At 66.5% G+C, this 57,671-nt stretch carries 46 protein-coding genes and 1 riboswitch (1 of these 47 running past the window's edge); of the genes, 27 read left to right on the top strand and 19 right to left on the bottom strand.

Annotated features, from left to right (window positions below; genetic code table 11):
* On the bottom strand, positions 1–4 hold the start of the coding sequence (locus tag PV781_RS22380; protein ID WP_274777839.1) for an ion channel. 428 nt of this gene lie to the left of the window's left edge; only the first 4 of its 432 coding nucleotides appear in the window; the start codon lies at positions 2–4; its stop codon lies off the left edge, out of view.
* A gap of 136 nt (positions 5–140) precedes the next feature.
* On the opposite strand from PV781_RS22380, the gene PV781_RS22375 reads away from it, so the two are divergent.
* The 4 genes from PV781_RS22375 (at position 141) to ptsN (ending at position 3,945) form a co-directional block, all read left to right on the top strand.
* Complete coding sequence (locus PV781_RS22375; protein WP_274777838.1) at positions 141–401, top strand: hypothetical protein; 261 nt, start codon at positions 141–143, stop codon at positions 399–401.
* A 213-nt stretch (positions 402–614) separates the two neighbouring features.
* Positions 615–2,441, top strand: coding sequence for a translational GTPase TypA (gene typA, locus PV781_RS22370; RefSeq protein WP_274777837.1), 1,827 nt, complete (start codon positions 615–617; stop codon positions 2,439–2,441).
* A 361-nt stretch (positions 2,442–2,802) separates the two neighbouring features.
* Complete coding sequence (hpf, locus tag PV781_RS22365; RefSeq protein ID WP_274777836.1) at positions 2,803–3,402, top strand: ribosome hibernation-promoting factor, HPF/YfiA family; 600 nt, start codon at positions 2,803–2,805, stop codon at positions 3,400–3,402.
* A gap of 78 nt (positions 3,403–3,480) precedes the next feature.
* On the top strand, positions 3,481–3,945 hold the full coding sequence (gene ptsN, locus PV781_RS22360; protein WP_274777835.1) for a PTS IIA-like nitrogen regulatory protein PtsN: 465 nt from the start codon (positions 3,481–3,483) through the stop codon (positions 3,943–3,945).
* A 65-nt stretch (positions 3,946–4,010) separates the two neighbouring features.
* On the opposite strand, the gene PV781_RS22355 is transcribed toward ptsN, so the two are convergent.
* The 7 genes from PV781_RS22355 to PV781_RS22325 form a co-directional block, all read right to left on the bottom strand.
* Positions 4,011–4,274 (bottom strand): BQ00720 family protein, encoded by a 264-nt coding sequence (locus tag PV781_RS22355; RefSeq protein WP_274777834.1) that lies wholly within the window; start codon positions 4,272–4,274, stop codon positions 4,011–4,013.
* Between the two features lie 50 nt (positions 4,275–4,324).
* Positions 4,325–4,750 (bottom strand): Hsp20 family protein, encoded by a 426-nt coding sequence (locus tag PV781_RS22350; RefSeq protein ID WP_274777833.1) that lies wholly within the window; start codon positions 4,748–4,750, stop codon positions 4,325–4,327.
* 166 nt (positions 4,751–4,916) lie between these two features.
* Positions 4,917–6,986, bottom strand: a complete 2,070-nt coding sequence (malQ, locus tag PV781_RS22345) for a 4-alpha-glucanotransferase (RefSeq protein ID WP_274777832.1) — start codon at positions 6,984–6,986, stop codon at positions 4,917–4,919.
* A 24-nt stretch (positions 6,987–7,010) separates the two neighbouring features.
* Positions 7,011–9,110: a glycogen debranching protein GlgX gene (gene glgX / locus PV781_RS22340; RefSeq protein WP_274777831.1), complete on the bottom strand. Its 2,100-nt coding sequence runs from the start codon at positions 9,108–9,110 to the stop codon at positions 7,011–7,013.
* On the bottom strand, positions 9,110–11,338 hold the full coding sequence (gene glgB / locus PV781_RS22335; protein WP_274777830.1) for a 1,4-alpha-glucan branching protein GlgB: 2,229 nt from the start codon (positions 11,336–11,338) through the stop codon (positions 9,110–9,112). Before glgB ends, glgX begins: the two co-directional genes overlap by 1 nt.
* The gene (gene treS / locus PV781_RS22330; protein ID WP_274777829.1) at positions 11,335–14,634 is read right to left on the bottom strand and encodes a maltose alpha-D-glucosyltransferase; all 3,300 of its coding nucleotides are present in this window, start codon (positions 14,632–14,634) and stop codon (positions 11,335–11,337) included. The genes glgB and treS overlap by 4 nt, the downstream gene beginning before the upstream one ends.
* A gap of 287 nt (positions 14,635–14,921) precedes the next feature.
* Positions 14,922–16,784 (bottom strand): ABC-F family ATP-binding cassette domain-containing protein, encoded by a 1,863-nt coding sequence (locus tag PV781_RS22325; protein ID WP_274777828.1) that lies wholly within the window; start codon positions 16,782–16,784, stop codon positions 14,922–14,924.
* 224 nt (positions 16,785–17,008) lie between these two features.
* Between PV781_RS22325 and PV781_RS22320 the strand changes: the two genes are divergently transcribed.
* From PV781_RS22320 to PV781_RS22305, 4 genes are all read left to right on the top strand, one after another.
* On the top strand, positions 17,009–17,506 hold the full coding sequence (locus PV781_RS22320; RefSeq protein WP_274777827.1) for a putative pterin-binding protein: 498 nt from the start codon (positions 17,009–17,011) through the stop codon (positions 17,504–17,506).
* On the top strand, positions 17,493–19,229 hold the full coding sequence (locus tag PV781_RS22315) for a sensor histidine kinase (RefSeq protein WP_274777826.1): 1,737 nt from the start codon (positions 17,493–17,495) through the stop codon (positions 19,227–19,229). Before PV781_RS22320 ends, PV781_RS22315 begins: the two co-directional genes overlap by 14 nt.
* Positions 19,230–19,565: 336 nt before the next feature.
* Positions 19,566–20,789, top strand: a complete 1,224-nt coding sequence (locus PV781_RS22310; RefSeq protein ID WP_274777825.1) for an EAL domain-containing response regulator — start codon at positions 19,566–19,568, stop codon at positions 20,787–20,789.
* Between the two features lie 44 nt (positions 20,790–20,833).
* The gene (locus PV781_RS22305; RefSeq protein WP_274777824.1) at positions 20,834–21,610 is read left to right on the top strand and encodes a response regulator; all 777 of its coding nucleotides are present in this window, start codon (positions 20,834–20,836) and stop codon (positions 21,608–21,610) included.
* Between the two features lie 134 nt (positions 21,611–21,744).
* Here the strand turns inward: PV781_RS22305 and PV781_RS22300 are convergent, their stop codons facing one another.
* The 3 genes from PV781_RS22300 to PV781_RS22290 all read right to left on the bottom strand — a co-directional run bounded on the left by PV781_RS22300 (position 21,745) and on the right by PV781_RS22290 (position 25,234).
* Positions 21,745–23,421, bottom strand: a complete 1,677-nt coding sequence (locus PV781_RS22300) for a methyl-accepting chemotaxis protein (protein ID WP_274777823.1) — start codon at positions 23,419–23,421, stop codon at positions 21,745–21,747.
* A 202-nt stretch (positions 23,422–23,623) separates the two neighbouring features.
* On the bottom strand, positions 23,624–24,292 hold the full coding sequence (locus PV781_RS22295; protein ID WP_274777822.1) for a response regulator transcription factor: 669 nt from the start codon (positions 24,290–24,292) through the stop codon (positions 23,624–23,626).
* Between the two features lie 558 nt (positions 24,293–24,850).
* Positions 24,851–25,234, bottom strand: a complete 384-nt coding sequence (locus PV781_RS22290; protein ID WP_274777821.1) for a response regulator — start codon at positions 25,232–25,234, stop codon at positions 24,851–24,853.
* Positions 25,235–25,417: 183 nt separating this feature from the next.
* Here PV781_RS22290 and PV781_RS22285 point away from each other — a divergent pair, with 183 nt between their 5' ends.
* On the top strand, positions 25,418–26,140 hold the full coding sequence (locus PV781_RS22285; RefSeq protein WP_274777820.1) for a protein phosphatase CheZ: 723 nt from the start codon (positions 25,418–25,420) through the stop codon (positions 26,138–26,140).
* 152 nt (positions 26,141–26,292) lie between these two features.
* On the opposite strand, the gene PV781_RS22280 is transcribed toward PV781_RS22285, so the two are convergent.
* Positions 26,293–26,796: a CarD family transcriptional regulator gene (locus tag PV781_RS22280; RefSeq protein ID WP_425532453.1), complete on the bottom strand. Its 504-nt coding sequence runs from the start codon at positions 26,794–26,796 to the stop codon at positions 26,293–26,295.
* Between the two features lie 591 nt (positions 26,797–27,387).
* On the opposite strand from PV781_RS22280, the gene ahcY reads away from it, so the two are divergent.
* The 3 genes from ahcY to PV781_RS22265 all read left to right on the top strand — a co-directional run bounded on the left by ahcY (position 27,388) and on the right by PV781_RS22265 (position 32,466).
* Positions 27,388–28,785 carry an adenosylhomocysteinase gene (gene ahcY / locus PV781_RS22275; protein WP_274777819.1) on the top strand — a complete coding sequence of 466 codons (1,398 nt, stop codon included), beginning with the start codon at positions 27,388–27,390 and terminating at the stop codon, positions 28,783–28,785.
* 360 nt (positions 28,786–29,145) lie between these two features.
* A complete protein-coding gene (locus PV781_RS22270; protein ID WP_274777818.1) occupies positions 29,146–31,032 on the top strand; it encodes a potassium transporter Kup in 1,887 nt (628 codons plus the stop codon).
* 396 nt (positions 31,033–31,428) lie between these two features.
* Positions 31,429–32,466, top strand: coding sequence for a lysylphosphatidylglycerol synthase domain-containing protein (locus PV781_RS22265; protein WP_425532452.1), 1,038 nt, complete (start codon positions 31,429–31,431; stop codon positions 32,464–32,466).
* Between the two features lie 202 nt (positions 32,467–32,668).
* On the opposite strand, the gene PV781_RS22260 is transcribed toward PV781_RS22265, so the two are convergent.
* On the bottom strand, positions 32,669–33,298 hold the full coding sequence (locus tag PV781_RS22260) for a hypothetical protein (RefSeq protein WP_274777816.1): 630 nt from the start codon (positions 33,296–33,298) through the stop codon (positions 32,669–32,671).
* Positions 33,299–33,559: 261 nt separating this feature from the next.
* Here PV781_RS22260 and PV781_RS22255 point away from each other — a divergent pair, with 261 nt between their 5' ends.
* From PV781_RS22255 to PV781_RS22220, 8 genes are all read left to right on the top strand, one after another.
* A complete protein-coding gene (locus PV781_RS22255) occupies positions 33,560–34,861 on the top strand; it encodes an ATP-binding protein (RefSeq protein ID WP_274777815.1) in 1,302 nt (433 codons plus the stop codon).
* Positions 34,862–34,984: 123 nt separating this feature from the next.
* On the top strand, positions 34,985–36,028 hold the full coding sequence (pstS, locus tag PV781_RS22250; RefSeq protein WP_274777814.1) for a phosphate ABC transporter substrate-binding protein PstS: 1,044 nt from the start codon (positions 34,985–34,987) through the stop codon (positions 36,026–36,028).
* A gap of 338 nt (positions 36,029–36,366) precedes the next feature.
* Positions 36,367–37,344, top strand: a complete 978-nt coding sequence (gene pstC, locus PV781_RS22245) for a phosphate ABC transporter permease subunit PstC (protein ID WP_274777813.1) — start codon at positions 36,367–36,369, stop codon at positions 37,342–37,344.
* 18 nt (positions 37,345–37,362) lie between these two features.
* A complete protein-coding gene (gene pstA / locus PV781_RS22240; protein ID WP_274777812.1) occupies positions 37,363–38,196 on the top strand; it encodes a phosphate ABC transporter permease PstA in 834 nt (277 codons plus the stop codon).
* 140 nt (positions 38,197–38,336) lie between these two features.
* Complete coding sequence (gene pstB, locus PV781_RS22235; RefSeq protein WP_274777811.1) at positions 38,337–39,161, top strand: phosphate ABC transporter ATP-binding protein PstB; 825 nt, start codon at positions 38,337–38,339, stop codon at positions 39,159–39,161.
* Positions 39,162–39,180: 19 nt separating this feature from the next.
* Positions 39,181–39,909 carry a phosphate signaling complex protein PhoU gene (phoU, locus tag PV781_RS22230; RefSeq protein ID WP_274777810.1) on the top strand — a complete coding sequence of 243 codons (729 nt, stop codon included), beginning with the start codon at positions 39,181–39,183 and terminating at the stop codon, positions 39,907–39,909.
* A gap of 6 nt (positions 39,910–39,915) precedes the next feature.
* On the top strand, positions 39,916–40,617 hold the full coding sequence (phoB, locus tag PV781_RS22225) for a phosphate regulon transcriptional regulator PhoB (RefSeq protein ID WP_209103972.1): 702 nt from the start codon (positions 39,916–39,918) through the stop codon (positions 40,615–40,617).
* Positions 40,618–40,887: 270 nt separating this feature from the next.
* A complete protein-coding gene (locus PV781_RS22220) occupies positions 40,888–41,859 on the top strand; it encodes a Bug family tripartite tricarboxylate transporter substrate binding protein (protein ID WP_425532451.1) in 972 nt (323 codons plus the stop codon).
* Between the two features lie 242 nt (positions 41,860–42,101).
* On the opposite strand, the gene PV781_RS22215 is transcribed toward PV781_RS22220, so the two are convergent.
* Positions 42,102–42,632: a GcrA family cell cycle regulator gene (locus PV781_RS22215; RefSeq protein ID WP_274777809.1), complete on the bottom strand. Its 531-nt coding sequence runs from the start codon at positions 42,630–42,632 to the stop codon at positions 42,102–42,104.
* A gap of 405 nt (positions 42,633–43,037) precedes the next feature.
* On the opposite strand from PV781_RS22215, the gene PV781_RS22210 reads away from it, so the two are divergent.
* The 3 genes from PV781_RS22210 (at position 43,038) to PV781_RS22200 (ending at position 46,532) form a co-directional block, all read left to right on the top strand.
* Positions 43,038–44,291: an aspartate aminotransferase family protein gene (locus PV781_RS22210; RefSeq protein WP_274777808.1), complete on the top strand. Its 1,254-nt coding sequence runs from the start codon at positions 43,038–43,040 to the stop codon at positions 44,289–44,291.
* Positions 44,288–45,217, top strand: a complete 930-nt coding sequence (argF, locus tag PV781_RS22205) for an ornithine carbamoyltransferase (protein ID WP_274777807.1) — start codon at positions 44,288–44,290, stop codon at positions 45,215–45,217. Before PV781_RS22210 ends, argF begins: the two co-directional genes overlap by 4 nt.
* 316 nt (positions 45,218–45,533) lie before the next feature.
* Positions 45,534–46,532 carry an Hsp33 family molecular chaperone gene (locus PV781_RS22200; protein ID WP_274777806.1) on the top strand — a complete coding sequence of 333 codons (999 nt, stop codon included), beginning with the start codon at positions 45,534–45,536 and terminating at the stop codon, positions 46,530–46,532.
* Positions 46,533–46,565: 33 nt separating this feature from the next.
* Here PV781_RS22200 and PV781_RS22195 read toward each other — a convergent pair whose 3' ends face one another.
* The 3 genes from PV781_RS22195 to PV781_RS22185 form a co-directional block, all read right to left on the bottom strand.
* On the bottom strand, positions 46,566–48,068 hold the full coding sequence (locus PV781_RS22195) for a TrkH family potassium uptake protein (RefSeq protein WP_274777805.1): 1,503 nt from the start codon (positions 48,066–48,068) through the stop codon (positions 46,566–46,568).
* A 3-nt stretch (positions 48,069–48,071) separates the two neighbouring features.
* The gene (gene apaG, locus PV781_RS22190; protein WP_274777804.1) at positions 48,072–48,464 is read right to left on the bottom strand and encodes a Co2+/Mg2+ efflux protein ApaG; all 393 of its coding nucleotides are present in this window, start codon (positions 48,462–48,464) and stop codon (positions 48,072–48,074) included.
* A gap of 158 nt (positions 48,465–48,622) precedes the next feature.
* Positions 48,623–49,822 (bottom strand): O-succinylhomoserine sulfhydrylase, encoded by a 1,200-nt coding sequence (locus PV781_RS22185; RefSeq protein ID WP_274777803.1) that lies wholly within the window; start codon positions 49,820–49,822, stop codon positions 48,623–48,625.
* A gap of 48 nt (positions 49,823–49,870) precedes the next feature.
* Positions 49,871–49,951, bottom strand: a riboswitch (SAM riboswitch).
* Positions 49,952–50,136: 185 nt separating this feature from the next.
* On the opposite strand from PV781_RS22185, the gene PV781_RS22180 reads away from it, so the two are divergent.
* Entirely contained in the window at positions 50,137–51,246 is a 1,110-nt protein-coding gene (locus PV781_RS22180; RefSeq protein WP_274777802.1) for a 2'-deoxycytidine 5'-triphosphate deaminase, read from the top strand.
* Positions 51,247–51,255: 9 nt separating this feature from the next.
* Here PV781_RS22180 and PV781_RS22175 read toward each other — a convergent pair whose 3' ends face one another.
* Together PV781_RS22175 and PV781_RS22170 are read right to left on the bottom strand one after the other, a co-directional pair.
* Entirely contained in the window at positions 51,256–53,433 is a 2,178-nt protein-coding gene (locus tag PV781_RS22175; RefSeq protein WP_274777801.1) for an FUSC family protein, read from the bottom strand.
* 202 nt (positions 53,434–53,635) lie between these two features.
* Positions 53,636–53,947, bottom strand: coding sequence for a hypothetical protein (locus PV781_RS22170; protein ID WP_274777800.1), 312 nt, complete (start codon positions 53,945–53,947; stop codon positions 53,636–53,638).
* Positions 53,948–54,251: 304 nt separating this feature from the next.
* Here PV781_RS22170 and zapE point away from each other — a divergent pair, with 304 nt between their 5' ends.
* The 3 genes from zapE to sucC form a co-directional block, all read left to right on the top strand.
* Positions 54,252–55,436 carry a cell division protein ZapE gene (gene zapE / locus PV781_RS22165; protein ID WP_274777799.1) on the top strand — a complete coding sequence of 395 codons (1,185 nt, stop codon included), beginning with the start codon at positions 54,252–54,254 and terminating at the stop codon, positions 55,434–55,436.
* Positions 55,437–55,623: 187 nt separating this feature from the next.
* Complete coding sequence (gene mdh, locus PV781_RS22160) at positions 55,624–56,589, top strand: malate dehydrogenase (RefSeq protein WP_274777798.1); 966 nt, start codon at positions 55,624–55,626, stop codon at positions 56,587–56,589.
* Positions 56,590–56,724: 135 nt separating this feature from the next.
* Positions 56,725–57,671: ADP-forming succinate--CoA ligase subunit beta (gene sucC / locus PV781_RS22155; RefSeq protein WP_274777797.1), on the top strand; the 947-nt coding region annotated here is incomplete at its 3' end.

The following is a 57,671-nucleotide window of genomic DNA, read 5'->3' as shown; positions in this document are numbered from 1 at the left end:
TCATGGTGTCTCCCCGCTGCCCCCTTCTGCTCAGTTCACGCTGGTTTCGCAACCGCCCGGCGCCGAGCGCACCGGAACAAAAGACCGGCTCGCGCGTTACCCTGGCGCTTGGGGGAGACGCGCATAAGGAGGGCACGCGAATGGATAAGCCCCACACTCATCCGGAGGAGGCCGGGGCGGCGGGAGGGAAGGCCCTGCTGCAATATTGGTCCTCGTCCCATTCGGTGAACGCTCCGGACACCTGGCCCGAGCCTTATGAATTCCCGACCGTCGACGACGCCGTCACTTTCGCCATGACGCAGTCGCCGTCCGACCATGAGGTCGCCTGGCTGCGCACCCCCGATGGCCGCACGCTGCGTCCGGACCAGATCCGGCGCCTTTGGGCCATGCGGCGCATATAGCCCTTCTGGCACCGCTTTCCGGGAACGGGAGCGTCGCGCGCAGCGCCTGGGAGGGGGCCGTAAGACCTATGCAGGGCGGCTCCTCCAGGGCGCCCTGCCGCATCCGGCGCCACTCCACATTGCTTTGCGGCGGGTAATGTGTATTTTGCGGCGCAAAATTTCAGGCAAGCGGGTCCGAGCCCTTCGGGCCCGCGTTTTGGTGTTTGGACCCCCATGCAGCTGCGCAACATCGCCATCATCGCCCACGTCGACCACGGCAAGACCACGCTCGTGGACAAGCTGCTCCAGCAGTCCGGCTCGTTCCGCGAGAACCAGCGGGTGGCCGAGCGCGTCATGGATTCCAACGACCTGGAAAAGGAACGCGGCATCACCATCCTGGCCAAGGCCACGTCGGTGGTGTGGAAGGACATCCGCATCAACATCGTGGACACCCCCGGCCACGCCGACTTCGGCGGCGAGGTGGAGCGCATCCTGTCCATGGTGGACGGCGCCATCGTGCTGGTGGACGCGGCCGAAGGCCCCATGCCGCAGACCAAGTTCGTGGTCGGCAAGGCGCTGAAAATCGGCCTGAAGCCCATCGTGGCCATCAACAAGGTGGACCGTCCGGATGGGCGCCCGCAGGAAGTCATCAACGAGGTGTTCGACCTGTTCGCGGCGCTGGATGCCACCGACGAGCAGCTCGACTTCCCCATCCTCTACGGCTCCGGCCGCGATGGCTGGATGGCCGATGCGCCCGAAGGCCCCAAGGACCAGGGCCTTGCCCCGCTGTTCGACCTGGTGGTCAAGCATGTGCCGCCGGCCCATGTGGACGAGGCGCCCTTCCGCATGCTGGGCACGCTGCTGGAAGCCAATCCCTTCCTCGGCCGCATCATCACCGGGCGCATCGCCTCGGGCACGGTGAAGCCGAACCAGTCCATCAAGGTGCTCGACCGCAACGGCAACCTGGTGGAAAACGGCCGCGTCTCCAAGATCCTGGCCTTCCGTGGCATCGAGCGCCAGCCCATCGAGGTGGGCGAGGCCGGTGACATCGTCTCCATCGCGGGCCTGGTGAAGGGCTCGGTGGCCGACACCTTCTGCGACCTGTCGGTGGACACCCCCATCCAGGCCCAGCCCATCGACCCGCCGACCGTCACCATGTCGTTCCTGGTGAACGATTCGCCGCTCGCCGGCACCGAGGGTGACAAGGTCACGAGCCGCATGATCCGCGACCGCCTGTTCAAGGAGGCCGAGGGCAATGTGACGCTGAAGATCGAGGAATCCGCCGACAAGGATTCGTTCTTCGTGTCCGGCCGTGGCGAACTCCAGCTGGCCATCCTCATCGAGACCATGCGCCGCGAGGGCTTCGAGCTTGCCGTGTCGCGGCCGCGCGTCGTCTACTCCCAGGGCGAGAATGGCGAGACCCTCGAGCCCATCGAGGAAGTGGTCATCGACGTGGACGAGGAATATTCCGGCACCGTGGTGCAGAAGATGTCCGAGCGCCGCGCCGACATGATCGAGATGCGCCCCTCCGGCGGCAACCGCCAGCGTCTCGTCTTCCATGCCCCCACCCGCGGCCTCATCGGCTACCAGTCGGAACTGCTCACCGACACCCGCGGCACGGCCATCATGAACCGCCTGTTCAAGGCCTATGAGCCCTATAAGGGCGAGATCCCGCAGCGTGTGAACGGCGTGCTCATTTCCAATGAGGCCGGCGAGGCGGTGGCCTATGCGCTGTGGAACCTGGAAGACCGCGGCCCGATGGTGATCGAGCCCGGCTGGAAGGTCTATCAGGGCATGATCGTGGGCATCCACAACCGGGACAACGACCTGGAAGTGAACGTCCTCAAGGGCAAGAAGCTCACCAACATCCGCACCACGTCCAAGGACGAGGCGGTGCGCCTGACCCCGCCCATCCGCATGACGCTGGAGCGCTCGCTGGCCTGGATCCAGGACGACGAGCTGGTGGAGGTGACGCCCAAGTCCATCCGCCTGCGCAAGCGCTATCTGGATCCCAATGAGCGCAAGCGCAACGAACGCAAGGGCACCTCGGATCTGGTCTGATCCCTCGCCTGCGGGCGCGGCATGCGACACCCCCGGTCCGAAAGGGCCGGGGGTGTCTTTTTTTGCCCTCCAGGCGGCCGCTCAGGTGGGCGTCCGGCTTCCGGCGCCGTGCCCATGGCGGTGCATGCCGCCAGGGAATGCCGTGAGTCGGCGCGAACGGGCTGATTTGCCGGCGGGAGGTCCTTGAATTACCTTGGGGAAGGTTGTGTTCAGGCCAGCAACCATGCGGTCTGCAGGCTGACGTGCGGCATTTCGTTGACAGGTCGCCCGCTCGCTCCTACCACTGATAGGCCGGCCGGTTTGCAAGAACAGGGTCTTCGGGTGGGGAACCGCATCCGTAACCCAAAGGGGATCAAATCGCATGGCTCTACGCGTCTCGGGTAAGAACATCGACGTGGGAGAAGCTCTCCGTCACCGCCTGTCGGATCGCATCACCGAGGTGCTCTCCAAATATTTCGACGGCGGATGGTCCGGTCATGTCACCGTGGCTCGCGAGGGATCCGGCTACAAGTCCGAGTGCATGCTGCACCTGGATTCCGGAGTGAACCTCCAGGCCCATGGCGCGGCCCAGGACGCCAATTCCTGCGCCGATGCCGCCATCGAGAAGATCGAGAAGCGGCTGCGGCGCTACCGCCAGCGCGTCAAGGATCGCCACGGCCACGGCAATGCGGCTGGCGCCAATGGCGTCTTCGCCGCGCAGAGCTACGTCCTCGACATGCCCGACGTGGATGCCGAGGAAGAGGAGCTGGAGGGGTGGAACCCCACCGTGGTGGCCGAGCAGGCCACCAAGCTGCGGAGCCTCTCGGTGCGTGACGCGGTGGTGGAACTGGATATCACCGGCGCACCCGTCGTCATCTTCCGCCACGCTGGCCATGGCCGCGTGAACGTGGTCTATCGCCGCCCGGACGGGCATGTGGGCTGGGTGGATCCGGCCGCCTTCTCATCCGAAGAAAAACATTGATGGCCGTCGGGCTTGAGGGCAGGCAGGAGCCTCGGCCGGCAGCCTGCCCCAGCCCGATGTTGCCAGGGATAAGCATTCATGCCTCTCGCTGATCTCCTCGCTCCCGAAGCGGTGTTCCCGTCATTGCGGGCGAGCAGCAAGAAGCAAGCTCTCCAGGAGCTTGCCCATCAGGCGGCCGCGCTTGTGGACCGCGACCAGCGCGAGGTGTTCGAGACTCTCCTCCAGAGGGAGCGGCTCGGCTCGACCGGCGTCGGGAGCGGCATCGCCATTCCGCATGGAAAGCTTCCGGGCCTGCCCAAGCTGTTCGGCGCCTTCGCGCGCCTGGACAAGCCCATCGATTTCGAGGCGCTGGACGGCGAGCCGGTGGACCTCATCTTCCTGCTGCTGGCGCCGGAGGCGGCGGGCGCGGACCATCTGAAGGCGCTCGCGCGGGTGGCCCGCATGCTGCGCGATCCGGACACCGCAGAAAAGCTGCGCGCGACGCGCGATGCCTCCGCCATCTACACGCTCCTCACCACCACTCCGGCATCCGACGCGGCGTGACCCGGAACGGTCCGGTCTGAAGGCAGGCGGGAAGGCGGAGAAGATCCGCCTCCACCCCCCCGTCCTCAGTGCACCGAGAGCGTCACCAGGGCATGCTGGCTGGCATTGGCCAGCGCGGCCTCCCGGCTGTCGGTGAGCATGATGGGGGTGCCATCCGCAGCGTGAAGCGTGAACAGCGTCATGCCCGGCGCGATCTCCGGCGCCTGGGGAAACAGCTGCTGCACATCCTCGGACCGGATGGTCCGCACATAGGCGATCTCGCCGCCGCCGAGGCCAGCGAGCGCCTCGGGGGTGATGGTGATGTTCTCGGGGGTGCTCTTCTCGATCATTGTCTCATCCTCTCTTTCCGCAACGCGTCACACCGGGCCACCGTTCCCCTTCAGGAGCGGGAGACGATGTCGATGCGTTTTGCGAGCCGGGTCGGCTCGGGCCGGACGAGATCGATGGACAGAAGACCGTTGCGCAGTTCCGCGCCGAGGACATTCATGCCCTCCGCCAGAACAAAGGTGCGCTGGAACTGACGCGCGGCGATCCCCCGGTGCAGGAAGACGCGGCCGTCCACCTCCTCGGTCTGGCGACCGCGAATGGTGAGTTCCTTCTCTTCGAGCGTGATTTCCAGTTGATCGGACGTGAAGCCGGCCACTGCCAGGGTGATGCGAAGCTTCAGCGGCCCACCGTCGGCGTCGATCCGTTCCACATTGTAGGGGGGATACCCCTCCGACCCCTTGGTGACCCGGTCGAGCGCCCGCTCGACCTCGTCGAAGCCAAGCAGAAACGGGTTCGACAGCGAGGAAATACGCGACATGTCCAAAGTCCTCGTCAAGCGACTTTGCGGTACGGAAGATGTCCTATCCGGCCATCTTCCCGCCGGGGCCCTAAGCGGCACCCCGACGCTTCCCGATATGGGGCGCGGGGGGCGCGCGTGCAAGGGCGGCGCTTGAGGAGGATGCGGGGCTTGAGCGGGCGCCCGTTCAGGAGGTCGCGCGGGCCCGCGCGAGGGTGGCGAGGTGGGTCTGAACGTCTGGTCCGTCCAGCAGCGTATCGGCCGCGCCGTCATAGCGGCGGCGCCAGTTGGGGTGCTCGTCCACCGTGCCCGGCAGGTTGGGCTGCTCGGTGCGCCCGAGCGCGTCTTCCAGCGGCACCACCACCAGGGGGGACGGGGTGCGGCCGACAAAATCCAGCGCCGCGTTCAGGACGCCGTCCGGAGTCTCCGGCGCCGGCGCCGCGCCTTCAGCACCAAGGGCCTGCCAGAGCGCGGCGCGGTCCGCCTCGCGCTCGGCGCGCTCGTCCGCCTCCGTGCGGCCCTCGCCCAGAAGGCCGAGGGGCGCCCGCCAGGTGATGTCGCCGCCGCGCCACCAGCCATGGACCGTGGGCAGGTCATGGGTGCCGGTGACGGCACTGGCCAGGGTGGAATAGTCCGCCGCGCGCTTGAAGCCCGCTCCGTCCCGCTCGAACCACAGCACCTGGAGGCCCAATATGCCCCGCTCCGCCAGCTTCTCGCGGAAGCCGAAGGGCACGGTGCCCAGATCCTCGCCGATCACGATGGCCTGACGGCGCTGGGATTCCAGGGCCACCAGCCGGATCATGTCGTCGAACGGATAGGCCAGATAGGCGCCGGCGGCGGGCGGCGCCCCGTCCGGGATGAGCCAGAGGCGGGACAGCCCCATCACATGGTCGATGCGTACCCCGCCGGCATGGGCCATCACCGCCGCGAGCATGTTGCGGAACATGCCGAAGCCGCCATTGACGAGGCCGCGCGGCGAGAAGGCCGCAAGGCCCCAGCCCTGGCCGATGGAATTCAGCAAATCGGGAGGCGCTCCGACGGAGGCGCCGATGAGCATCTCCTCCTGGTGCCCCCATGCCTGACTGCCACCGCCGTCGGCACCCACGGCCAGGTCGGCGATGAGGCCGATGGGCATGCCTGCCGACCGCGCCGTGTCCTGGGCCGCCTGGAGAGAGCGGGCCGCCATCCATTGCAGGGCGGCGTGGAAGGTCACCGCCTCCGCATGGTCCTGCGCGAAGCGCTCCACCTCCGGCGAACGGGGGTGGCGCAGCCCCTCCGGCCACGAGCGCCAGTGCCACTTGAACGGGTCGGCGCCGAATTGCGCGGCGTGGAGGGCCTCGAAGCGGGCATGGTCCTCCAGCATCTGTCCGCCATCGCGGCGGAAGGCGGCCAGATCCGCCACGAGGTCGGGTCGCCTGGGCAGGACGTTGGCGCACAAGTGCCGCATGACGGAGAGCTTGGAGGGGCCAGCTTTCGGCCACTCCACCTGCGCGGCTGCCTCCAGCGCAGTCATTTCAGCTCCAAGGCCCAGGGCCGCCACAGCCTGGGCCACCGTTTCGGCGCCGAATACCACCGCCGGGTCCGCATGAAGGGCATTCACGAACAGACGGCTGGAGGGCGAATAGGGGCTGAAATGGTGGGCATCGGCGGAAAAGGCGGCGTGGACCGGGCTCATGACCAGCCCTGCGGCGCCCGAACGCGCCGCATCCATGGCGAAGGCGCCAAGGCCGGTGAAGTCGCCGATGCCGCCATCGCCCGCCCGCCGCAGCCCATAGACCTGCACCGCCAGCGCCCACAGGCGCGGATCCTCCCGGCGGACCGCATCGCCGACGCTGAAGCAGCGCGCGGGCGCCACGGCCAGAACGGTCTCAAGCCCTCCCGCCTCCAGGCGGTGATAGCCCGCATCCCCAAGCGCCGGCAGGTGCAGCCGTCCCTGCGCGACCTCGGCCTCCCCCTCCACCATCCCGCCGCCCTCCAGGCGGATGCGATAGCGCACGCGCGCCCCGCGGTGTGCGAAGGGCAGGCTGATGGGCGCGCCCGCATCGGCGGTCACGAGCGGTGGGGTGTTGGCGGCCTGCTCGCGTTCCAGTGCGTGGAGGCCATCAGTCACTTCCGCATCGGTGGAGGCGGGCAGGCCAAGGGTCGCGAGCAAGGCGCGCAGCACGTCGGGCGAAACGGTCTGGGGGCGGCCGAACGCGTCCGTCCATTGGGGAGACAGGCCGGCGAGGGCCGCCAGGCGGGTGAGCGCGTCGGTCATGCGCGAAGTCCTTGCGAAGATCGGTCAGGCGGCGTCGAGATGCGCGGCGAGCAGGCGCACGCTGCGGGGCGCGAGGCGCGTCTCGCCCTCCACGGTCGGTTCGCCCTGCGGACGACTGGCGCTGTCAAACACCAGCCGCCAGTCCTGGGGCGGCTCCGGAAGACGGAAATGGGTCTCCTCGCCCTTGCCGTTGATCAGCAGAAGCAGCACGTCGATGCCGCCGTCCGTTGAGGGTCCGGCGCGCCGGAGATTGAGGGTGTGGCCGCCATCCGCATGCCAGCCATCGCCTTCCAACTGCGTGCCATGCTCGTCAAACCAGGAAATGTCCGCCATGCCGGGTATGGGCTCATGGTGGCCGTGCAGGAAGCGGGGGGCGCGCAGCAATTGGAAGCGCCGCCGCAGGGCGGACAGCTGGGCGAATGTATCGATCAGGTCCGCCCCGTCGTCCGTGCCGGCCAGCGACCAGTCGATCCAGGAGATTTCATTGTCCTGGCAATAGGCGTTGTTGTTGCCGTTCTGGGTGCGGCCGAACTCGTCGCCCGCCAGCAGCATGGGTGTGCCCTGCGAGAGCATCAGCGTCGCGAGCAGCGCCTTGCGCACCTGGTGGCGGGTCTTGAGGATGGCGGGATCGTCGGTCGGCCCCTCCGCTCCCCAATTGGCCGAGAAGTTGGCGCCGTGGCCATCGCGATTGTCCTCGCCATTGGCCTCGTTGTGCTTCTCGTCATAGGCGGTGAGGTCGGCCAGCGTGAAGCCGTCATGGGCGGCAAGGAAATTCACCGAGGCCCATGGCTTGCGCGAGCGCATGTCGAAGGCTTCGCTGGTGCCGGTCAGGCGTGCCGCCAGTTCCCCCCGCTGGCCGGGTTCGGCCCGCCAGAAGCGGCGCACGCCGTCGCGGAAGCGGTCGTTCCATTCGGCAAAGCCGGGCGGGAAATTGCCGAGCTGGTAGCCATCGGGGCCAATGTCCCAGGGCTCGGCGATGAGCTTCACCCGTGAGAGAACCGGGTCTTGCCGGATGGCGTCCAGGAAGCCGCAGCCGGGGTCGAAGCCGTTGGGCTCGCGGGCCAGCGTCACGCCGAGATCGAAGCGGAAGCCGTCCACATGGAAGGCTTCCACCCAGTAGCGCAGGGAATCCATCACCATCTGCAGCACGCGCGGATGGGAGAGGTTGACCGTGTTCCCGCAGCCGGTGTCGTTGATGTAGTAGCGGGGATTGTCCGGCATCAGCCGGTAATAGCTGGCATTGTCGAGGCCCTTGAAGGAGAAGGTGGGGCCAAGCTCGTTGCCTTCGCATGTGTGGTTATAGACCACATCGAGGATCACCTCGATGCCCGCCGCATGGAGCCGGCGCACCGCGCCCCGGATCTCCCGGAGACCGGCGGGGCCCAGAAAGGCCGGCTCGGGCGCGAAATAGGACAGGGTGGAATAGCCCCAATAATTGCGCAGCCCCCGTTCCACCAGGAAACGATCCTGAAGGAAGGCGTGCACGGGCAGCAATTCCACGCTGGTGACGCCAAGCCGGTGGAGATGATCGATGAGACGCGGATCGCCCAGCGCCGCGAACGTGCCGCGCACCCGTGGCTCCATGTCGTCTCGCATCATCGAAAGCCCGCGCAGATGGGCCTCATAGACCACCGTGTCCGGCCATGGCACGTCGGGGCGGCGGTCCGCCCAGTCGGTGGGGGTGTCCATCACCACGCATTTGGGCATGGCGGGGGCGCTGTCGTGGCGGTCCATGGCCAGGTCCGCCCGGCCGCTCTGGAGGCGGTAGGAGAACAGGCTATCCGACCAGCGCGGCGCGCCGGTGAGCTGGCGGGCATAGGGGTCGATGAGGAGCTTGGCCGGATTGAAGCGATGGCCGCGCCCGGGATCATAGGGGCCATGGGCGCGATAGCCGTAGACCAGACCCTCGGAGGCGCCGGGCAGGTAGCCGTGCCAGACCTCGTCGGTGCATTCGGGTAGCGCCAGGCGGGCCACTTCCCGCCGGCCCCGCTCGTCGAAGATGCACAGTTCGATCTTTTCCGCATGGGCGGAAAAGACCGCGAAATTCACACCCAGCCCGTCCGCATGGGCGCCGAGGGGATAGGGTTTTCCGGGCTCCAGGCGGTCGGGAAAAAGGGCGGGCATCACGTCTCCTGCGGGGTCAGGAACAAGGCGGCAAGGGGCGGCAAGGTCAGGTCGAGCGCGTGGGCAAAGCCGTGGCTCGCGGTGCTTAACGCCGTAGCGCCGCCAAGGTTGCCGACCCCTGTGCCGCCATAGAGGGGCGCGTCGGTGTTCAGCAGTTCACGCCAGCGCCCGCCGGTGGGCACGCCGATCCGGTAGCCCTGGCGCGGGGTGGGGGTCATGTTGCAGATGACCAGCACCGGGGCAGCGCCGGGCGCCTCCCGGAGGAAGGCGAAGACGGAGTTTTCCGCGTCTTCCTCCACAATCCAGCGGAAGCCGCCCGGGTCCGCATCCCCCGCATGAAGGGCGGGGTGGGCGCGGTAAAGCCGGTTCAGGTCGCGCACCAGGGACTGGACGCCGCGATGGGCGCCTTCCGCGAGAAGGGGCCAGGGCAGGGCGCTGTCATGGTTCCATTCGGTGGGCTGGGCGATCTCGCACCCCTGGAACAGCAGCTTCTTGCCGGGATGGCCCCACATGAAGCCGAGATAGGCCCGCAGGTTCGCCATGCGCTGCCAGTCGTCGCCGGGCATGCGGGCGAGCAGCGAACCCTTTCCGTGCACCACCTCGTCATGGGAGATGGGCAGGACATAGCGCTCCGAGAAGGCATAGACGAGGCCGAAGGTCAGGTCGGAGCCGTGGAAGCGACGATGGATGGGATCGCGTCCCATATAGCGCAGGCTGTCATGCATCCAGCCCATGTTCCACTTGAAGGAAAAGCCGAGCCCGCCTTCGCTGACTGGCGCGGTCACACCCGGCCAGGCGGTGGATTCCTCGGCGATCACCAGCGCGCCGGGGACGTCCCGCGCCACCGTCTCGTTGAGGCGGCGCAGGAAGGCGATGGCCTCCAGGTTCTCCTTGCCGCCATGGATGTTGGGGATCCACTCGCCGGGTTTGCGGGAATAGTCGCGATAGAGCATGGAGGCGACCGCATCCACGCGCAGCCCGTCCACATGGAAGTGCCGTAGCCATTCCAGCGCGCTGGCGATGAGAAAACCCGCCACCTGCGGCTTGCTCAGATCGTAGATCAGCGAGTTCCAGTCGGGATGGAAGCCCTCGCGCGGGTCGGCATATTCGTAGAGCGCGGTGCCATCGAAATGCGCGAGACCGTGGGCGTCGGAAGGAAAATGGGCCGGCACCCAGTCCAGGATCACGCCCAGGCCCGCCTGGTGGCAGCGGTCCACGAAGCGGGCGAAGGCGTCCGGCGGCCCGAGCCGCGCCGTGGGCGCGAACAGGCCGAGCGGCTGATAGCCCCAGGAGCCGCCGAAGGGATGCTCCATCACCGGCATCAGCTCCAGATGGGTGAAGCCGAGGTCGGTGGCATAGGGAATGAGGCGGTCCCCCAGGGCGTCCCAGTCCGGCAGGCGGCCGTCCGGGTGGATCCAGGAGTAGGCGTGCACCTCATAGAAGGAGAGGGGGGCCTGCGCCGTGTGGCGGCTGGCGCGGCTCTCCATCCAGGCGCCATCCTGCCAATGGAAGGGCGCGGGATCGGCGACGATGGAGGCGGTGGCCGGCGGGCATTGGGTGGCCCGCGCCACCGGATCGGCCTTGCGCGGCAGGCGGGCGCCATCGGGGCCGATCAGCTCGAACATATAGGCCGCGCCGGGGGACAGGCGCGGGACGAACAGCTCCCACACGCCCCCATTGCGGCGGCGCATGGGATGGCGGCGGGGGTCCCACATGTTGAAATCGCCGATCACGCTGGCCGCGGCCGCATGGGGCGCCCAGAGCGCGAAGCGCACGCCCGCAATGCCGTCCACCGCCGTGGCGCGGGCGCCGAGCGCATCGGCGAGATTGAGGTGCGTGCCCTCGCCGATGAAATAGAGGTCGTCGTCGGTCAGGAGGAGGGGGAAGGCATAGGGGTCCTCGCTCTCCTCCACCACCCCGTCAGGCCAGGTGGTGCGCAGCACATAGGCCGACGGCCCCTGCTGTGCGAAGGCACCCGCCGGCCCCGCGAACAGGACGCCGTCCGGCTGCGCGGCGAGGGGAAAGGCCGCGCCTGTCTTGCGCTCCACCACCTCCACCCGCCGCGCACCGGGACGGATCGCCCGCACCACCACCCCATCGGGTACCAGATGCGGCCCCAGCACGCGGAAGGGGTCGCCATGGCGGGCATCCAGCAAGGCGTGCGCCTCGGCCTCGGCCAGCCCCGCGGCTGTCGCTTGGGGCGCGGGATGGGCAGTGGGAGTGCTCATGAGGTGGCCTCCTCCAGCGGTGTCGGGGTGTCCTCCAACTCGGGATCGACGGCGCCCGCATAGCGCACGGCAAAGCCGTGGAGCGCACGCACCGCGGGTGCGGGCGTGAGGCCGGAGCCGCAGATCTCCTGGGCCACCAGTTCGAGAAGGAACAGGTCGATAAGCGCCCGCTCCAGGCCCCCGGCCCCGTCCGCATAGCCACCCAGCAGCGCGCGTTCGGCCCGGCTGGCGAAGCGATCGAGAAGCTCGGTGCGCGCGGCTTCGGTCATCAGCCCCACGGTCTCGTGGGGCGCGTTGACCAGTGCGGCCGAGGCGGAAGACAGGGCGCGCATGAGGCTGGCAAGGTCGAACCACGGGCTGGCCTTGCCGGCTTCGTCGCCGAAATTGACGAGGCAGGCATCGTTGCCGCGCACCAGCACCTGGCCGAGATTCAGATTGCCGTGAATGCGCGTCTTGGGGGTGCCGGACAGGCTGCCGGCAAGCGTGCTGGCCACCGCCCGCAGGTCCGTTCCCACCTGCAAGATGGCCTCCGCGCGCGCGGCATCGGCCGCGGACAGGCCCGCCGGGTCCTTCAGCGCATGGAAGGCGCTGTCGAGAAGGGCGGCCACCGCCTCACCCAACGCTTCCGCCTCGGCGCGGGTGAAGGCCTCGGGCGCGAAGGCGGGGTCGTCGGTCTGCGTCCGCATCAATGCATGGAATTCCGCAAGCCGCCGCCCCGTCTGGCGCAGGAAGGGCATGATGCCCGACATCTGCTCCTCGAAGGCCGGCTCGATCTCGCGGCCCGACTGGGCGGAGGAGGTGAGCGCGCGGCTCACCTGGTCCAGCACCCAGTTGCGGGCGTTGCCCTGGTTGCGCACATAGCCCAGCATCAGCGCCAGCACGGCCGAGCGCCCATCAGAGGTGGTGCGCACCACTTCTCCCAGCAAAGGCGGCGTGCCCTCGAAGCCAAGCGAGGTGAGGCGCCGGATCATCTCCGATTGCGGCTGCGCGCCGAGATGCGGGCGGCGGATGACCTTGAAGGCCGCACCTTCCTCGATGACGATGGTGGCTGTGGGCTGTTCGGTGCCGATGCGCTGGACCGGGGCGTCTTCCGGGATTTCCAGACTGGCGAGGTCCGCATCGGCCACGAAGCGCAGTTCGCCCCCGTCGGGCAATTCGAGCACCGTGCCGGAGCGCAGCGCCCGCACAACGGCGCGAGGCAATTGGTCGAGGGTGAGCCCATCGGTCAGATAGCCCACGCGCCGGCCCTGCCGCACCCGCGTCAAGGCAAGCTGGACGGAAAGCGGGCTCGGCTGCTCGTCCTCCCAGGCGATGGCCAGCGGCATCATGTAGCGCGCGCTTTCCCCGCCTGCTTCCACGACGATCTGCACCACCATCACATGGTCGCCCGCCTTGGGCAGCGGCATGGCCCATTCGATGAACGCCCGGTCGATGGGCGCACGATCGGCCTTGCGCAAAGCGGTCTCGTCACCCGGCGCGGTGAACCAGCGGCGGCGGCGCACATAAGCGGGCAGCGCCTCCTGCTCGATGATCGCCTTGTTGCGTGAGGAGAGTACGTCGGCGAGGCCCGCGCGCAGGACCAGGGTCTCGAATTCCGGCAATTGCTCGGGCGGGCTGGTGTGCCAGGAGGGCTCGGCCACGTTGGCGGCGAGGTTGAAGGCGAAGAAGCCATAAGGTGGCACGGTGAGGAGATAGGGCAGGCGCCCCACGGGCGGGAACGGCGTGCCGCCCATCATTTCCACCGGCACGCGGCCGTCGAATTCGGTGAGGTCCAGCTCCACCGCCTGCAGCGTCTGCGACAGGTTGGCGATGCACAGGATGGTCTCGTCCGCATAGGTGCGCAGATAAGCGAGGATCTTGCGATTGCCGGGATAGAGCGGCCGGAAGCCGCCCCGCCCGAAGCAGGGATGGGCCTTGCGCACCGCCAGCATGCGGCGCGTCCAGTTCAGCAGCGAATGGGGGTCGCGCATCTGCGCTTCCACATTCAGCGCGAAATAGCCCGACAGCGGGTCCTGGATGGGCGGCAGGACCAGTTGCTCCGGGTCCGCCTTGGAGAAGCCGCCATTGCGATCCGGCGACCATTGCATGGGCGTGCGCACGCCATCGCGGTCGCCCAGATGGATGTTGTCGCCCATGCCGATCTCGTCGCCATAATAGATGACGGGGGTGCCGGGCATGGTGAAGAGAAGGGCATTCATCAGCTCGATGCGCCGCCGGTCGCGCTCCAGAAGGGGCGCGAGGCGGCGGCGGATTCCGAGGTTCAGCCGCGCCCGCCGGTCGGCGGCATAGACGGACCACAGATAGTCCCGCTCCGCATCCGTGACCATTTCCAGCGTCAGCTCGTCATGGTTGCGCAGGAAGATGGCCCATTGGCACGTTTCGGGGATGGAGGGCGTCTGCCGGAGGATGTCGGTGATGGGGAAGCGGTCTTCCTTGGCGATGGCCATGTACATGCGCGGCATCAGCGGGAAGTGGAACGCCATGTGGCATTCATCGGCATTCTCGCCGAAATATTGCTGCGTGTCCTCCGGCCACATATTGGCTTCGGCCAGCAGCATGCGACCTTTATAATTGGCATCGAGATGCGCGCGGATCTTGCGCAGGATGTCGTGGGTCTCGGCGAGGTTCTCGTTGGACGTGCCCTCGCGCTCGATGAGATAGGGCACGGCATCAAGCCGCAGGCCATCGACGCCCAGATCCAGCCAGAAGCGCATGACCGAAAGGATGCGCTCCAGCACTTCGGGATTGTCGAAGTTCAGGTCCGGCTGGTGGGAATAGAAGCGGTGCCAGAAATACTGTCCGGCCACCGGATCGAAGGTCCAGTTGGACTTCTCGGTGTCCAGGAAGATGATCCGCGTGCCCTGATAGCCCTGGTCGTCATCGGCCCAGACATAGAAATTGCGCTCCGGCGACCCCTTGGGCGCGCGGCGGGCGGCCTGGAACCAGGGATGCTGGTCGGACGTGTGGTTCACCACCAGCTCGGTGATGACGCGGATGCCGCGGGCATGGGCCGCCTCGATGAAGCGGCGGGCATCCTCCATGGTGCCGTAGTCCGGCGACACGCCCTCATAGAGCGCGATGTCATAGCCATCGTCCCGGCGCGGCGAGGGATAGAAAGGCAGCAGCCAGATGGCGTTGACGCCGAGTTCCGCGATGTAGTCCAGCTTGGCGAGGAGGCCCGGAAAGTCGCCGATCCCGTCATTGTTGGAATCGAAGAACGACTTCACATGGAGCTGGTAGATGACCGCGTCCTTGTACCAGAGCGGGGCGTCGCCGGGGGCGATGGGGTCGGCCATGTCAGCCTCCCCTGCCGGGACGGAGGGGGGAGCGGGGCGAACAAAAATTCCAGGCGCGAATGGCGGGCATTGCTCATCTGGGCGGCGGACGGACGCGAACGGGGGACCGTGGCGCCGATCCTTTAGCCCCCCGCCAGCTTGAACGCGGCAGGTGACGACATGGTTCCCGTACATATCGATCGGCCCCCGCCTGTGGTTCCAGGCAGGCGCTGAAAATGCTGGCGGGACCTGATCCTGGCGGCGGCCGAAAATCCCCAGCTGGAACGATCGAAGCCGGGGCGCCCTGTTCAGGCAGTGGCCGCTTCCAGCTCCGCGCTCGCCTCCAGCCAGGCTTCCTCCGCCTGGGCGAGGGCGTCCACAGCCTCCTCCCGCTGCTTGTTCAGGCGGGCGGCGTCGTTGGGGAATTTCTCGATCTTGGGGTCGGCGAGGCGCTTGTCGATGGCGGCGATGTCCTTCTCAAGCTTCGCCATCAGGGCCTCCGCATCCCGCACCTTCTTGCGCAAGGGGGCGGCGGCGTCCTCCGAGGCGGAGGTGTCGGGCGCCTCCTCGCCCTTGCGGGCGTCGCCGGACATCTTGCCCGAACCGGCGGTGCTCAGAAGCTCGCGCCGATATTGGTCGAGGTCGCCGTCATAGGGCTTCACCGTGCCGCCGCCCACCATCCACAGCCGGTCGACGCAGGCTTCCAGCAGGTGCCGGTCGTGGGAGACCAGGATGACGGCGCCGGGGAAGTCATTGATGGCATTGATGAGGGCGGCGCGGGCCTCGATGTCCAGATGGTTGGTGGGCTCGTCGAGGATGAGCAGGTGCGGCCCGTTGAAGGCCGCAAGGCCGAGCAGGAGGCGCGCCTTCTCGCCGCCGGAGAGGGCGGAGACCTTGGTGTCGCCGGCCCCGCCTGAAAAGCCCATCTCGGCGGCCCGCGCCCGAACCCGCGCCTCGGGCGCGTCGGGCATGAGGCGGCGCACATGCTGCACCGGACTGTCGCCGGGCACCAGTTCGTCCAATTGGTGCTGGGCGAGATAGGCCACTTCCAGCTTGTCGGCGCGCACCACATTGCCGCTCTGCGCCTTCAGGCGGTCGGCGATGAGCTTGGCGAAGGTGGACTTGCCGTTGCCGTTGGGCCCGAGCAAGGCGATGCGGTCGTCCTCATCGATGCGCAGGTTGAGATTGCGCAGGATCGGCTTGCCCGGCTCATAGCCCACCGCCACCTTCTCCAGCACCAAGATGGGCGGAGAGAGCAGACGCTCGGGATGGCGGATGGAGATGGCCGCTTCCTGCTCGTTCACCTCCGCCGCCAAAGGCTCCATGCGGGCGAGCGCCTTGATGCGGGACTGGGCCTGGCGCGCCTTGGTGGCCTTGGCCCGGAAGCGGGCGATGAACGCCTCCATATGGGCGCGGTGCGCCTCCTGCTTCTTGCGGGCCTTCTGGTCCAGCAGCGCGCGCTCGCGGCGCTGTCGGTCGAACTGGGTGAAGTTGCCCCGATAAAGGTTCAGCTTGCCGCCTGAGAAATGCAGGATGTGGTCGACGGAGGTGTCGAGCAGGTCGCGGTCATGGCTGATGAGGATGACCGTGCGGGGATAGCTCGCCAGATAGTCCTGGAGCCACAGCGTGCCTTCCAGGTCGAGATAGTTGGTGGGCTCGTCCAGCAGCAGCAGGTCCGGCTCGGTGAAGAGCAGGGCGGCGAGGGCCACGCGCATGCGCCAGCCGCCGGAAAATTCCGAGCAAGGCCGCGCCTGCGCCGCCTCGTCGAAGCCGAGCCCCGCCAGGATGCGAGCGGCGCGGGCAGGCGCGGAATGGGCGTTGATGTCGATGAGACGCGCCTCGATCTCGCCCATGCGCATGGGATCGGTGGTGGTCTCGCGATCCTGGAGCAGCGCGGCGCGCTCGGTGTCGGCGGCGAGCACCCGCTCCAGCAGGCTGTCGGGACCGCTCGGCGCCTCCTGCGCCACCCGTCCAATGCGCGCCCGGCTCGGCAGGCGCACGGTGCCACTTTCCAGCTCCAGCTCGCCCATCAGCGCCTTGAAGAGGGTGGTCTTGCCGGTGCCGTTGCGGCCGACGACGCCCACGCGGGCAGTCTCGGGCAAGGCCACGGAGGCATGGTCCAACAGGAGGCGGCCCGCAATGCGCAGGGAAATATCGTCGAGCACGATCATAATGGGTGCGTTCTCGCAGGGGCGAAGGCGAAGGGCAAGCCCGGTCGGCGCCGCAGCGGGCTTCTCCCTCGCGCGCACTTTGCCACCGTTGCGGTGGCGATTGCCCCCATTTGCTTCCATTTCGGAGCCAATTCCACGCCCAACCTGGTGCGGTTTATGTCAGCATCTGCGCTGCGATCGACGCCTGTGGGGGGCATGGTCCGATCGAGGTCGGGGTGGGGCTCATGGTGGTGAATGTGCGAACCCTTCTGGGGCTCGTGGCGCTCTTCGTGCTGGTCGCGGCGGCTGGACAGGCCGACGCGCAGACGCTGCAACTGCGCTGGATCCGGGACAATGGCGCCATCCTGTCCGAACAGACCGTCAGCCTGGAGCAGCTGGCCAAGCTGCCTGCGGAGACCTTCGCGACCAAGACGCCCTGGACCCAGGGGGTCAACACGTTCGAGGGACCGAGCCTGGCCATGCTCGCCGGGCAGCGCGCGCTGCCGGTGGAGCGGGCCATCGTGGTGGCGCTCAACGATTACATGGCCACCGTGCCGGCGGAGGACTGGGAGCAGAACGGGGCCATTCTCGCCATCCGCGTCAATGGCGCGACCATGAAGGTGCGGGAGAAGGGTCCCTTCTGGGTCATGTATCCCATGGACCGCAATCCCAAGCTCCAAAGCCAGATGTACCGCACCCGGATGGTCTGGCAGGTGAAGGCTATTGACTTTGTCGTCCCATAAGCGCCGCTCGCTTCGCGCCTTCATCGTTCCCGCGGCGCTGATGGGAGCGATCGTGGTGCTGTTTGCCGCCACCATCATGCTGTTCGATGCGCAGACTGCGCAGCGGACCCTGCTCAATTCCTCCATCCGCAGCACGGGGTGGGCGACCTATCAGGCCCAGCTTGAATTCCTGAAGACCAAGGCGGCGCTTCACGATGCCACCGACCGGCCGTCTCCTGCCAATCTGCAGGACCTGACCTTGCGCCTCGAACTGCTGATCTCGCGCATCAACATCCTGCATTCCTCCTCGGAAATGCTGGAGCTGGACAGCATCGCGACCCGCCAGGCCACGCTCATGGCCGTCGAGCACCGCCTGGCACTGTGGAGCGACCGCCTCGCCCATCCCGATCCCGACGTGCCCATAGATGGCCTCCTTCGCGGTCTGGAGAAGGACCTGCAGCCGTTGGAGGTGGGGCTCCAGCGGGTGCTGCAGGAATCCGTGGCCTTCAACGACAAGGTGTTCCAGCGGGAGAAGGAGCTGGCGCAGAATCCGGCGCGCATCCCGTTCGCCCTGCTGATCATGGCCAGCATCTCGCTGGTGGTGATCCTGGTGGTGCAGTCCGTGCGCGACACCCGCCGGGTGACGGAACTGGCGACGCTTGAGCGTTCGGCCCGCGCCATGCAGGACAATCTGCGCGCCATCATCGAGGCCATGCCGGCGGCGACCATCATCATCGATTCCCAGACCAGCAAGGTGCTGTTCATCAATCCCCATGCGGCGCAATTGGTGGCTGCGACCCCGCAGGATGACGAATGGGCGCGCTTCGTGCAGCTCGCCTTCGATGCCGCCGAAAGCCCCGGACAGCCCCAGTGGGGCCTTCTCAACCTCACCTTCCAGCGTGCCCGCGGCGACGTGATTTCCCTGCGCGGCGCCTTGAGCCCCGTCTTGTGGGAGGGGCGGCGCCAATTGCTGCTGGTGCTGGCGGACACGACGCGCATCCGCAGTTCACAGCTTCAGATCATGCAGACCGCCAAGCTCGCGAGTCTGGGCGAAATGGCGACCGCCATCGCCCACGAGCTGAACCAGCCGCTCGCGGTCATCAAGATGGCGGTGGCCAATGCCATGCGCATCGTGAAGATGGGCGGCGAGCCCGATGCGGTGATGGGCAAGCTCGATCGCATCAGCGCCCAGGTGGACCGGGCCAAGCGCATTACCGACCAGGTGCGTCGTTATGGCCGCATGCCCAGCGACCAGAAGGAGCCCTTCGCCGCACGGCTCGCCATCGAACTGGCGGCGAGCTTCGTGGCCGAGCAATACCGCGCCGCCAACATACGCCTCGTGCTGGAACTCGACCTGCCCCCCGATCTCTCGGTGCGCGGCGACCAGACCATGTTCGAGCAGGTTATCGTCAATCTGCTCGTCAATGCCCGCGATGCCTTCACGGGTGCGGGCGAGGTGCCGCCGGGCGCAGCCGTGCGCGTCCAGGCGCGCGCCCGCGATGGCCAAGTCCATGTCAGCGTCTGCGACAATGCGGGGGGCATCGCGCCCCACATCCTGGAGCACATCTTCGAGCCCTTCATGACCACCAAGCCGGCGGACAAGGGAACCGGGCTCGGCCTTGCGGTGTCCCGCAACGTGCTGCGGGACATGGACGGGCAGATCAATGCCACCAATGCCGAGGGCGGGGCCCGCTTCGACATCTCGCTTCCCGTAGCGGTTGAAGGCATGGCGCCCGCTGCATAGGCCTCCTTCCCCATCCCCGCACCGGCCCCGGCCGCGCCGCTGCGTGGCAGATGGGGCTTGTCCCGTTTTTTTCTCAGGGCTTGTCCGAATGGTTCGCGATCCGGCATCGGTCTATGACCGTAGGGTGAAGGCAAAAAAGCTAAATGCGCGCCTGCGGTTGCGGTCGGGCTGGCTTTGTCGCAAAACTCGCATAGGCTCTGCCGGATCAGTGGGGCGTTTCATGGGACCGGGTGGCAAGTCCGAACGGGAGAGGGCCAGGCAGTCGCGTACCGGGAATGGCCGTTCGCCGGCCTGCTCCGCGCCGTGGCCGGCCCGCGCGTTCCAGGGGAGGCGCCCGTGAATCCGGCACCCGAACGCTCCGTCTTCATTCTCGATGACGAACAGGAATTCCGCGAGGACCTCGGGGAATTCCTGGAAGGCCAGGGCTATCGGGTCGCCACCGCCGGCGATGCCCGCTTCTTTACCGATGCGGACATGGCCGACCATGACGTGCTGCTGCTCGACCTGGCCATGCCCTCCATCGACGGCATGGAAGTGCTGAAATATCTGTCCCGTCATCCCAAGGCGCCGGCGGTCATTCTCCTGAGCGGCTCCGGCGAGGATGTGATCCGCACCGTGGCGGATGCGGCGCGGCGGGATGGCCTGGCCGTGCTCGGCCTGCTGCACAAGCCGTTCGATCCGCAGGACCTGCTGCACCTGCTGGAGGCAGACGCCAGCCTGCCCACGCGCGACAAGGCTGTGCCGGTGCGCGAGCCCAAGGCCGTGCTGGCGGCGTTACGCGCCGCGCTCGCCAACTCCAGCCTTCCGGTCCAGTTCCAGCCTTTGGTCCAGGCGGAGACACTCGCCTTTGCCGGCGCCGAGGCGCTGCTGGACGGCACTGTCCCCGGCATCGGCTTTGTCGGGCCCGCCCAGATTCTGGCGGCTGCCGCCAGCGACAGCGCGCTCTCCCTCGCCATCACCCAGCATGTCCTCACCGAGGCCGTGGCGGTGTGCGTCCGCTGGAGGGCGTTGGGCTGGGACGGCAAGGTGAGCGTCAACCTGCCCATCGATGCCTTGCTGACGGCGGGCGTGGCGGGAGCGCTGACCGGCATCGTCCAGGCGGCGGGCCTTCCCACTTCCAGCGTTGTGTTCGAGCTGACCGAGGACGCGCTCTATATCGCCTCCAGCGAGGCGCTCTCGGCGCTGGCGCGGCTGCGCATCGCCGGCTTCGGCCTTGCCCTCGATGATGTGGGCCAGCGCCAGAGTGGTCTCCTGCAGATCGCCAATCTGCCGGTGACCGAGATCAAGATCGACATGGAATTGCTGCGCGACGCGCGCGACTGGGGCAAGGCGCGCAGCGTGTTCCAGTCCATCGCGGACCTCGGTCACGGGCTTCAGCTCTATGTGGTGGCCGAAGGGGTGGAGACCCCCGCCGACCTCGCCTTGGTGCGAAGCTCGGCGGTGGATCTGGTGCAGGGCTTCATCGTGGCGCGCAAGATGAAGGCGGACGATCTCCTCGCCTTGCTTGGCCAGTGCGGGGACCACCAATCTTCGCTGGTCGCCTTGGTGGGCAAGCAATAGCATGGCTGTAGGTTGAAGGTTGAAAGCTCATGGGTGTCAGTGAAATGAGCGAACCACGGGTTCTGCTGGTCGACGATGATCCGGACATCCTCGCCGAACTGAGCGAGGGCCTGACCGTCTTGGGCATTCCCACCCGCACGGCCGAGACGGCGGTGGAGGCCCTCGACCTGGTGCAGCGGCACGAAGCGCTCCAGATCATTGTGACCGACCTGCAGATGCCCCGCATCGACGGCATCGAATTGCTGCAGAAGCTGGCGGTGCGCCGTCACAACCGGCCCATGGCGGCCATCGTCATCACCGGCCATGCCTCGCTGGACCGGGCGGTAGGGGCCTTGCGCCTGCATGCGGTGGACTTCCTTCAGAAGCCCCTGTCGGCCGAGGAAGTGGCCCATTCCATCGAGCGGGCCATCTCGCTGGTGGAAGACCAGGCCGCTGCAGGCGACGAGGAGGAGGCGCTCGCGCCCGTCGCGCATGCGCGGCCCAATTATCTCAAGGCGCTGGTCGCGGCCCGTGCCGATCGCGATGCAATCTTCCAGGCCGGCCTGTTCTCCGATCCCGCCTGGGAGATGATGCTCGACCTGGCGGTGGCCGAGGCGAGCGGGCGACCCATCTCGGTCACGAGCCTGTGCATTGCCTCCGGCGCGCCCACCACCACCGCCTTGCGCCGCATCGATGACCTGAAAGATGCCGGGCTGATCGACCGGGTGCCCGATCCCCGCGACAAGCGGCGCATCCTGGTGCAACTGACACAGCCGGGGCGGGACCGCATGGAAGCCTTCGTCCAGCGCCAGGCCGCTCGGTTCGGCATCAAGCTGGACTAGCGCAAGGGGCGCCGCACAGGCGCCCCACGCGATCTCTGTTCGCACGTCAAAAAAAGGGCGCCCCGCCGGGAGCGCCCTTTTTTGTGGCTGGCCGGATGAGCCCGCCCCGGCACGCGGGGCGGGCGATCGGGGGCTCAGGCCGCCCGCAGCGACTGCACGAAGGTGGAAACCTCCCGCTGCAGGTCCTGGGACTGGGCGGACAGGGAAGAGGACAGGCTCATCAGCTGGGTGGCGGCCGAGCCGGTCATGCCCGCCGCCTGGCCGACGCCGGAGATGTTGTTGGTCACCTGGGTGGCGCCCATCGCGGCCCGGTGGGTGTTGGCCGCGATCTCGCTGGTGGCGGCCCGCTGCTCTTCCACCGCGCCGGCGATGATGGCGGTCAGGTCGCGCACATTGTTGATGGTGGACACGATGGAGGAGATCGAGGTCACCGTGGAATTGGTGGCGTTCTGGATCTCGTTGATCTTGGACGAGATCTCATCCGTCGCCTTGGCGGTCTGGGCGGCCAGTTCCTTCACCTCGGCGGCGACCACGGCGAAGCCCCGGCCCGCATCGCCGGCCCGCGCTGCCTCGATGGTGGCGTTGAGGGCCAGCAGGTTGGTCTGCTCGGCGATGTCCTTGATGAGGGAGAGCACCTGCCCGATGCTCTGGGCCGCGGCCGAGAGCTGCTGGATATTGTCCGAGGTCTTCTCAGCCTCGTGGGCGGCGGAGCGGGCGATCTCGGCGGACGAGGACACCTGGTCGCTCATTTCGCGGATGGAGGCGGACAATTCCTCGGCCGAGGCGGCGACCGTCTGCACGTTGCTGGAGGCGCCTTCGGCCGCATTGGTGACCGCATGGGCCTGGCGCGAGGTTTCCTCGGCCGTGGCGGACAGGTTGCGGGCGGCGTCCGACATTTCCGTGGAGGAACCGGCGAACTGGTCGGCGATGGCGCCCATCTTGGCCTGGAAGGCATCGGCGATGGCGTTGCGCTCGGCAACGAGCTTGCGGGCCATCTCGGCTTCCTTCTCCACCTGGGCGAGGCGCAGGCGCTCCGTCTCGGCGAGGCCGTCGCGGAAGACTTCCAGGGTGCGGGCCATCTCGCCGACCTCGTTCTTGGCGGTGAGGCTCGGGATCTCGGCGTTGAGGTTCCCGCCGGAAATGGCCTGCATGGAGGAGGTGATGCGATTGATCGGGCGCACCACGCCGACGAGCACGAACACGATGGCGGCAAGGCCAATGGCAAGCGCCAGAAGGCTGAAGGCCCCGATGATCCAGAAGGCGGTGGCGATTTCGGACGTGCTTGCGTCGCTCTCGGCCTTTGCGGCATCGTCATTGATTTCGACGAGCTTCGCCAGATACTTCATGGCATCGTCGAACTGGACGGCGGAATCCGTCGCCAGCTTCTGAAGGGCTTCGGCGTCCTTGCGCCCATAGGCGCCGAACATGTCCGACTGCATCTTCATGTAGGTCGCCCATTCCGCCTGGAAGGTGCGCCAATTTTCCCGTTCGCTATCAAAGGTGATGATCGCTTCATAGGCCTTTGACGCATCCTTGAAGCGGATGTCCAGGTCCTTGGTGCGATCCACCGCCTGCTGGTGCAGCTTCGCGTCCTGCACGAGAACGGCGCGCACGGCCACGGCTCGTATGCGGGTGATCAGGTAGCGGATTTCGCCGACGGCGCGGACGCTGGGCAGCCAATTGGTGGTGATTTCGTTGATGTGCTTGGACGCACCGTTCAGCTGGTAGATCGAGATGGCGCTCAGCGAGGCAAGCATGGCCACCAGCAGCGCGACGGTCGCGATCAAGGACGTTTTCAAGGTCAGACGCATTGTCATCTCCAGGCGGGGGCGGCGGCGCGGCCGCTCAAATCTTGGTCGAGCGGCGAGGGTGCGGCCGCATGGCATGATTAGGCGCCCAAGCTGGCGTCAGGCTTGCCGGCTTCGCGTTTCCCGAGCCTTCGCAGGGCCTTGAAAACAAAAGCCCCGCGGCGGCGGGGCGGCCGGCGCGGGGCGAGGCGGGGTGGGAGGAGCCTCACCCGATGAACTGGTAGCCAAGATAGCGCTTGGCATCGATAACCTCGTGGCCGAGCTGCAGGCGCAGCTTCTTGCGCAGCTTGCTCATGTGGCCCTCGACCACGCTCTCATCCACGTCGTCATTGAAGATGCCGTAGATGGTGTTGAAGATCTGGGTCTTGGTGACCCGGCGCTTGGAATTCTTGACCAGGTATTCGAGGATGTGACGCTCGCGCCGGGGCAGCGGCAGGGGGGTGCCGTCCACGGTGGGGTCACGGCCGTCGAAATAGACCTGAAGGCGACCGCTGAGCGCGGGCCCGGTGGCGGAGTTCAGGCGCCTCCACACCGCGTCGGCCCGCGCCACGATTTCCCGCACATGAACCGGCTTGCGCACCACGTCGTCGATGCCGGCAGTGAAGAGTTCGAGCGTCTGGGACAGGCACTTGATGTCGGCGAGCGCGATGATGGGCGCCGGGCTGTGGGTGCGGATGATCTCCGCATAGGCTGGGCGGGCGTCGAAGTCACCGAGGAGAAAGCTCTCGACCGCGCCGATGTCGGCTTCGGAAGCGGTGTTGATCCACTCCCGGAACTCTTCATTGCTGAAGCTCTGAGATGAAAAACCTTCACGGGCGAAGCTGGAGACATAGCTTTCCGCGACACTGGCCCGGTGATCGACGACAACGTACATGGTGGGGTCCCCCCTTTTGCTACAGTAGATCTTCCGGTTGGGTGTCGAGCTTGGGTCTTTGGTCTGGCGCTCAACCGATGGGTAAACAATTAGGTTTGGACGCCGCCGGCCTCAAGTTGAAGTCATTCGCGTTTGGATCGAAGAATCCCTCCGTTTTGACCGGTAACCGGCGAAGAAAAGGGAGACTGGAAGGATTCAACTACGACGAACTACGTAGGTCCGGTTTCCCCATACCATCCATGCCTTGGGCGGGGCTCGGATCGGACCGGACTTCACCGCGGATCTGGATCATTTGGGAACGATCCCACTCAGCTTCGACTGCCCCCGCGCAAGCTCGGCCATGAACAGGCATTCCGCGGCGCACAACAACACGCCTCTGAGAGCAAGCGGGTGCGGAAAGTACCCCATGTGGCAGGTCCCAGCGGCCCAAACGTCGCAACCCGCCGGGCGGGTGAGCCAGGCGGGTGAAGCGGCAGCGGTCGATGGGATGAAGAGGGGGAGGCCGGGTCCTGAGGGACCCGGCAGCGCCGCACGTCTGCGCGGCACGGCCTTTGGAGCTCAGGCCTCGAACACCGTGTCGATCTTGCCCTTCAGGGTCTGGGCATTGAAAGGCTTCACGATGTAGTTGCTCACGCCGGCCTTCTTGGCGGCGATCACGTTCTCGGATTTGGCTTCCGCGGTGACCATGATGAAGGGGATCTCGCCGAGATCCGCATCGTCCCGCACGCGCTTCAAGAGCTCGTAGCCGGTCATGGGCTCCATGTTCCAGTCGGAAATCACAAGTCCATAGCGACGCTCTTTGAGCTTCGCCAGGGCTTCGGTTCCGTCCGAGGCCTCGTCAACATCATCGAAGCCGATCTGCTTCAAGAGGTTCCGGATGATGCGGACCATGGTTTTGTAATCGTCCACCACAAGGACCGGCATCGACAAATCAACCGCCATGGCTCACTCCGTCAGCGGGGCACAGGGATAAGTAATTCCGGCAGATAGCTCGCCGGTATGACGCTGGCTTTGTAGTCTATTTTAGCTTGCGCGGAGCTTGCGGGGCAGTTGGGGGAGGTCTTTCGGCGAAATCCGCTTCGATTTATAGAATAGCGACGGCGAAGCAGCAGGCAGGAGGAGTCCATGATGGCCAGCCGGCGACCTTTCAGGATTGAGGTAACCACGGCGGGCCGGTCCGCTGCCCCCGCAGTCAATGATGTCCCGCCGGGCATCCAGCCGGCGGCGGCAGAGGACGCCCATTTCAACCGCGTCCTGCAGGAATTGGTGGAGATCCGCTCGGAGATCGCCAAGTTCAACCAGCGGGATCCGGAAGCAGACCGCGAGCGTGACCGCAACGTCCTCTGGGCGGGCATCGAGACCATCCAGGATGCCATCCGCAACACCAAGACGGAGATTGCCAGTCTCCATTCGGAAGGCACGCGCGGCGAGAAACTTTTCCGCGCCACCGACGAGCTGGATGCGGTGGTCTATGACACCGAGGAAGCCACGGAGGCGATCCTGTCCTGCGCCGAGGCCATCGACACCTCTGTGAACGCGCTGCTCGGCCGCCTTTCGGGAGATGACCTCAGCATTGCCGAGGAAATCCAGGCCAATGTCATCAAGACATTCGAGGCCTGCAACTTCCAGGACATTACCGGCCAGCGCATCCGCAAGGTTGTCAAGCTGCTGGTGTTCATCGAGCAGCGCGTGCAGCGCATGACCGACATCTGGGGCGGCGCGGACGCTGTGGCCCAGGATGCCGGCATCATTCCCCGCGAAGGCGATGAGGCCCTGCTCAACGGCCCGGCTCTGGCCGATGACGAGAACGTGGTCTCCCAAGACGACATCGACAGCCTGTTCGCGTGACGCCTGATGGTGCGCCCCCTGCGGGGCGCGTCACGGGGGAGCGATCTTGATGTGGAGAGGTCTGGATGTGAAAAAGGCCCGGGCGGTGACGCCCGGGCCTTTTCCTTGGGTCGAGAGGGGCGAGGTGATCCGGCGCCGTCCGAAAGTGGCGGTCAGGCCGCCTCGTCGGCTTCCAGATCGGCGTCGAGATCGGCTTCCGCATCTTCCGCCTTGGCGGCGCCGCGGCGCGGACCCTTCTGGAGGTGCTGCTCGATCAGCTTGATGGACTCGGTCTCGGTGAGGTTCTGCACGGCCGACAGCTCGCGCGCCATCCGGTCGAGCGCGGCTTCGTACAGCTGGCGCTCGGAATAGGACTGCTCGGGCTGGGCGTCGGACCGGTAGAGATCGCGCACCACTTCGGAAATGGCGATCAGGTCGCCGGAATTGATCTTGGCTTCATATTCCTGGGCGCGGCGGCTCCACATGGTGCGCTTGACGCGGGCGCGACCCTTGAGGGTCTCCAGCGCCTTGGCCACGACGGGACCTTCGGAGAGCTTGCGCATGCCAACGGTGGCAATCTTGGGTACCGGAACCCGGAGAGTCATCTTGTCCTTTTCGAAGGAGATGACGAACAGTTCGAGCTTGAAGCCGGCCACTTCCTGTTCTTCGATGGCCATGATACGACCGACGCCGTGCGAGGGGTACACGATATGCTCGCCCGTCTTAAAACCAAGGCGGACCTGGGCAGTCTTCTTTGTCGACATGCTCTTGACCACTCCTGATCCGGCCCGGGGGCCGGATCGTGTTGGCGCGCGTCCGCCCGCGTCCGGTATTATCCAGGCGGTGCTGCACCTATCGCTGGCGACTGGGTCTCGGCCGGAACGCCCGACAACCCGCTCATAATCAGTCGAAGACCACTACTGTTCAGCCGCATCCGTCCCGCTGTGGCCGGATGCTCGAATTCTCGCCCCTATGTTCCCGAGAATGCGCCGATGTACAGGCACGATGCGGATGGTTCAGGAAGCAATCGACTGTATCTGTTTGTATAGCACAAAAACGGCCAGAATCAAAGCCTTGCTCTTTTTACGCTGCGGCAGGCAGCGCAGGGCTCGCATGCGGGGAACGCAAGTCGCGGAGTCCGGAGGGCTTTTCAATGATATAAGCATTTGTTTATATCTTGATTGCGGCGGCCGGTGCGCCATGGTACATCGCTCCCAGGATGGGGAGGCGCATCCCGGGCGCCCGCAATCCCGGACGGAGTGAATCTCATGAGTGCCGATTACGTGGTCAAGGACATCAGTCTCGCCGACTGGGGCCGCAAGGAACTGGACATCGCCGAGATCGAAATGCCCGGCCTGATGGCCACCCGCGCGGAATACGGCCCGTCCCAGCCGCTGAAGGGCGCCCGCATCGCCGGCTCCCTGCACATGACCATCCAGACCGGCGTGCTGATCGAGACCCTGAAGGCGCTCGGCGCCGATGTGCGCTGGGCTTCGTGCAACATCTATTCGACCCAGGATCACGCCGCCGCCGCCATCGCGGCCGCCGGCACCCCGGTCTTCGCCATCAAGGGCGAGACCCTGGAGGAGTACTGGGAATATACCCACCGCATCTTCGAGTGGGCCGATGGCGGTGCGCCGAACATGATCCTGGACGACGGCGGCGACGCCACGCTCCTGGTGCATCTCGGCCTGCGCGCCGAGCAGGGCGACACCGCCTTCCTCGATGGCGCCACCAATGAGGAGGAGGAAGTCCTCTTCGCCGCCATCAAGCGCCGCCTCAAGCACAAGCCCGGCTGGTACACCACCCTGGCCAAGTCCATCCGTGGCGTGACCGAGGAGACCACCACGGGCGTGCATCGTCTCTACGAGATGCAGAAGAAGGGCACGCTGCTGTGGCCCGCCATCAACGTGAATGACAGCGTCACCAAGTCGAAGTTCGACAACCTCTATGGCTGCCGCGAGAGCCTGGTGGACGGCATCCGTCGTGGCACCGACGTGATGATGGCCGGCAAGGTCGCCATGATCGCCGGCTTCGGCGACGTGGGCAAAGGCTCGGCCGCCTCGCTGCGCAATGCCGGCTGCCGCGTGATGGTGTCCGAAGTCGATCCCATCTGCGCGCTCCAGGCGGCGATGGAAGGCTATGAGGTCACCACCATGGAAGATGCCGCGCCGCGCGCCGACATCTTCGTGACTGCCACCGGCAACCTGGACGTCATTACGGTCGACCACATGCGGGCCATGAAGGACCGCGCCATCGTCTGCAACATCGGCCACTTCGACAGCGAGATCCAGGTCGCCGCTCTGAAGAACTTCAAGTGGCACAATGTGAAGCCGCAGGTGGACGAGGTCGAGTTCCCCGACAAGAAGCGCATCATCCTGCTCTCGGAAGGCCGCCTGGTGAACCTGGGCAATGCCACCGGCCATCCCAGCTTCGTGATGTCGGCGTCCTTCACCAACCAGACGCTGGCCCAGATCGAGCTGTGGACCAAGCCCGGGCAGTACGACAAGAAGGTCTACACCCTGCCCAAGCACCTGGATGAGAAGGTGGCGATGCTTCACCTGGAGAAGATCGGCGTCAAGCTGACGCGCCTCTCCGACGAGCAGTCCGCCTATATCGGCGTGGCGCAGACCGGCCCGTTCAAGCCCGAACATTATCGCTACTGAGCCCAGACGGGCTCACAGCGATTGGTTTCCCGCACATCCCCCCGGCGCGGCCTCCGCGCCGGGGTTTTTTGTCGCCGGCCGTCGGGCCGGTGCGCTCCGCATCTGTCATTGTCACGCAAGGCAATCGGGGCTAGGTGTGAGACTTGCGCGGCGCTTGGTTCGTGGCGTGGCTGGGGGGCGGTCTTGGACGTGTTCTTCGACGGGTTCGATGCTTTGCCTTCGTGCTCCCGCCGCCATCAGGGCCTTTCCGTGCGCCGCGTGTGGTGCGCGACGGGCCGTGCTTCGGCTGCAGTCGGGTCGCCTGCGGGGCGCCCGTGCATCCAATGGTCGGTCCCCCGGTGATCCTCTGGGCTTTGTGACATGCGCTCGAGCGTCCTCCGAGACCGCAAACGCATCCTGCCTTTCGCCGCCGAGATCGGGGCGCTGGGCGTCGTCTTCGGCGACATCGGCACCAGCCCCCTCTACGCGCTCAAGCAGGGCGTGCTTGCGGTGGGCGGTGAGAACTTCCTGGCCAGCGACGTGCTTGGCCTTTTGTCCCTCATCACCTGGTCGATCATCCTCTCGGTGACGATCAAATATGTGATGCTGGTTCTGCGCGCCGACAATGACGGCGAAGGCGGCATCCTGGCCCTCGTCACCTTGCTGGACCTGCACCGCAGCGCCATCGGGCTGCGATGGTATCTTCTGGCGGCGGGTCTTCTGGGCGCGTCCATGCTCATCGGCGACGGCGTGCTCACCCCGGCCATGTCCGTGCTCTCGGCCATCGAGGGCTTGGGCGTCATCTCGCCCCACATGCATGAATGGGTGCTGCCGCTGACCGTGCTGGTGATTGCCGGCGTCTTCATTTCGCAGCGGGCGGGAACGGAGCGGATCGCCTCCTTCTACGGGCCCATCATGCTGTTGTGGTTCGGCTCGCTGGCCGTGCTCGGCATCTACGGGATCCTGCGGGCGCCTCAAGTGCTGATGGGGCTCGATCCTCGACACGGCATCCAGCTCATCAAGGATCACAGCGCCTTGTCGGGCGTCATCATCGGCGCTTGCTTCCTCGCCATTACGGGCGGCGAGGCCCTTTATGCGGACCTCGGCCATTTCGGCCGCAGAGTGATCGCCCGCGCCTGGCTCGCGGTCGCCATGCCCGCGCTGCTGCTCAATTATTTCGGCCAGGGTGCCTTGCTGCTCAGCGATCCCAACGCGGTCAGCAATCCCTTCTACAATCTGTGCCCCGATCCCCTGGTCATTCCCCTGCTGCTGCTGGCCACCGCAGCCACTGTCATTGCGTCCCAGTCCATCATCACCGGCGTGTTCTCGCTCGCCAAGCAGGCCATCGAGCTTGGCTATCTGCCGCCCATGCGCATGCGCTACACGAGTGAACACAACGAGCAGCATATTTATGTGGGGCGGCTCAACTTCCTGTTGATGATCGCCTGTATCGCAGTTGTGCTCGGCTTCGGCTCGTCCGACAGCCTCGCCTCCGCCTATGGCATCGCGGTCGCCTTCGCCATGGTGACCACCTCCATCCTCTTCATCGCCCAGGTAAACCGCGCCTGGAACTGGCCCAAGCCCGCCGTGATCGCGCTCGGCGTCTGGCTCTTGAGCATCGACCTGGCTTTCGCGGTGGCCAATCTCAGCAAGATTCACGATGGCGGCTGGCTGCCCCTGACCATAGCGGGCATCGTCATCCTGGTGATGGTCTCCTGGCGCCGCGGCCTTGAGGCGGTGGTCGCCCAGCAGGTGCGCTTCACCGAGCCGCTGGACAGCTTCGTCGCCCGCAAGGAGCGCGCCCAGGACGGGGTGAGTCCGCGCACCGCCATCTTCCTGTCGCGCGCCGGGGCCATGACGCCGGTGGCCCTCTCGCGCATGGCGGATGTGATGCACATCCGCTTCGAGCGCGCCGTCATCGTCTCCGTCTGGATCGCCTCGCGTCCGCGCGTGTCGGTGGAGGACCGGGTGAAGGTGATGCTGCTGGAGGGCGGCTTCGTGCGGGTGGATCTGCGATTTGGCTATATGCAGCAGATCGACGTGCCCTCGGTCCTCGGCCCGGCCTTGAGTGCCCGCGGAATCGATCCAGACGAATCCATCTATGTGATCGGCCACGAGCGCATCATCCCGCCCGACGAGGTGCTGCGGCCGCGGGACGTGATCGCCCACATCTTCGCCTTCCTGGCGCGCAATGCGGAGCGGTCGGTGGATCGCTTCGGGCTGCCGCGCAACCGCACCATGGAACTGGGTTATCCCGTTAAGATGTAGGACGCATGCGGGCGGCCCGGTTACCGGATCGCCCCCGCAGGTGCGGTCCAAAGGCCGGGGGTGCGACGCCGCGAAAGGGCGGGTGGCAGTGCCGGGAACGGAGCTGTCCGCGCTGCCGCTGGCGCTTGGGCGGCCCGGGACACGCAGCCCATGGCCTGCCTTGGGATGGCCGCGTTGCGGGTCTAGGAGAAGCGCACCTCTCGCGATGCAGGCCCCGCCTCAGGCGGTCAGCTTCATGAAAGGTGCAGGCCGCATGCCTGTGCGAGCCCGCTCCCGCGGGCTGACCGGTGCGGCCGCAAGCGTTTTGGCAGAGTGAGGCTCCCCAACGTCAAGAGAGATTCAAAAGCGGCGGCAAACGTGCTTGTTTGCGTCAGGCGGCGGCGGGGCCGAGGGGGAATGAGAACGATGTTACGCAACAAGGTGTGGCCATTCCTGCGCGACAAGGTTGGGCTGCACGGCCTCGGCCTCGTGTTAAGTCTCGCCATCATCGCCTTCGCGGTCGTCGTGCTCTATCGCATGCTGCACGACCTGAAGTTCGACCAGGTGCTGGAAGCCTTGCGCAACAAGGATCCGGTGCATGTGGTGGCGGCCTTCGTGCTGGTGGCGCTCGCCTACCTGACCTTGACCTTCTATGACTTCTTCGCCCTGCGAACCATCGGGCGCAAACATGTGCCCTATCGCGTCGCCGCGCTGGCGGGCTTCTGCTCCTATTCGGTGGGGCACAATGTGGGCTTCACGGTTCTGACCGGCGGCTCGGTGCGCTATCGCATCTATTCCGCCTGGGGCCTGACCGCCGTCGATGTGGCCAAGATCTGCTTCGTCGCGGGGCTCACCTTCTGGCTGGGCAATATCGCCGTGCTCGGCCTCGGCATCACGCTTCATCCGGAAGCCGCCACGGCGGTGGACCAACTGCCGCCCTTCATCAACCGCCTCATCGGCCTTGGCGCACTTGCCGGCCTGGTGGCCTATGTGGTGTGGGTGAGTCTGGCGCCGCGCAAGATCGGCAAGTCCGACTGGTTCGTGATCCTTCCCGCCGGTCCCACCACCTTGCTGCAGATCGGCATCGGCATCCTGGACCTCAGCCTGTGCGCCGCCGCCATGTACATGCTGATGCCGGCGAGCCCCTATATCGATCCCATTTCCCTGGCGGTGATCTTCGTCACGGCGACGCTGCTGGGATTTGCCAGCCATGCCCCCGGCGGCCTCGGCGTGTTCGATGCGGCGCTGCTGGTGGCCCTGCCGCAGTTCGACAAGGAAGAGATGGTGGGCGCGCTGCTCCTGTTCCGCCTCTTCTATTACATCGTGCCGTTCGCCTTCTCCCTGCTGCTGCTGGGATCGCGCGAACTGATGATCTCGCTGCGCCGGCGGGCCGGCCGGTCGGCGCCGATGGTGGGAGCCCTGGCCGAAGCCCCCCGCAAGGACGCCGCCGAATAGGCCAATCCAGAGGGTGCCAAAGACAGCCCGGAGCCGACGACGCGGCCGGCCCGGGCTGGTCGGTGCATGGCCCTCCGATGTCTCGACGAGACAGGCGCCACCCTTCGCATGCTCTATCAATGAGTTGGAAGGCGCTTCACCGACCAGCGTGAGCCACTCTGATCGGATCGCGCGCTCAGCGGTTCAGGGCGAGGGGAGGGGGCTAGCGCTTGAGGCCGCCCAGTCCCTGCATCAAGCCCGGAAGCATGTTGGCCGCGCCCGGCGGCACTTTCACCAATTGGGTGCCGGGCGGCAGGCGGAACAAGGAAGGGTCCTGTGGCCCGCGTGTAAGGCTCGTCACCTCATAGGCGCGCTCCTGTTTTCCCTTCACCTCCACATCGGTGCTCAGCACGATCCCATCCGCCGTGATGCAGGAGACCACGGGGGTCTTCACGGTCTTGGAAGTGGTGATCTTCCACAGGTCGCAGGCCTCGCCGATCACCTGGCTGGTGCCAACCTTCGTGCCCTCGCCCGTCACCACGGCGGTGCGATAAGCGTCGGGCACCTCCGCCTCCACCGCCATCTTCGGCATGTCCGGCAATAGCATGACCATGGTCGCCCGCTTCATGTCGACGATACCGGCCACCGTGGCCGGCAGGCGCGGCCCGTTGACCACAACCCGCATCTTGTCCCCGGCGTGCCAGAGCTCGACCACTGCGTCATCCTTGGCCTTGGCCTTGAGGGCGAAATCCACGGAGGGGAGGGGGACCGGCTCCGCCAGCGCCGCGCCGAGGGCGCAGGTGGACAAAAGCGAACCGGCGATCAGGGATCGAAGCGAGCGATGAACCTTCATATGCCATCCTTGGTTCGGGCGCTGGCCCGCTGAAAAGGGACGGGTTGTTGCCGCCATAGGCCACACCCCAGTGGGGCGGCCGCAACGGTGCCAATCCTGGGACATGGTCATTGCATGCCCTTGCGGCGGTTTGGCGACGGCTGTCTTATTGTGTTCGTCAAAGCATCCCACCATATCAAAATTCAGCGACCGGCGTCCTCTGGCACCCGGTAAGGGTGACACTGCCGGCGCGGGTCGGCTGTCTGCGGGGAGTGAGTTCAGGTGGCGCCGCGCATCGTCTTCGCAACCGTCGTGATCCTGGTGTCCCTCGCGGTGGGCCTTCTGGCCGATCCGCTCCTGGGCGCGGGCGCGTTCGCGCTGATGGTGCTCGGCATGGCGGGCGGGCAATGGGCGCTCCAGCCGGTCCCTCCGCCGGCTGTGATCGAGACGGTCGAGGCCGTCGAGCCCCCGCGCCCGGCGCGCCGCGTCACGTCTCAGATGGGCGCGCTGGTGGCGGCGCTGCCGGAGCCGGCGCTTCTCCTGACCACCGAAGGCGACATCCTCACCGCCAATGAGCGCGTGGCCCTGGCTATCGGGCCGGCCCGCGTGGGCGATCCGCTGTCCTTCGTGGTGCGGGTGCCCGAGGTTCTGGAGGCGGTGCGCGAATGCGCGCAGGATGGCATTCCCCGGCGGGTGGAATTCGGCGAGCGCATTCCGCTGGACCGGTGGCTGGAGGCGCACATCGTCCCCCTGCGGCTCGATCCGGAGGGCGGTGAGGCCAAGGGCGCCAAGATCCGTGCCCCTGATGCCGTGCTGCTGACCTTCCGCGACCTGACCCAGCAGCGCCGGGTGGAGCAGATGCGCGCCGACTTCGTGGCCAATGCCAGCCACGAGCTTCGCACCCCACTCGCCTCCCTGTCCGGCTTCATCGAGACCCTGCAAGGCCCCGCCCGCAACGATGCGGCGGCGCGCGAGCGCTTTCTCGGCATCATGGCGGCGCAGGCGCGGCGCATGTCGCGCCTCATCGACGACCTGCTCTCCCTCTCCCGCATCGAGCTGAACGCCCATGTGCGCCCCGAGACGCCCATGGAAGTGGGCGGCCTGATGGGCCATGTGTGCGAGACGCTCAGCCCCCTGGCGCGGGAACGGGGCGTGGAACTGGCCGTGCACCGGGAGGGCGGCCCCTTCATGGTGCTGGGCGACCGGGACGAGCTGATCCGCCTGTTCGAGAACCTGGTGGAGAATGCCCTGAAATACGGGGCCTCCGGCAAACGGGTGGACGTGACCCTGGCTGCCGAGAGCGAGGGCAAAGGCGAGGCTGTGGTGATCGCCGTGCGGGACTTCGGGCCGGGCATCGCGGCGGAGGACCTGCCGCGCCTGACGGAGCGCTTTTATCGCGCCGACGTGGCGGCCAGCCGCGAGCAGGGCGGCACGGGCCTCGGCCTTGCCATCGTCAAGCACATCGTGGCCCGGCACCGGGGCCGTCTCCTCATCGACAGCCGGCCCGGAGAGGGAGCCACGTTCGCAGTCCGCATGGAGCGAATCGCGGAACGGGAAAAAATCTCTTCGTCTTCAAAGGCATGAGCCGTCATTAAGGTGTCACCGGTCGGTCATAGAACGGTGGCGCCACGCCGTTAGAAGGTCGAAGCCCCGCGTCACTCGCGGCTTTTGGCCTTGGGCGACTTGGGAATGGCAAGGAGATACCCCGTGAAACACGTCACCGCTTTTGGCGCGGCGCTTGCGCTCGCCGGATCCCTGTTCGCTGGCAATGCTTTTGCCGTCGACATCAATGGCGCCGGCGCGTCATTCCCGGCTCCTGTCTACCAGTCTTGGGGAGCCAAGTATAAAGAGAAGACCGGCAACGGCCTGAACTACCAGTCCATCGGCTCTGGCGGCGGCGTGAACCAGATCACGAACCGCACCGTTGACTTCGGCGCCTCCGACGCGCCGGTCGCGAGCGACAAGCTGGCCGCTGCCAACCTGCTCCAGTTCCCCACCGTGATCGGCTCCGTGGTCGCCACCGTGAACCTGGACGGCGTCGGCTCCGATAACCTGAAGCTGACCGGCCCGCTGCTCGCCGACATCTATCTCGGCAAGATCACCAAGTGGGACGACAAGGCGATTGCCGCTCTCAATCCCGACCTGAAGCTGCCCTCCACCGCCATCGTCCCGGTCTACCGGTCTGATGCTTCGGGCACGACCTTCATCTTCACCTCCTACCTCTCGGAAGTGAGCCCCGAGTGGAAGTCCAAGGTGGGTGCTGCCACCTCTGTGCAGTGGCCGACCGGCGCTGGCGCCAAGGGCAATGAGGGCGTCACCGGCAACGTGAAGAACGTGAAGGGCGGCATCGGCTACGTGGAGTTCATCTACGCTGCCTCCAACAAGCTCAACGTCACCCAGCTCCAGAACAAGGCCGGCAAGTTCGTCAAGCCGTCCGAGAAGGCCTTCGAGGAAGCCGCCGCTGCCGCCGACTGGGCGAATGCGAAGGACTTCGCCGCTTCCATGATCAACACCGCCGGCGAGACCGCCTGGCCGATCGTGAGCGCCACCTACATCCTTCTCCCGAAGAACCCCACCAACGTGGACGCTTCCCGCGAAGCCATGAAGTTCTTCGAGTGGGCCTATGGCAAGGAAGGTCGCGAGATCGCCGAGAAGCTCCACTACATCCCGCTGCCGGAGTCCGTGGTCGCCAAGATCAAGGACGCCTGGAAGGCGGAAGTGAAGACCGCGGACGGCAAGCCCGTCCTCTGATCCTGAGGGATCTATCCCGCCACGCGGTTCGCGCGGCGGGATTTTCGGCCTGGCCCGGCTGCGCAAGCGTCCGGGCCAAGCACGGATGGAGCGAAGGCTCCTGGTGTTTGTGACAGTCAGCACCATCGCCAGTCCCTCGGAACAGGCTGCCCCCTGACGTGGAGCGCGGCCGAACCGGATGAGCGATGAGGCCCAAGGCGGACGAAGCCTCCCGCATGAGCCGCGGCGGCCGCCTCGAGCCAGAAGACACGCAATGTTCGGCCGTGCGCGAACCGTTCGCGCGGAGCCAATCGGGGCCACGCGACCGCGTGGCGGGCGCTACTGGGGATGAGCGGGCAATGGACGCAACGATCGAACAGGTAAAGGCGGGGGCGCTGACGCCCATCGACAAGGCGAAGCCCAGGGGCGCGCTGGCGGATGCCGTGTTCGTCGGCACCCTCTGGGCCTGCGGCATGCTCGTGCTGCTGCTGCTCGGGCTCATCATCGCCCAGCTGTTCAAGGGCGGCTTGCCGGCCCTTCAGCATTTCGGGCTCGACTTCATCTGGAGCTCCAACTGGAACCCGGTGACCGAGAATTTCGGCGCGCTGGTCATGATCTACGGGACGCTGCTCAGCTCCGTGATCGCGGTCGTGGTGGCGCTGCCTTTGTCGTTCGGCATCGCCTTCTTCCTCACCGAGATCGCGCCCCAGGGCTTGAAGCGCCCCATCGGCGTCGCCGTGCAGCTCCTCGCGGCCGTGCCTTCCATCATCTATGGCATGTGGGGCTTCTTCGTCATCGTGCCGCTCATTGCGGCCTATGTGCAGCCTCCCCTCATCGATTGGCTCGGCCCGATCCCGGTGCTCGGCGCCCTGTTCCAGGGTCCCCCGCTCGGCTCTGGCATGCTGACCGCCGGCGTGATCCTGGCGATCATGATCGTCCCCTTCATCACCGCCATGTTCGTGGAGACCCTCGAATCTGTGCCGCCCATGCTGAAGGAATCCGCCTACGGCGTCGGCTGCACCACCTTCGAGGTCTATAAGAACGTCTCTGTCCCCTATGGCCGCACCGCCATGGTGGGCGCCATCATGCTGGGCCTTGGCCGCGCGCTGGGTGAGACCATGGCCGTGACCTTCGTCATCGGCAACGCGACCCGCCTCTCGGCATCGCTCTTCGCCCCCGGCGCCACCATCGCCTCCACCATCGCGAACGAGTTTCCCGAAGCCTCCATCGGCTCGCTGAAGCTGACCTCGCTGCTTCAGCTGGGATTCATCCTGTTCGTGATCTCCTTCATTGTTCTCGCCGTGTCGCGCGCCCTCGTGCGCTCGCGCCTCGACTGACCCGGGAGGCACTTCATCATGGCATCGCTCGCCGCCCGCCGCGCCAAGGACAACGTGGTCAAGGCCATTTCCACGGCCTTTGCTGGCCTGGCCATCTTCCTGCTGGCCTGGATCCTGTGGACCCTCGTGTCCAAGGGCCTGCCCGCCCTCGGGACCAACGTCTTCACCCGCATCACCATGCCGCCCGGCCAGAATGGCGGCCTGCTGAACGCCATCGTCGGATCGCTGATCCAGGTGGCGGTGGCCCTCCTCATCGGCGGCCCCATCGGCATCTTCGCCGGCACCTTCCTGGCCGAGAACGGCAAGGGCACCAAGATCGCCTCGGCCACCCGTTTCGTGAACGACATCCTTCTGTCGGCACCCTCCATCCTGGTGGGCCTGTTCATCTACCAGCTGCTGGTGGTTCCCTTCGGCGGCTTCTCCGGCTGGGCCGGCTCCATCGCCCTCGCCATCCTGGTGATTCCGGTGGTGGTGCGCACCACCGAGGACATGCTGAACCTCGTTCCGGTGGGACTGCGCGAGGCGGCCTTCGCCCTCGGCGCCCCCCAGTGGAAGGTGGTGATGATGGTGACCTGGCGCGCTGCGAAAGCCGGCATCGTCACCGGTATCCTGCTGGCCATCGCCCGCGCGGCGGGCGAGACGGCGCCGCTGCTCTTCACCTCGCTGGGCAACAATTCCTGGTCGCTGGACATGTCCAAGCCCATGGCCAGCCTGCCCATCGCCATCTACCAGTACGCGGGCAGCCCGTTTGACGACTGGGTGGCGCTCGCCTGGGCCGGTGCGCTGCTCATCACGGTGGGCGTGCTTGTGCTGAACATAGCGTCGCGGCTGTTCCTGGCCCGCACGAAGTGACCCCATCCCGGGATCGCCCACGGCGATCCCGTCGGGCTCCTCGCCCGGACCTTAAGACAACCGGCCGGGCCGAGGGGCCCGGCGCTCAGTGATCCATAGCCAGGCCGACGGCCGGCATTCAGAGATCCAAGAGGCCCCACATGACTTCCGCCGTGGACCCCAATTTCAACATCGCCTCCGCCGTCTCCGCCAAGCCGGACGCCATGGCGGCGCCCACCAAGATCAAGGTGGACAAGCTGAACTTCTATTACGGGCAGAACCATGCCCTGAAGAACATCAACTTCGAGATCCCCGAGAAGCGCGTCACCGCGATGATCGGCCCGTCCGGCTGCGGCAAGTCCACGCTGCTGCGCGTGTTCAACCGCATGTACGACCTCTATCCCGGCCAGCGCGCCGAGGGGCAGGTGCTGTTCGACGGCGTCAACATCGTCGGCAAGGAGCTGGACCCCACCATCGTGCGCACGCGCATCGGCATGGTGTTCCAGAAGCCCACGCCCTTCCCCATGTCCATCTATGACAACATCGCCTTCGGCGTGCGCCTCCACGAGCGGCTCAACAAGTCGCAGATGGACGAGCGCGTCGAGAGCTGCCTGCGCAAGGCGGCCATCTGGGACGAGACCAAGGACCGCCTGCACACCTCGGCGCTCGGCATGTCCGGCGGCCAGCAGCAGCGCCTGTGCATTGCCCGCACCATCGCGGTGCAGCCGGAGGTAATCCTGCTGGACGAGCCGACCTCGGCGCTCGACCCCATTTCCACCTCGAAGATCGAGGATCTGATCGACGAGCTGAAGCAGGACTTCACCATCGTCATCGTGACGCACAATATGCAGCAGGCGGCCCGCTGCGCCGACATCACCGCCTTCTTCTATCTGGGCGAGCTGGTGGAGGTCGGCCCGTCCGACGTCATCTTCACCAATCCGCGCCAGATCAAGACGCGCGACTACATCACCGGCCGCTTCGGCTGACCCAGCAGGGGTAAAAACGATGCCCGACCATATCGTATCGGCCTTCGACGCCGAGTTGAAGGAAATCGGCCGCAAAGTGGTCGAGATGGGCGGCCAGGCCGAGCGCCTGGTGGCCGATTCCGTCAACGCCCTCATCCGCCGCGACACCGCCTCCGGCCAGAAGGTGATCCTGCAGGACGCCAGCGTCGACCACATGCAGCGCGAGATCGAGGAGAAGGTCATCCTCGTCATCGCCAAGCGCCAGCCTGTGGCCACCGACCTGCGTGAACTGGTGGCGGCGATCCGCATCGCCTCGGACCTCGAGCGCATCGGCGACCTCGCCAAGAATGTGGGCAAGCGCGTCCTGGCCATCGAGGGCGAGTACCACCCCCAGAAGCTGGTGCGGGGCGTGGAGCACATGTCCGACCTGGTGCTCGAGCAGCTGAAGGAAGTGCTCGACGCCTATGCCGGCAAGGACGAGGCCAAGGCCATCGAGGTGTGGGGGCGCGACAGCGTCGTCGACACCATGTACACCTCGCTGTTCCGCGAGCTGCTCACCTATATGATGGAAGATCCGCGCAACATCTCGGTGTGCACGCATCTTCTGTTCTGCGCCAAGAACATCGAGCGCATCGGCGACCACGCCACCAACGTGGCCGAGACCGTCTATTACATGGTCACCGGCCAGATGCTCTCGGACGAGCGCCCCAAGGCGGACCGCTCCAGCGAAACCGCCGTCACCTTCCCGGGACACAGCCTTCAGGGATAATCATCCGTGCCCGCGCGTATTCTGATTATCGAGGACGAAGAACCACTTAGCCTTCTGCTCCGGTACAATCTGGAGTCGGAGGGCTATGCGGTGGACAATGTGGGCCGCGGCGACGAGGCGGAGACCCGTCTTCGGGAGGCTGTTCCCGACCTCGTCATCCTCGACTGGATGTTGCCGGGCCTCTCGGGCATCGAGCTGTGCCGCCGCCTGCGGACCCGCGCCGAGACCGAGCGCCTGCCCGTCATCATGCTCACCGCCCGCGGCGAGGAGACGGAACGGGTGCGCGGCCTTGCCACCGGGGCGGACGACTATGTGGTCAAGCCCTTCTCGGTGCCAGAGCTTCTCGCCCGGGTGCGGGCCTTGCTGCGCCGGGCCAAGCCCGAGCATGTGGCGACCCTTCTGCGGGCGGGGGACATCGAGCTGGACCGCGAGACCCACCGCGTTCACAGGGCGGGCCGCGAGATCCATCTCGGCCCCACCGAGTTCCGGCTGCTGGAATTCCTGATGCAGAGCCCTGGGCGGGTGTTCTCGCGGGAACAATTGCTGGACGGCGTGTGGGGCCAGGACGTCTATATCGACGAGCGCACCGTGGACGTGCATGTGGGCCGCCTGCGCAAAGCCATCAATCGCGGCCGGCAGATGGATCCCATCCGCACGGTGCGCGGCGCCGGCTATTCCTTCAACGAGATGTTTGCACGCTCCCACTGAGGGGCAAGATGATGTCAGGCCCGGCCGGCGGAGCTTCTCCGCAGGCCGGGCTTTTCTTTTGGGCGTTGGCGCAGATGAGGGCGCAGGGGTTCGTACTTAGACGAAAGTCGTGTGGCCTTGGCCGCTGAATGCCCCGTGCGGCGGGCGTGCGCCCTTTGCCTGGGTGTCCAATTCGTCCAATATCCCCGCCACCCTTGCGTCCCATGGCCCGGGGGGAGGAAAGACCGTGCGGCTCAGCTGCACCGGAAACGCACAGAAGGAGAGCGCCTGATGAAACGCCTGCTTGCAGTCCTCGCTTTGGCCACGGCTGTCTTCACCGGGGGCGCCATGGCGCAGGAAGACTTCCCCAACCGGCCGATCCGCATGGTGGTGCCCTTCGCTGCCGGCGGCTCCACCGACATCGTCGCCCGCATCGTGGCGGCCAAGATGGGCGAGATCCTGAAGCAGCCTGTGGTGGTTGAGAACCGCGCGGGCGCAGGTGGCAATGCCGGCGCCGCCGCCGTGGCCAAGGCTGCGCCCGACGGCTACACCATTCTGATGGGCACGGTGGCCACCCATGCCATCAACCCCGCCCTCTACACCAAGATGCCCTATGACCCGGTGAAGGACTTCGCGCCGGTCTCGCTGCTGGTGAACGTGCCGAACGTGGTCATCGTGCACCCGTCGCTGAACGTGAAGACCACGGCCGAGCTCATCGCGCTGCTGAAGGCCAACCCGGACAAGTATGAATATGCCTCGTCCGGCGTCGGCACCCCGCTTCACCTGTCAGGCGCCCTGTTTGAGAGCATGGCAGGCGTGAAGATGGTCCATGTGCCCTATAAGGGCGCCGGCCCGGCCAAGGTGGACCTGCTGTCCGGCCAGGTGAAGATCATGTTCGACAACCTGCCCTCGTCCATCGGTGCCATCCGCAAGGGTGACGTGGTGGGCATCGCGGTGACCACCAAGGATCGCTCGCCTGCCGCTCCCGAACTGCCGACCGTGTCCGAGTCCGGCCTGCCCGGCTACGAGACCTATTCCTGGAACGCCATCTTCGCGCCGGCTGGCACCCCCACCGCCATCATCGACAAGCTGGCCAAGGCCTGCATGGAGGCGGTCGCGGATCCGGCGGTCAAGGCCAAGCTCGCCGACCTCAGCGCCGTGACGGTGGGCTCCACCCCGGCGGAGCTTGACGCCCATGTGAAGGCGGAGCTGGCCAAGTGGACCCCGGTGGTGAAGGCATCCGGCGCGTCCATCAACGAATGATGTCTGAGATCCGTTTCTGAGACGACGCCCGGCGCTTGCGCCGGGCGTTTTCGTTTGGGCACGACGAGATGGGGCATAGAGAAGGGGCGTGATGTCCACCGTGGGCCCGGGACGTGAAACCGGGTGCCGGAGCCTTCAAATCCTCATGAAAGAGGCGGGCCGGAAACGAAAATGGCCGGCTCTCCCAAAGGAGGCCGGCCATTTTCAAGTCGAGGACGCACGGGCTGGCCCGTGCGTTGCGCTCACAGATAAGCGAGGCGGCGGTCCCGGCGGCGATCCTGCACGGGCTGGTAGGCCAGGCGCGCATGGGTCGCGCAATAGGGCAGGCCGGTGACACTGCGGCCGCCGCAGAAATAGAAGCCGTCCGTGCCCGGCTCGCCGATCGGCCAGCGGCAGGTGGCTTCCGTCAGGTTCATGATGGTGCAGCGCTGCGACATGGTCACCACATTGTCCGCCACCACCGGGGCCGGCGCGGGTGCGGGTTCGAAGTCTTCCTCGGGCATCTGCGCAAGGGCCGTATTGCCATGGGTGGCCGGGCGCTGCGGCGCAGCGGCCGGGCGCTGCTGCGGGGTCGGGGCCTCCGGACGGGTGGCCTTGCGCGGCCGCGCAGGTGCGGCGACGCTCTTGGTGCGGCCGGACAGGCCGAGGCGGTGCACCTTGCCGATGACCGCATTGCGGGTGATCCCGCCCAATTCACTTGCAATCTGGCTCGCGGAGAGGCCTTCGCTCCAGAGCTTTTTCAAGAGTTCGACGCGCTCGTCGTTCCAGCTCATCGTTCTCCTCCAAGGGGCATGCGCGCCGCCGCTGGCGTGCGCCCGCCCCCACTTTTAAAATGGACCCAGAGTTCCCGGATCAGGCCGGCTCAGCCGAATCCGACTCCGTTCCCGCCGCATTTCGCCGACTCCGCCCTCGTTCCCGAAAACGCGCTTGCGCACGCGGGACCCGAGTTGCCCGACGCCACTTGGAAAGTGTCGCACGACATGTCGTAGTCGACGGATGAGAGGCTACAATATGCGGCGACTCTCGCACAGTGCGAGATTGAGTCGCCGGCCTGTTTTCCCCAAGTCCTTACGATCCCGTTAACGGCGCAGCACGGTTGACCTCGCGCGCGCGATCATTAGAATCCCCGCCGTCGGGCCGTCCTCAAGCGGGGCGGCCTTTGGCGTTTCTGACCACCTATGTGGCTACGATCGAGTGGCCCGCCAACCCCTTGGGAGGGGTCCGTGATTACCCCCGTTCTGCCGACCTATGCGCGTATCGACCTCGAATTCGAGCGGGGAGAGGGCTGCTGGCTCGTCACGACGGACGGGCGACGCTATCTCGACTTCACGGCGGGCATTGCTGTCAATGTGCTCGGGCATGCCCATCCCCATCTGGTGGAAGCCCTGCGGGAGCAGGCCGGCAAGCTCTGGCACACCTCGAACCTGTTCCGCATTGCTGGCGGCGAGACGCTCGCCAACCGGCTGACGCAGGCGACCTTCGCCGACACCATGTTCTTCACCAATTCCGGTGCGGAAGCGCTGGAGTGCGCCATCAAGATGGCGCGCCGCTACCAGTTCGTGAGCGGTTCGCCGGAGCGCAACCGCCTCATCACCTTCGAGGGCGCCTTCCACGGCCGCACGCTGGCGACCATCGCCGCCGGCGGAAACGCCAAGTATCTGGAAGGCTTTTCGCCGGACATGCCCGGCTTTGACCAGGTGCCGTTCGGCGACATCGAGGCGGTGAAGGCGGCCATCGGCCCGCACACAGCCGGCATCCTGCTGGAGCCGATCCAGGGTGAGGGCGGCGTGCGCGTGCCGCCGGCTTCCTTCCTGCGCCAGCTGCGCGAGCTGTGCGACGCGCACGGTCTCCTCCTTGTGTTGGACGAGGTGCAGTCCGGCGTCGGCCGCACCGGCCGGCTCTTCGCCCATGAGGCGAGCGGCATCAAGCCGGACATCATGGCGGTGGCCAAGGGCATTGGCGGCGGCTTCCCAATGGGCGCGTGCCTTGCCACCGCTGAGGCGGCCAAGGGCATGACGCTCGGCACCCACGGCTCCACCTATGGCGGCAACCCGCTCGCCATGGCGGTGGGCAATGCGGTGCTCGACATGGTGCTGGCGGATGGCTTCCTCGACCATGTGCGCTCCGTGGGCGGGCGCCTGAAGCAGCGCCTCGCCGAGGTGATGGACCGCCATCCGCGCGTCATCGCCGAAGTGCGGGGCGAGGGGCTTCTGCTGGGCCTGCGCGCCCAGGGCCCCGCCGCCGACCTGGTGCTGGCGCTCCGCGAGGAGGGCCTGCTGGCGCCCGGTGCCGGCGACAATGTGGTGCGCCTGCTGCCGCCTTTGGTGGTGAGCGAGGAAGAAGTCGGCATTGCCTGCGACAAGATCGAGGCGGCGTGCCGGCGGATCGAGGACGGTCTCAACATGGCCGCGGTAAAGGGAGCGGCCGAATGACCGGCAACGGAGTGCGTCACTTTCTCGACCTGACTGATATTCCCGCCGAGGAGTTGCGGCGGGTGATCGAGATGTCGAAGGACCTGAAGGCGCGCAAGAAGGCCGGCGACCTGGACAAGCCGCTGGCCGGCAAGGCGCTGGCCATGGTGTTCGACAAGCCCTCCACCCGCACGCGGGTCTCGTTCGATCTGGCCATGCGCCAGCTCGGCGGAGAGACCATCATGCTGACCGGCACGGAAATGCAGCTCGGGCGGGGCGAGACCATCGCCGACACCGCCCGCGTGCTGTCGCGCTTCGTCGATGCCATCATGATCCGCATTCTCAGCCATGAGGATCTGGTGGAACTGGCGGAGAATGCCACGGTGCCGGTCATCAACGGCCTCACCCGCATTTCCCATCCCTGCCAGGTGATGGCGGATGTGCTGACCTTCGAGGAGCATCGCGGCACCATCGCCGGGGCCAAGGTGGCCTGGACGGGGGACTCCAACAACGTGCTGGCGTCCTGGATCCACGCCGCCCAGCGCTTCGACTTCACGCTGAACGTGGCCACCCCGAAGGAGCTTTCGCCGCAGAAGGCGCTGACGGAATTCGTCAAGCGCACCAAGGCGAAGGTTCACTTCACCCACGATGCCGAGGCGGCTGTGGAGGGGGCCAACTGCGTCGTCACGGACACCTGGGTGTCCATGGGCGACAAGGAAAGCGAGAAGCGCCACAACATGCTGAAGCCCTATCAGGTGAACCGCCGCCTGATGTCGCGCGCCGCTTCGGACGCCATCTTCATGCACTGCCTGCCCGCCCATCGCGGGGAGGAGGTGACGAGCGAAGTGATGGACGGTCCCCAGTCGGTGGTGTTTGACGAGGCTGAGAACCGTCTGCACGCGCAGAAGGGCATCCTGGCCTGGTGCTTCCACGCCGCGGGCGTCTGAGCGCGCCTTCACCCCTCCGCTGCGCCGACGCGAAGCCGGCGCAGCTTGAGACCGGGAGAGCGCTCAGTCGGGGAAGGGTGCCTCGGCTGCGGCGCCTCCTTCGGGGCGCCGGACTTCACACCAGCGCTGGCCTTCTTCGTGATCCTTTCGGCGGTCTTCTGGCGGGTCTGTCCGGGCAAGGGGCGATGCCGCGTTCCTGATCGCGCCCGGCGCCGCTGCCGCTTGCGTCGACCCTGCAAGATCGTCCAAGAGGACGGCACGACGCCCGATCACCTTCAGCGCGGCTCTGCCCGCGCGTGACCCAAAGGGAGGCACAATGGCTTCCGACGACAGACAGACCGAGATGCACACCCTCCAGGACGACGCCGTCCTGCCCTTCCAGGTGGACGCGCTCGATATTCGCGGCCGCACGGTGCGCCTCGGCACCGTCCTGGACGGCGTGCTGGCACATCACCAGTATCCGCCGGCCGTCAAGCGGCTCATCGGCGAGGCGGTGGCGCTCACCGTGCTTCTGGGAACCTCGCTGAAGTTCGAGGGCCGCTTCATCCTCCAGACCAAGACCGACGGCCCGGTGGACATGGTGGTGGTGGATTTCGTCGCGCCCGACAAGGTGCGGGCCTATGCCCGCTTCGATGCGGACGCCGTGGCGGCGGCCGAGCGGGGCAACGGCGCGGACCCGGCGACCCTTCTCGGGCGCGGGCACCTGGCCATGACCATCGACCAGGGCCTGTCCACCAACCGCTATCAGGGCGTCGTCGCCCTGGAGGGGGAAGGGCTGGAGGCGGCTGCGCACCAGTACTTCCAGCAGTCCGAGCAGATCCCCACCCGCGTCCGCCTGGCCGTGGGAGAGGAGATGCGGCCGGGGGGCGAGCCGTCCTCCTGGCGGGCGGGCGGCCTCCTGGCCCAGTTCCTCCCGGCTGAGGCCGGCCGCGCCCGGCAGGCCGATTTCCCGCCCGGTGATGTGCCCGAAGGGGTCGAGGTGCACGAGGTGCCGGATGACGACGCCTGGGCGGAGGCCCAGTCCCTCGTCGCGACGCTGGAGGATGTGGAACTGATCGACCGCGACCTGTCCAGCGAGCGCCTGCTCTACCGCCTGTTTCACGAACGGGGCGTGCGGGTTTTCGAGGCGGTGCCGGTGCAAGCCCATTGCTCCTGCACGCGCGAGCGCGTGGCCGGTGTGCTGGCGAGCTTCGACCGCGACGAACGGCGCGAGATGATCCAGGATGACGGGACGGTCGGCGTCACCTGCGAATTCTGTGGGCGTACCTACAGCTTCTCGGCGCAGGAAGTGCTGGACGAGCGTCCCGACGCGTGACTTGCGGGTGGGGGAGGGGACTGCTCCTCCCCGTCACCGCAACCAGAAGCGGGGCAGGGCGATCACCAGCAAGGTGAGGATCTCCAGCCGCCCCAGCAGCATGGCCAGGGACAGCAGCCAGATGGCTGCGTCCGGCAGGGCGCTGTAATTGGCCGCTGGTCCCACGATGGGGCCGAGGCCAGGGCCCACATTGGACAGGCAGGCGATGGCTGCCGAGAACGCGGTCAGAAGGTCCAGGCCCATCAGGTTCAGGATGGTGCCAATGACCAGGAACGTCGCCAGATACAGGAAGATGAAGCTCAGCACCGAGGCAACCACGTCGTCCGAGACCGGCGCGCCGCCATAGCGGATCGGGAAGGTTCCGTTGCGATAGGTGATGCGTTTGAAGTGCTGGCGGGCCGCCTTGGCGGCGATGGCGAGCCGCAGCGCCTTGAGGCCGCCGGAGGTGGATCCGGTGCAGCCGCCCAGGAACATCAGCACGAAGAAGAGCGCGTTGGAGAGCGGCCCCCAGTTCGTATAGTCCACGCTCATGAAGCCGGTGGTGGAGATGATGGACGCCACCGTGAACAGCGCCCCCCGAAAGGCTGTCTCGCCGGTCGCCACGCCTTGTATGCTTTGCTGCACAAATGAAGCGAGCGTGAAGGCGGCCACGATGCACAGGAACAGGCGCACTTCCGAATTGGAGAACAGCCGGGTGAAATCGCCCGCGAGGGCACGCGCATATAGGGTGAAGGGCAGCCCCGCCAGCAGCATGAAGAAGATGGCCACATAGTCCACGGCGGGGGAGGCAAACACGGACATGGAACTGTCCGAATTGGCAAAGCCACCCGAGGACAAGGTGGACATGGCCAGCGTCACCGAGTCGAAAAGGGACATGCCGGCAATGGCATAGGCCATCGTGCACAGGAAGGTGAGGATGAGGTAGGACAGGAGCAGCCCCTTCGCCACCGCTTCCGCGCGGGGCAGGAACTTGTCCGATTTGTCCGAGGATTCGGTGCGGAAGAGCTGCATGCCGCCAATGCTGAGCAGCGGCAGGATGGCGATGCCGATCACCACGATGCCGATGCCACCGAACCAGTGCAGCAAGGCGCGCCACAGCAGGATGCCCGCCGGCATGTCGTCGAGCTGCGACATCACGCTGGCGCCGGTGGTGGTCAGGCCCGATACGCTCTCGAACACGGCGTCGGTCACGCTCAGTGCCGGTTGGCCCCAGACAAAGGGCAAGGCGGCGAACGCCGACAGCACGAACCATACGCTGGCCGTGAGCAGGAAGGCCTGCCTCAGGTCGAGCCGCTTGATCTCGGACTGGCGTCCCGACATCCACAGGAGCACGCCGACGAAGATGGTGACCGCCGAAGCGCCCAGGAACGCGCCCTCGCCCCCGCTCTGCGTCGTCAGATCAGCGATGGCCGGGGCCAGCATGGCCACGCCCAGGACGCTCAGCAGCACGCCAAGGATGGAAGCGATCGGCCGCAGGTCGAGGCTGGGCGCGGCCTGGGTCTCGACAAGGGGCGCCTTGGCGCTGCGCGTGACCATCGCTTAGTTCAGGATGCGCCGCATGTCGGGCGTGTCCAGGGAAAAGGCCGGAATCTCCACGGCGAACTCCTCCCCGCTTTCGCTTGCCATGTCGTAATGGCCGCGCATGATGCCCATGGCCGTCGAGAGCGGCACGCCGCTCGTATATTCGAACCGGCCGCCGGGCTCCAGCACCGGTTGCTCGCCCACCACGCCCGCGCCATGCACCTCTTCCACCTGGCCGAAGGCGTCGGTGATGTACCAATGGCGCCCCTTGAGCTGGACCGTCTCCCCGCCCAGATTGGCGACCTCAATGGTGTAGGTCCAGAAATAGCGGCTCTGATCGGGATCGGAACGCTCCGCCACATAGCGCGGCGTGGCCGTGACCTGGATCTGGCGCGTGGTCGCCCGGTACATGATCTGCCCCTTCACCGGTCCGCACCCGCGCGCACCGTCCTTGCCTGTCCCGAAGAGGGACCACCGGCAGTGAAGCCGCAGTGCGGGCGGCGCGCAACACGTTCCGCGCCGCTCCCTCGGGCGCCGGCCCGAATATGTTGTGCGCGCCGCGCCTTCCGTCAAACGGAACGGAGCGCCTGGTCGATGTCGGCGATGAGGTCGTCAGGGTGCTCGAGCCCGACGGAAAGCCGCACCAGTCCGTCGGAAATGCCCATCTGCGCCCGCGCCTCGGGCGAAAAGCGCTGGTGGGTGGTGGTGGCCGGATGGGTCAGCAGGCTCTTGGAATCTCCGAGATTGTTGGAGATGCGAATCACCTTCAGCGCATTGGCGAAGCGGAATGCCCCCTCCTTGCCGCCCTCCACCACGAAGGTCACGAGGGTGCCGCCGCCCGTCATCTGGCGCCGGGCCAGTTCTGCCTGCGGGTGATCGTCGCGGAAGGGATAAAGCACCTTGGACACCTTGGCCGAGGCGGCCACTGCATCGGCCACCTTGGTCGCGCTCGCCTGCTGGCGTTCCACGCGCAGGCCCAGCGTCTCCAGGCCTTTCAGCAGCACCCAGGCATTGAACGGCGATATGGACGGGCCGGTCTGGCGCAGATAGGTCTGCAGGTGATCGGTGATGAATTGTTCGGAAGCGAGCACCACGCCGCCCAGGCACCGTCCCTGGCCGTCAATATGCTTGGTGGCCGAATAGACCACCACGTCGGCGCCAAGTGCGAACGGCTTCTGCAGCAGGGGGGTGGCGAACACATTGTCCACCACCAGCCTGGCGCCCGCCGCCTTGGCGATCGCGGCCACCGCCGCGATGTCGATGATCTCAAGGGTGGGATTTGTGGGGCTTTCCAGGAACAGGATCTTGGTGTTCGCCTTCACGCCCGCCTTCCAGGCGGAAAGGTCGGTGCCATCAACCAGGGTGATCTCCACGCCAAAGCGGGGGAGATAGTCTTCCAGAATCCACCGGCAGGAGCCGAACAGGGCGCGGGCCGCCAGCACATGGTCGCCGGCACGCAACTGGCACAGGAGCGCGGCGTGCACCGCCGCCATGCCGGATGCGGTCGCCCGCGCGGCCTCTGCCCCTTCCAGGAGCGCCATGCGGGTCTCGAACATGGCGGTGGTGGGATTGCCATAGCGCGAATAGACGAAGCCGGGATCCTCGCCCTTGAAACGGGCCTCGCAGGCTTCGGCGCTGTCATAGACGAAGCCCTGGGTGAGGTAGAGCGCCTCGGAGGTCTCGCCATAGGGCGATCGCGTCGTGCCGCCATGGACCAGGAGGGTCTCGGGATGCAGCGTCTTGGGATCAGCGGGGATGAAGGGCGCCAAGGTCTTCGAGCCTCCGGGCGCCGAGGACGAAAGGCGGCAGCGCCAGCGCTCCACCCGTCCCCGGCCTTTTAGCGAGTTGTTTTAGCGTGGCGGCAAGCCGGCCGGCTCAAATTCACCACGTACCGTTTGTTAAAGCGCAGACGTTCGACATCGTCAACCATTTCGTCCGGTAAACCGAACGAGATCGAACCAGGACGGCACAGATAAGGCCCTTGCCTTGTGGGAGAGGCTCCGCCTTTATGCGCGAACGGCGCGCGCGGGGATTGTCCGGGTGGTGGGGCCGTGGGACCGGAGCCGGCGGAGGCTGGAGCGTGGTGGATCAGTTGAAACCGGGAATCCTGCCGTCGCAGGCCATTGCGGCGCTTCATGAGAGCGGCTGCATCGTCTCCCGCCGCGCCTTCGATGCCGATCAGATCCAACCCGCGAGCCTCGATCTGCGCCTCGGACGCACCGCCTGGCGCATCCGGGCGAGCTTCCTGCCGGGCAATGGCATCAGCGTGAAGCAGCGCCTCGCCGATCTCGGGCTGCACAAGCTCGACTTGCGCGAAGGCGCGGTGCTGGAGACCGGCTGCGTCTATCTGGTGGAACTGTCGGAGAAGCTCCACCTGCCGGCGGATGTGGCCGGGGCGGCCAACCCGAAAAGCTCCACCGGGCGCCTGGATGTGTTCGTCCGGGTCATCGCCGATGGCGCCCGCGCCTTCGATGCCATCCCGGCCGGCTATGAAGGCCCGCTCTATCTGGAAATCTCGCCGCGCACCTTCCCCATTCTGGTGCGGGCCGGATCGCGTCTGTCGCAGGTGCGGTTCCGGCGCGGCGTGTCGCGCCTCTCCGACCTGGAGCTTTTGAATCTGCAGAAGGCTGAATGCCTGGTGGATGCCGAAGTGCCGGACGTGGCGAGCGGCGGCATCGCGGTGGGCGTGGACCTTGCCGGCGAGACCTTCGGCGGGCTGCTGGGCTTCCGCGCCAAGCGCCATACGGGCGTGGTGGACATGGATCGCCGCCACGGGCTGGAGGTGGAGGATTTCTGGGAGCCCATCCGCGCGCGCGGATCGGCGAGCCTCGTGCTTGATCCCGATGCCTTCTACATCCTCGCGTCCCGCGAGGCGGTGCATGTGCCGCCCGATTATGCGGCCGAGATGGTGCCCTTCGATCCGCTGGTGGGCGAGTTCCGGGTGCATTATGCCGGCTTTTTCGATCCCGGCTTCGGCAATGCGGCGGTCGGCGGCAGCGGGGCCCGCGCTGTCCTTGAGGTGCGCTCGCGCGAAGTGCCGTTCATCCTGGAGCACGGCCAGACCGTCGGGCGTCTCATCTATGAGCGCATGTCCCACCGGCCGGAACAGCTCTATGGGGAGGCTGGCGTCTCCAATTACCAGGGGCAGGGCCTCAAGCTGTCCAAGCACTTCCTGCCCTTCACCTCCCTCTAGCAAGACAGATCAGGCCGGGCGGGGTGTGCCTGGGGCGGCGTCGCGGGGATGGATCTCCGCCGGATCGGAGCGGTGCTCGATGGGACGGCTCGCGGCCAGCAGTCCGCCCAGGTCCTTCAGAGGCCGTAGCACCGCATCGGAAAAGCTGAGATAGTCGGCCATCAGCGGGAGCATGCGGCGGATCTTGGAATCGTCCGCATAGTCCATGGCGAGGCTGACGGCGACATCAAGGTCTGGGGCAGCCTGCGGGTCGGTGCCAGCCGGCGCCTCGCCCAAGGCCGCGTCGAACGCGCGCAGCGTCCGCGCACGGGCCGCCTCCAGCACGGTGACCAGCGCATCGGGCAGTGGAAGGCCGGACAACCGTTCGGCGGCGTCTTCCAGAAGCGCCTGGTAGGTGGTCAGGATTTCCAGCGTGGACACCAGTGTGATCACGTCGGCGGCCGAGCGATGGCCGAGGCTGGTCTCGGCACCGATATGGGGCAGGCGATCCGCCAGCACGCGCAGCTCCAGGGACATGGCGGCGGTGCGCGCCCGAGGCGTGGCGCTTTCCCCCTCGGCATAATGGCGCGGCCATGAGGCGGCAAAGGCCGCCCGGCAGCGCTTGATCATGGAAATCACCTGGTCCCGGATCTGGTCGGCCACATAGACGGGCAGCACGACCCAGGACACCAGAAGGGCGACGCCGGCGCCAATGACCGTCTCATAAATGCGCGCCACCATGCCGTGGGCGTCCAGTCCGCTGACGATGTGAAGCGCCACCACCACTGAAAAGCCGATCATGGCCGAGGAGATGTCATAGCGATCGCGCACCGTCACCAGCGAGATCATCTGACATACCAGGCACATGACGGCCAGGATCCAGACATTGTCGCTGAAAAGCACCACCGCGCCGAGGCCAAAGGCCACGCCGATGGCCGTGCCGACCGTGCGATAGCGCACGCGCACATAGGTTTCGCCCACGCTGTTGCCCAGCACGAAGATGACGGTGAGCGTCGCCCAGTAGGCGTGGTCGAGGTGCAGGACGAGGTCCAGCGTCGTGGTGATGGCGGTGGCGACGATGCCCTGGATGGCCACCTTCGCGAAGGGGGAAAGCCCGGGAACGGCCGGCGCGGGCGGAGCAGGGGGCGCGGCGGGCACGGTGGCGCTCCAGCCCTTGGGACCTTCCTCCAGCAGGCGCGTGAGTTCGCTCACCACAAGGGCGAGGCGTTCAAACGCCGTCACCGCGCGCAGCAGGGCCAGGTGGTCGGCGGGGCGCAGATTAGGTGCCATGGCTGCCTGCCGGAGCCGCGCCAGGATGCCGCCCATGCGCGCATGCTCGGGGAAAGGCTGGGAGAGGCCGTTCTCCAGGTGGCGCGCCAATTGGTCTGCTGCTGCGGCCAGAGGCGCGCGCCAGGCGCTGGACGCGGGACCGGCGCCCGGGGCTTCATCCGCATGGGGCGCCGGGATGCATGCGCTCAGCAATTGCGTGGCGACACGCAGACGGTAGGCCAAGGATCGGACGGCTTCCAGATAGGCGCGGGCCTCGGGGGCCTCGGAAGAGGCATTCACCAGAGCCGAGCGCACGCGGACTCTGATCTGGTCCAGCAGCGCGTCGGTCGCCAGCGGCACGGGGCGCGCCTCGCGCACCGCGCTCGCCACCTCATGCAGGTGGCGTCCAATGGCCTGTCCGGCGGACTCTACGCAGTCCGTATAGACTTTCATGGCATTGGGGCGATGGAGGGCGAGCCGAACCACCGCCGCGATGATGCCACCTTCGCACGCGGCGAGAAGGAGCCAAGCCGTCTCGCTATGGGTGGGACTCAGGATCGCGGCGACAGTGACCACGATAATGATCGCATTGCCCTGCCGCATGCCTTCCATGCCGTTCTTGCGCATATAAAGCGACAGGCCGGTGAGCGGCACCACGGAGAGCTTGAGAAAGAGGGCGTTGGCATCACCATCGCCAGGTCCGATCACCATGACCGCAAGCAGAAGGCCGCATGTGATCGCGAAAAGCTTCAGGAAGCTGACGGCCTCGATGCGGCGGCTGGCGGCAGGCGTGAAGGTGATGAGAACCATGGCCGCGATGGCGCTGGCCATGGGAAAAATGATGTCGAGGCCAAGCCTCAAGCCGCGCGAGGTCGCGACCCCTGCCGCGATAACCAGGACGAAGGCGATGCCAATGTGAAGCGCTCGCGTCTGGTCCACGGCGCCCGGATCGTGGCTCGCAAGCCAAGCTTTCGTACGCCCGACGAGGGAACGGTCTCCTTCCGGTCCCGCCAAGTCCAGGTCCACGCCATTCCCCCGCTGCTTCGGCCCTTGCTACACAGGGCACATGGCACGGGAAAAATGTCCAGATCCCGGCCGGAGAATGGCTCCGGCCGGGATCCACAAGTCAGTTTGACGTCATTCAGTAGGGCGCCACATAGCCCGGTGCCGGGACCACATGGACGGTGCTCGGCCGATAGGAATAGCCGGGCTGATATCCACGGTTGGCGGGAACCACCATGGTGGCGTTCCGCCCGCCCACGGCGTCCGAATAGGTGTCCTGGTAAATCACGTAGCCGCCCTGGCGCATCAGGTAATCCATCTGCTGCACGCGGATCATGCTGTCATTCACACGCGTGGTGCTTTCATCGGCGGAAGCCGGCGCGGGAATGGCGAGCGCGGCGGCAAGGGCGAGGCTGATGAGGCCGGCGCCGCCGGCGATGGTCTTGTTCATGCTCACTCTCCCTGTCTTGCGAACGCAGTTCGACCGATGGCGCCGCGCATGCGGCGAGCCTGCGACTGCGGTTCGCTGCTGGATCTGGTCGCTCCGCCGGGGGGCCTTCATGTGCACCGCAGCGGGTCTGGTGAGGTAACGCGCAAGCGCCCGTTTGGTTTCACCGCCTCTGTTTCGCGCACCGTGCCCCGCGAAATGGGGGTCGACTTTTGCGGTGCATCGTCTAAACGGCACCTCGCTTCAGAGGCGACACCGCCGGCAGCGCCGAAAGGGGGCCGCGGCGCAGGCGAAGGGGAGTGGGCTTATGGTTTCGGAGACGTCGGCCCGCGTGCTGGAACGTTACGGCACCATGGTCTCCGAGGGGCTGATCACACCCGATCCCGCCCAGGCCAATGCGGTCGATTCCTTCGCGCGGCTGGAACGGGAACTGCGCGACTACAGCCTGGCCCGAAAATCCTCAGCGCTCGGCTGGCTGTTCCAGCGCCGCGCACCGCGCCCCCCGCAGGGCCTTTACATTTACGGCCGTGTGGGGCGCGGCAAGACCATGCTGATGGACCTCTTCTTTGACACGGTCCCGGTCAAGTCCAAGCGCCGCGCCCATTTCCATGAATTCATGGCGGATGTGCACGAGCGCATCTTCGCCGAGCGCGAAGCCCAGAAGGCGGGGCTGCGCAAGACCACCGACCCGCTCCAGCCGGTGGCCGATGCGCTGGCCGCCGAAGCCAAGCTGCTGTGCTTTGACGAATTCCACGTCACCGACATCGCCGATGCCATGATCCTCGGCCGGCTGTTCGAAAAGCTGTTCGCCGATGGTGTGGTCGTGGTGGCCACCTCCAATGTGAAGCCGGACGACCTTTATGCCGGCGGCCTCAACCGCGCCCTCTTCCTGCCCTTCATCGGCATGATCGAGGAGCGCATGGAGGTCCTGGCGCTCGATGCCGACACCGACTATCGGATGCTGAAGCTGGAAGGTCTCCAGGTCTGGTACACGCCCCTGGATGAGGCCGCCCACGCCGCGCTGGATACGGCTTTTGCGCGACTGGCAGGCCCGGCCGGCGGGCATCCCAGCCAGATCATTATGAAGGGGCGCTCCATTCCCGTACCCGCGGCCGCCAATGGCGCGGCGCGGTTCACCTTCCAGGGCCTGTGCGAACAGCCACTCGGCGCCACCGACTACCTGCGCATCGCCCGCACCTATCACACGGTGCTTCTGGACGGCATTCCGATCCTCGATGGGGATCGCCGCAACGAAGCCAAGCGCTTCATCTCGCTCATCGACACCCTCTATGATGGCGGCGTGAAGCTGATCGCCTCCGCCGCCGCCGAACCCGAGGCTCTTTATCTGGGGACGGAGGGGGCGGAAGCGTTCGAGTGGGCTCGCACGGTGTCACGTCTTCACGAGATGCGCTCCGCCGAATACCTGTCGCGGCCCCATGGACACGCGGATTCGCGCGCCACTGGAAACACGACGGGCCTGGTGGAAACCTGATTTTCATCCGCGTTCTCCGTCCAATTGCCAACTTGGAGTCTCAGCGGCACAGCTTAGGATGGCGCCGCGCGGTCGTTGGGAGGCGATTGTGCAGTGCGAACGTCTTGAACGCCCTGCCGGATGGGAGTAGTCAGACCCCGCTCGGACAGGGCCGCACCTCCATGCCCCGGGACAGGGACACTCGTCTATGGCGCGCAACAAGATTGCATTGATCGGGGCCGGTCAGATCGGCGGCACGCTTGCGTTGCTCGCCGGCCTGAAGGAACTCGGCGATGTCGTCCTGTTCGACGTGGTGGACGGCATTCCCCAGGGCAAGGCGCTGGATCTGGCTGAACTTGCTCCGGTGGCCGGGATCGATATTCGCCTCTCCGGCACCAATTCCTATTCCGCCATCGCCGACGCCGACGTGGTGATCGTCACCGCCGGCGTGCCCCGGCGGCCGGGGATGAGCCGGGACGATCTTCTCTCCGTGAACCTGAAGGTGATGGAGCAGGTGGGCGCGGGCCTTGCAAAATATGCCCCGGACGCCTTCGTCATCTGCATCACCAATCCGCTCGACGCCATGGTCTGGGCTCTTCAACGCGCGAGCGGACTGCCGCGCGAGAAGGTGGTGGGCATGGCCGGCGTGCTGGACAGCGCGCGGCTGCGCTATTTCCTTGCGGACGAATTCAACGTCTCCGTGGAGGATGTGACCGCCTTCGTCATGGGCGGGCACGGGGACAGCATGGTGCCGCTCATTCGCTATTCCAGCGTGGCCGGCATCCCCGTCCCGGACCTCATCCGCATGGGCTGGACCACCCAGGAGCGCATCGATGCCATTGTGCAGCGCACGCGGGATGGCGGCGCGGAAGTGGTCAATCTCCTGAAGACCGGCTCGGCCTTCTATGCGCCGGCCGCCTCGGCCATCGCCATGGCGGAGAGCTATCTCAGGGATAAGAAACGCGTCCTGCCTGCCGCCGCGTGCCTGGCGGGAGAATACGGACTGCGTGACCTTTATGTGGGCGTGCCGGTTGTGATCGGCGCCCGGGGCGTGGAGCGGGTGGTCGAGGTGGAACTCGACCGCTCCGAACGCGCCCAGTTCGAGAAATCGGTGGCGGCGGTGAAAGGTTTGGTGGATGCCTGCGTCAGCATTGCTCCTGACCTCGCCGCGTGATCGCGATCGACGGTGGTGCCCTGGGGGGCGCCACCTTAGTCCCGGCGGGGAAATCCCCGCCGGATTACACCAGCGACCTGTTCCGCTCCCGGCTTCGGGAGGGGGGCACTGCGCAACCCTCAGGGACGAAGCCCCATGAACATTCATGAATATCAGGCCAAGGCTCTTTTGAAGACATACGGAGCGCCGGTCTCCCGCGGCATCGCCGTCTTCTCGCCGGAAGAGGCCGAAAAGGCGGCTGCCGAGCTCGGCGGTCCGCTCTGGGTGGTCAAGTCCCAGATCCATGCCGGCGGCCGCGGCAAGGGCAAGTTCAAGGAGCCGGAAGCCGGCGAGAAGGGCGGCGTGCGCCTCGCCAAGTCGGTCGAGGAGGTCAAGGCCTTCGCCGGCCAGATGCTCGGCAACACCCTCGTCACCATCCAGACGGGCCCCGCCGGCAAGCAGGTGAACCGCCTCTATATCGAGGACGGCTCCGACATCGCCAAGGAATTCTACCTCTCCCTGCTGGTGGACCGCGAGACCTCGCGTGTGGCCTTCGTGGTCTCCACGGAAGGTGGCATGGACATCGAAGAGGTGGCGCACAACACCCCTGAGAAGATCGTCACCTTCTCCGTGGACCCGGCGAGTGGCGTGCAGGGCTTTCACGGCCGCAAGGTGGCCAAGGCCCTCGGCCTCACCGGCGATCTCGCCAAGCAGGCCGGCAAGCTGACCGAGGTGCTCTATGCGGCCTTCACCGGCACCGACATGGCCATGCTCGAGATCAACCCGCTGATCGTCACCAAGGACAATCAGCTGAAGGTGCTCGACGCCAAGGTGTCGTTCGATTCCAACTCCTTGTTCCGTCATCCCGATCTCGTCGAGCTGCGCGACGAGACCGAAGAGGACGCCAAGGAGATCGAGGCGTCGAAGTATGACCTGGCCTATATCGCCCTCGACGGCACCATCGGCTGCATGGTGAACGGTGCTGGCCTGGCCATGGCGACGCTGGACATCATCAAGCTCTATGGCGAGAGCCCGGCCAACTTCCTGGACGTGGGCGGCGGCGCCAGCGAGGAGAAGGTGACGGCGGCGTTCAAGATCATCAC

This window comes from Aquabacter sediminis (assembly GCF_028863665.1).
Lineage (GTDB): Bacteria > Pseudomonadota > Alphaproteobacteria > Rhizobiales > Xanthobacteraceae > L1I39.
Note: the sequence above shows the minus strand (reverse complement) of the source record. Positions and strands in the feature narration are given on the sequence as shown.

Coding starts and splice junctions, on each gene's coding strand:
- PV781_RS22280 (WP_425532453.1), bottom strand. CDS start 26,796: ATGGCCATCGAAGAACAGGAAGTGGCCGGCTTCAAGCTCGAACTGTTC.
- PV781_RS22355 (WP_274777834.1), bottom strand. CDS start 4,274: ATGATCGAGAAGAGCACCCCCGAGAACATCACCATCACCCCCGAGGCG.
- PV781_RS22375 (WP_274777838.1), top strand. CDS start 141: ATGGATAAGCCCCACACTCATCCGGAGGAGGCCGGGGCGGCGGGAGGG.
- ptsN (WP_274777835.1), top strand. CDS start 3,481: ATGCCTCTCGCTGATCTCCTCGCTCCCGAAGCGGTGTTCCCGTCATTG.
- malQ (WP_274777832.1), bottom strand. CDS start 6,986: ATGACCGACGCGCTCACCCGCCTGGCGGCCCTCGCCGGCCTGTCTCCC.
- glgX (WP_274777831.1), bottom strand. CDS start 9,110: ATGCCCGCCCTTTTTCCCGACCGCCTGGAGCCCGGAAAACCCTATCCC.
- mdh (WP_274777798.1), top strand. CDS start 55,624: ATGGCGCGCAACAAGATTGCATTGATCGGGGCCGGTCAGATCGGCGGC.
- PV781_RS22295 (WP_274777822.1), bottom strand. CDS start 24,292: ATGTACGTTGTCGTCGATCACCGGGCCAGTGTCGCGGAAAGCTATGTC.
- argF (WP_274777807.1), top strand. CDS start 44,288: ATGACCGGCAACGGAGTGCGTCACTTTCTCGACCTGACTGATATTCCC.
- PV781_RS22220 (WP_425532451.1), top strand. CDS start 40,888: ATGAAACGCCTGCTTGCAGTCCTCGCTTTGGCCACGGCTGTCTTCACC.
- PV781_RS22305 (WP_274777824.1), top strand. CDS start 20,834: ATGAGCGAACCACGGGTTCTGCTGGTCGACGATGATCCGGACATCCTC.
- PV781_RS22265 (WP_425532452.1), top strand. CDS start 31,429: ATGAGAACGATGTTACGCAACAAGGTGTGGCCATTCCTGCGCGACAAG.
- PV781_RS22285 (WP_274777820.1), top strand. CDS start 25,418: ATGATGGCCAGCCGGCGACCTTTCAGGATTGAGGTAACCACGGCGGGC.
- PV781_RS22270 (WP_274777818.1), top strand. CDS start 29,146: ATGCGCTCGAGCGTCCTCCGAGACCGCAAACGCATCCTGCCTTTCGCC.
- PV781_RS22200 (WP_274777806.1), top strand. CDS start 45,534: ATGGCTTCCGACGACAGACAGACCGAGATGCACACCCTCCAGGACGAC.
- PV781_RS22170 (WP_274777800.1), bottom strand. CDS start 53,947: ATGAACAAGACCATCGCCGGCGGCGCCGGCCTCATCAGCCTCGCCCTT.
- pstB (WP_274777811.1), top strand. CDS start 38,337: ATGACTTCCGCCGTGGACCCCAATTTCAACATCGCCTCCGCCGTCTCC.
- PV781_RS22325 (WP_274777828.1), bottom strand. CDS start 16,784: ATGATCGTGCTCGACGATATTTCCCTGCGCATTGCGGGCCGCCTCCTG.
- hpf (WP_274777836.1), top strand. CDS start 2,803: ATGGCTCTACGCGTCTCGGGTAAGAACATCGACGTGGGAGAAGCTCTC.
- PV781_RS22350 (WP_274777833.1), bottom strand. CDS start 4,750: ATGTCGCGTATTTCCTCGCTGTCGAACCCGTTTCTGCTTGGCTTCGAC.
- pstC (WP_274777813.1), top strand. CDS start 36,367: ATGGACGCAACGATCGAACAGGTAAAGGCGGGGGCGCTGACGCCCATC.
- ahcY (WP_274777819.1), top strand. CDS start 27,388: ATGAGTGCCGATTACGTGGTCAAGGACATCAGTCTCGCCGACTGGGGC.
- apaG (WP_274777804.1), bottom strand. CDS start 48,464: ATGTACCGGGCGACCACGCGCCAGATCCAGGTCACGGCCACGCCGCGC.
- phoU (WP_274777810.1), top strand. CDS start 39,181: ATGCCCGACCATATCGTATCGGCCTTCGACGCCGAGTTGAAGGAAATC.
- zapE (WP_274777799.1), top strand. CDS start 54,252: ATGGTTTCGGAGACGTCGGCCCGCGTGCTGGAACGTTACGGCACCATG.
- PV781_RS22210 (WP_274777808.1), top strand. CDS start 43,038: ATGTGGCTACGATCGAGTGGCCCGCCAACCCCTTGGGAGGGGTCCGTG.
- PV781_RS22215 (WP_274777809.1), bottom strand. CDS start 42,632: ATGAGCTGGAACGACGAGCGCGTCGAACTCTTGAAAAAGCTCTGGAGC.
- PV781_RS22300 (WP_274777823.1), bottom strand. CDS start 23,421: ATGCGTCTGACCTTGAAAACGTCCTTGATCGCGACCGTCGCGCTGCTG.
- PV781_RS22290 (WP_274777821.1), bottom strand. CDS start 25,234: ATGGCGGTTGATTTGTCGATGCCGGTCCTTGTGGTGGACGATTACAAA.
- typA (WP_274777837.1), top strand. CDS start 615: ATGCAGCTGCGCAACATCGCCATCATCGCCCACGTCGACCACGGCAAG.
- pstA (WP_274777812.1), top strand. CDS start 37,363: ATGGCATCGCTCGCCGCCCGCCGCGCCAAGGACAACGTGGTCAAGGCC.
- PV781_RS22260 (WP_274777816.1), bottom strand. CDS start 33,298: ATGAAGGTTCATCGCTCGCTTCGATCCCTGATCGCCGGTTCGCTTTTG.
- treS (WP_274777829.1), bottom strand. CDS start 14,634: ATGGCCGACCCCATCGCCCCCGGCGACGCCCCGCTCTGGTACAAGGAC.
- PV781_RS22195 (WP_274777805.1), bottom strand. CDS start 48,068: ATGGTCACGCGCAGCGCCAAGGCGCCCCTTGTCGAGACCCAGGCCGCG.
- PV781_RS22320 (WP_274777827.1), top strand. CDS start 17,009: ATGGTGGTGAATGTGCGAACCCTTCTGGGGCTCGTGGCGCTCTTCGTG.
- glgB (WP_274777830.1), bottom strand. CDS start 11,338: ATGAGCACTCCCACTGCCCATCCCGCGCCCCAAGCGACAGCCGCGGGG.